The organism is Microbacterium lacus (genome assembly GCF_039531105.1).
Taxonomy (GTDB): Bacteria; Actinomycetota; Actinomycetes; order Actinomycetales; family Microbacteriaceae; genus Microbacterium; species Microbacterium lacus.
The window spans coordinates 57672-114028 of record NZ_BAAAPK010000001.1 but is presented as its reverse complement, the minus strand read 5'-3'; the positions used below and the strand labels follow the sequence as shown (position 1 = coordinate 114028).

The window sequence follows — 56357 nt, the reverse complement described above, 5'->3', positions numbered from 1 at the left end:
CGCGGGACTCGAGCGGGTTCCGGACTCGCTGCTCGAAGCATCCGCCGACCTCGGCGGCAAGACATGGCGGACGCTCGGGAGCGTCGTGCTTCCGCTCGTCTTCCCCGCGATCATCGCCGGCACGATCTTCAGCTTCTCGCTGTCGCTCGGCGACTACATCACGGTCAACATCGTGGGCGGCGCGAATCAGATGCTCGGCAACCTCGTCTACACGAACGTCGGCGCGGCCAACAATCTGCCGCTCGCGGCGGCGATCGCGCTCATCCCGATCGTGATCATCTTCGGCTACCTCGCGATCGTGCGCCGCACGGGCGCCCTGAACAACCTCTAGGACGAACGCATGCGACTCGGAAGAACCGCACGGATCGTGCTGGGGGCCGTCACGGGGCTGATCCTCGTGGCGGTCTACGTACCGCTCGGTGTCGTGCTCATCAACTCGTTCTCGACCTCGACCTCGCTCACATGGCCGCCGCCCGGATTCACCCTGGAGTGGTGGGCGAAGGCGTTCCAGAGCGCTGGGGCGCGGGAGGCGGTGCTCACGAGCGTGCAGGTCGCGGTCGTCGCGACGCTCATCTCGCTCGTGCTCGGGACGCTGATCTCGATCGCGCTGCAGCGCTTCGAGTTCTTCGGGCGCGATGCGATCAGCCTGCTGGTGATCCTTCCGATCGCCCTGCCCGGAATCATCACGGGTATCGCGCTGAACAACTTCTTCCGCACGATCATGGGTGTACCGCTGTCGATCTGGACCGTGGTGATCGCCCACGCGACCTTCTGCATCGTCACGGTGTTCAACAACGTGATCGCGCGCCTGCGCCGCACCGGCACGTCGCTCGAGGAGGCCTCCGCCGATCTCGGGGCGGGGATCTGGACCACGTTCCGCCTCGTGACGTTCCCGCAGCTGCGCTCCGCGCTGCTGGCCGGTGGTCTGCTCGCCTTCGCCCTGAGCTTCGACGAGATCATCGTGACGACCTTCACCGCCGGATCCGGGGTCACGACACTGCCGATCTTCATCCTGAACAACATGTTCCGGCCCGCTCAGGCTCCGATCGTGTCGGTGATCGCGGTCGTGCTCGTGCTCGTCTCCATCATCCCGATCTATCTCGCCCAGCGCTTGTCCGGATCGGAGCAGACCCGGCGCTGACCGCTGCCTCGCGAGAGGGCGGTTCTGCAGGGTCGCCGCGGCATGCTGCCCTGAATTCGCGCCCTCTCGCGAGGGGCAGGTCGGTTCAGCCGGCGCCCAGACGCTCGAGACCGCCGGTCTGCGCCAGGATCGCGAACCGATCCGGCACGCCCCAATGCTCGACGATGCGTCCGTCACGGACGGTCGCGACGTCGATCACGGTGAAGCGAACCTCGCGGCCCGTCGGGGGGCCGAGGAAGGGTCCCGTGTGGGTTCCGGTCGCTTCGGCGCGGACCCAGACCGTCTCGCCGTCTTCGGCGATGTCCGCGACGGTGAAGCGCAGATCGGGGAACGCTCCGTGGACCGTCCGAATGCCGCGCTTGACCTTCTCGATCGCGGCCGGCCCCTCGCCCGTCAAGCCGAACTGGTGCTCGATGAGGTCCGGGGCGCACAGCTCGTCGACGATGTCGGTGTCACCCGCGGCGAACCCCTCGTGCAGCATCCGCTCGACGACGTGCGCAGCGGGGGAGATGGTCTTCATGGTCACTCCTTCTCAGCAGTCATGCATTCAATGCAGCAATACTGCATTGGATGCAGTGGCTAGTCTGAACCTCATGACCGCGCCCGTCAAGGTCCCCCGCTCCACCTACCGGCAGGAGCAGGCGGAGGCGACCCGTGTCCGGATCGCCGATGCTGCACAGCGCCTGTTCGCTCGCGACGGCTACGGCTCGACGAGCATGGACGGCATCGCCCGCGAGGCGGGCGTCGCGCCGCGCACGGTGTACGCGGCTTTTCGCGCGAAGCGAGAGATCCTCTCGGTCATCTGCGAGCGGTGGCTCGAGCGGGCGGGAGCGCGGGAGCGCGCCCGCGCGGTGCTCGATCTGGACGATGGAGAACAGCGCGTCCGCGGAGCCGCGGCATGGCTCGTGGGTCTCTATGCGACGGACTTCGATGTGGTCCGCGTGCTCGATGCGGCCAGCGACGAGGATGAGGATACCCGCGGGCTGCTCGCCGCGAAGTTGCGCGGCCGGAACCGGGTGATGGATCAGCTCATCGCCTCTGCGGAGCCGGATCTCGCAGTGCCCCTCGCGGATGCGCAGGCGCTCTTCCGGGCGTACGCGGCGACCGGCGTCTACGCAGCGCTCGTCGTCGATGCCGGCTGGACTCCCGCGCGGTTCGAGGGCTGGCTGGCCGACACGCTCGTCGCGCAGCTGCTGCGCTGACGCCGTCGACTGCCGCCTCTGAGAGGGCAGTTCTGCAGGGTCGCCGCGGCGCGCTGCATTCGTGCCCTCTCGCGAGGGAGTGGGGTCAGCCGGCGGTGCGACCGCGGGCGAAACCGGCGTCGAAGCCGCGCTCGTAGGCGCGCTCCCCGTGGTGGTGGGGGCGGCGGTGGCCGGGGGCGCCGTGGCCGGCGTGCGCGTGCGCACAGTGGTGGGGATCGGGCGCGAAACCGGGTCCGAAGCCACCGCCGTGTCCGGATCCGCCCCGCGGGCCGAAGCCGGGTCCGAACCCGCCGCGTCGGCCGAAGCCTCCGCGCGGCATGCGCCGGCCTTCTTCCCAGCCCAGCTCGCGGGCGATCGCTTCGAGCGAGGCCATCGTGGTGGCGTACTCCTCGGGTGAGACCGCGCCGGCGACGCGGGAACGGATACCGTCCACCACCTCGCTGAGCTCGTCTCGGGCGGCGCGCCCCTCATCGGTGAGCGCCCAGGTGCCGTCGCCGTTCTCCACAGCCCAGCCGCGCTCTTCCAGGCGGCGCAAGCGCTTTCCGCGGCGGACGAACCGCTCGGCGAACGCCGGAAGCTCGACCTCGCCCGAGAGCGCATTCAGCAGCATCCAGTCGCGCCGGTCGATGCCGGCGCCGTCGAATGCGGCGGAGAACTCGTGGGTGATCAGGGCGTCGACGGTGCGCAGCCAGAAGCCGAGCGGTCGCCGCCCGGTCGAGGCGCCTTCGCCGGAGGAGTCGTTTTCATAGTCGTTGTCATCGGTGTTCATGTGAATCCTTTTGTCGGGCGGCGTGGACCCGCCGCAGGTACATGTCATAACGCATGTATATGTAGTGTGACATGGAATGGAAGAACATGTCAACTCACATGTAAATTCGATGCATGACCTCAGCTGCGGACTCGGCCGACGCGATCGCCAACGCCCTTGCGCGCCTGCGCGGGCGACGGATGCCGAGGCCGCCGTGGGAGGGCGGTCACGGCGGCGGCCATCCGCATCACCACCCCGGCTGGCAGCGCGGCGGGATGGGCGGGGGCATGGGTGGTCCGCCCCCGTGGGTCGCGGGACCGCGACTGGGGGGACCGGCGCGATTGCGCCTGCTCGAGGCGCTGGCCGCGGCATCCGGCCCCCTTTCCGTCAGTGAGATCGGCGACGCCGTCGGGGTGGATCAGCCCCGGGCGTCGCGTCTCGTGCAGCAGGCGGTCGAGATGGGACTCGTGCGACGGGAGGCCGACCCCGACGATGCCCGGCGCACCCGTGTCGCGCTCACCGACGAGGGGCTGAGGCTCGTGCGGGGATTCCGCGGCGAGCGGCGCACCGCGATCGACGCGGCGCTGAACTCGTTCACGGATGCCGAGCGCGCCGAGCTCGCGCGGCTCCTCACGAAGCTCGCCGACGCCTGGCCCGCCTAGCCGCGCTCAGGACCGCAGGCGCTCCTGCACGGCCTTGACCGGGATGAGCAGCGCGAGACCGACGGCGAGCACGAGGACGATCCCCAGGATGCCGAAGTACGCCGCGCCGCCGATCGTGACGAAGATCGCGAACATCGTCGGCGCGAGGAACGACACGGCGCGGCCTGTCGTCGCGTAGAGCCCGAACACCTCGCCCTCGCGCCCCGGCGGGATGATCCGGGCGAGGAACGTGCGCGAGGCGGACTGCGCGGGGCCCACGAACAGGCACAGCGCGAGCCCCGCGGTCCAGAACACGATCTGCCCGCCGTCGTGGAGGAAGAACACCAGGAGCCCCGACACGATGAGTCCGATGAGCGCCGCGACGATCACGGGCTTGGCACCCAGCCGGTCATCCAGGGCGCCGACGGCGATCGTGGAGACGCCGGCGACGACGTTCGCGGCGATCGCGAAGATGATCACCTCGCCGGGGGAGAACCCGAAGACGGATGCCGCGAGAACGCCCCCGAACGTGAAGACGCCCGCGAGCCCATCGCGGAAGACCGCGCTCGCGAGCAGGAACCACACGGTGTGTCGCGCTTCGCGCCACAGCCGCGCGATGTCGCGTCCGAGGCGGGCATAAGAGGCGAAGAAGCCGACCTTCTCGCGCTTCGCTCCGGTTCCGCGGTACTCGGGGACGGCGAACAGCACCGGCAGGGCGAACAGCCCGAACCAGATCGCGGAGACGATCATCGCGACCCGGACGGGCAGCCCGTCCTCGTCGGGCACGCCGAACAGCCCCTGGATGAAGCCGAAATAGACGATGAGCAGCAGCACGATGCCGCCGATGTAGCCCATGCCCCACCCGAAACCGCTCACCCGCCCGATCGAGCGCGGCGTCGAGACCTGGGAGAGCATCGCGTTGTAGTTGACCCCGGCGAACTCGAAGAACACGTTGCCGGCCGCCACCAGCAACAGTCCCAGCCAGAGGAAGGACGGGTCGGGCTGCACGAAGAACATCGCCGCGGTGAGTGCCACGACGACGTACGTGTTCACCGCGAGCCAGAACTTGCGACGGCCCGACGTGTCCGAACGCTGGCCGGTGACGGGGGCGAGGAGGGCGATCAACAGGCCGGCGGCCGCGAGTGCCCAGCCGAGCTGGGCCTCGACCGTGCCCTCCGGTCCGAAGCTCGATCCGGTGAGGTAGACCGTGAAGACGAACGTGGTGACGACGGCGTTGAAGGCCGCGGATCCCCAGTCCCAGAGCCCCCACGCGAGCACGATGCGCTTGCGGGTCGTCGCCGGTCCTTCCGCCCCGATCGCCGTCGCCAGCGCGTCGGTGGGCGTCACCCCCGCGAACTGCGGCAGATCGGGCTTCATGCGAGGGACGTCCGGTTCGTTCATGTCGGCCATGCTGGAGCCCTTCGGTGAACGGCGGGTGCGTCAGCTCACCCGGCCGCGACGATGCGGTGTGTCGGGGCCAGGCTACAGCCGGGGGGACGGCTGCATCATGCCGTGACGGATGCCGCGGCATCCGGTGCCATGATGGACGCATGCCCGCCCACGTCGAGCGTGCCGACCTGCCCGGAATCGGAGTGCGGCACGACATCCTCACCGATGAGGGACGCCGTCTTTCCGTCGTCAACTTCCGCGACGGCGGCCGAGAGCTCGCGCTCGCCGACGAGGACGACCCGGACCGCGCGGCCGAGACGATCTCCCTCACCGACGACGAAGCCACCGCGCTGTCGGAGGTGCTCGGCGGATCACTGATCCTCACCCAGCTCGCGGGGCTCCGCGACCAGCTCTCCGGGCTGTACACCGAGCAGATCCCGGTGCGCGCGGACTCGCCGTTCGTCGGCCGCCCGCTCGGAGACACGAAGGCCCGCACCCGCACCCGCTGCTCGATCGTCGCGATCGTGCGCGAGAGCGGCGTCCTGCCCGCGCCCGAACCCGCCGACAAGCTGGCCAGCGGGGACACGCTCGTCGCCGTCGGAACCCGCGAGGGCCTCGACCTCCTCGTGCGCATCATCGCGACGGGCTGACCGGACCATGGAACACGGCGCGCTCGTCCTCATCGAGATCGGCGCGCTTCTCCTGGGCATCGGCCTGCTCGGCCGCCTCGCCGGCCGGCTCGGCATCTCGTCGATCCCGCTCGTGCTGCTCCTCGGACTCGTGTTCGGGGACGGCGGGTTCCTCCCCATCAACGCGGGCGAGGAGTTCATCTCGGTGGGCGCCGAGATCGGGATCATCCTCCTGCTGCTCATGCTCGGACTCGAGTACAGCGCGGGTGAGCTCGTCAGCAACCTGAAGGCGTCGAAGGTCGCCGGACTGCTCGACATGGTGCTGAACGCGACGCCCGGCGTCCTGCTCGGGCTGCTCCTCGGGTGGGGGTGGGTCGCCGCGATCGCTCTCGGCGGCATCACCTGGGTCTCCTCCTCGGGCGTGATCGCCAAGCTTCTGCAGGATCTCGGGCGCCTCACGAACCGCGAGACCCCGACGATCCTGTCGATCCTCGTGATCGAAGACCTCGCGATGGCGTTCTACCTGCCGATCCTCACCGCGCTGCTGGTCGGGATGGACCTCGGCGCCGGCCTTGCGACGGTGCTGATCGCCCTCGCGTCGGTGCTCGTGATCCTCTACCTGGCGCTCCGGCACGGCGCGGTCGTGTCGCGGCTGGTGTGGTCGCGCAGCGCGGAGGTTCTGCTGCTCACGGTGATGGGTCTGACGCTGCTGGTCGCGGGACTCGCGGCCGAGGTCAAGGTCTCGTCCGCGGTCGGGGCGTTCCTGGTGGGCATCGCGATCTCGGGTCCGGTCGCCGAGCACGCGGCACGGCTCCTCACGCCACTGCGTGATCTGTTCGCATCGGTGTTCTTCCTCTTCTTCGGTCTGTCCACCGACCCGGCGGATCTCCTGCCGATGCTGGGCCCGGCGATCGTGTTGGCCGTGGTCACGATGGCGACGAAGGTGGCGACCGGATACCGCGCCGCGCGCCGGGCGGGGATCGCGGAGGCGGGGCGCTGGCGCGCCGGCTTCGCGCTCACGCCGCGCGGGGAGTTCTCGATCGTGATCGCGGGGCTCGCGGTCGCGGCGGGCGTGAATCCTGCGCTCGCCGCACTCGCGACCGCGTACGTGCTCATCACGATCGTCGTCGGTCCGATCCTTGCCCGCGTGCCCGACACGAAGGCGTTCAAGCGCTGGGCGAAGGGACGCCAGCAGCAGCGCCGAGCGCGTCAGGCCGCCTGAGGCGTGGTCAGGGGCGGGTCGCCTCCTCGAGCAGCTCGAGGACGTGGCGGTAGTCTTCGCCGGTCGCCCGCGTCATCCCGATCTCACACGTCCGATTGCACGACGCATGGGCGTCGCCGGCGAGCTCCCGCACTTCGGCTGCCTCGGCGGCCGTGGCCGATGCCGTCAGCTCGGGGTGCAGCATCCCACGGTCGCCGGCGAAGCCGCAGCACCCCCACGCATCCGGCACCGTGGTCCGCGTCGCCACGGCCGCGCCGATCGTCGCCAGGGCGGGGTCAAGGCCCATCTGCGTGGACGAGCACGTCGGATGAAGCACGAGCGAGTCCACGATCGGCTTCACCGACCCGAGGGAAGGAAGCACCGTTCGCGCGATGAAGGCGACGGCGTCCTCGGTCGGAAGGTCGAGGTCCGCATCCTCGAAGATGTGCGTGAACCCCTCCGTGCAGCTGGCGGCGTCGCTGACGATCGGCAGCCGCCCGCCGTCCGACGCGGCCGTCACCGCGGCGATCACGCGGCGCGCCATCGTCTCCCGCCCGCCGGTGTATCCCTTCGACGTCCACGGCGTGCTGCAGCAGAGGGCCTCGACACCCTCCGGCACGATCACCCGCACGCCCGCACGCTCGATCAGCCGCACGAACGCCTCGGTCACACCGATGCCGCCAGCGGCGGGCCCGAACATGCTGTTGACGCACGCGGGGATGAACACCGCGATCGGCCCGGCACCCCCCGAGCCGATCAGTCCGGCCCGCGGGCGTCGCGCGGGGCCTCCGGGCGGCAGGTCGCGTGAATACGCGGGGACGGTGTCCGCCCCGAGCACCCCGCGGCCGAGGCTCGTCGCCGCGCGGACCGCACCGACCGGCATCCGATCGGCCCCGGTGAGAGCCATGGATCCCGCGCGGGTGACCGGACCCCAGGCCTTCGCGGCCGCGCCCCACCCGGCCGCGAGCACGGGGTTCTGATTCTCGCGGCGCAGTCTCTTCACGAGCGCGCCGGTGTTGATGAGCACGGGGCAGGCGGTCTGGCACATGCCGTCCACCGCGCACGTGTCCACGCCCTCGTAGTCGTAGTCGCCCTCGAGGTCGCGCGCGAGGGCCTCGTCTCCGGCCGCCCGGGCGCGCTGCATCCCCCGCCGCACGACGATGCGCTGCCGCGGGGTGAGGGTCAGATCCTTCGAAGGACAGGCCGGTTCGCAATACCCGCACTCCACGCACCGATCGGCCTCCGCCTCGATCGGCTGCGGCTGCTTGAAGTTCTGCAGGTGCGCCGCCGGGTCCTCCTCGATGATCACGCCGGGGTTCAGGATGCCGCGCGGGTCGCACAGCCGCTTGATCTCGCGCATGACCTCGAAGAGCTCGTCGCCGTACTGCCGTCGCACGTACGGGGCCATCGCCCGGCCCGTGCCGTGTTCGGCCTTGAGGTTTCCGCCCGCCTCCAGCACCAGGTCCACCATCGCCTCGGTGAACCCGGAGAACCGCCCCATCGCCTCGTCGCCCTCGAACCGGTCGGTGAGCATGAAGTGGATGTTGCCGTCCTTAGCGTGGCCGAAGATCACGCTGTCGCCGTACCGGTACTCGGCGAAAAGCTCCTGCAGCGAGGCACACGTCGGCGCGAGCGCCGGGACCGGTACGACGATGTCCTCGAGGAGCGCCGTGGTGCCGCTCGGGCGGGCGCCGGCAACCGAGGTGTACAGACCTTTGCGCAGCTTCCACGCGAGTGCGCGCTCCGCGGCATCCTGCGACAGGTCGGCGGGGGTGCGCAGTGGCAGCTCGGAGAGCAGATCCGCACCGCGCGCGACGAGCTCGTCGAGCTCGCCTTGCTCCGCGGCCTGGTATTCGATCAGCAGCGCGGCCTCGGAGGCGACCTCGAACCCACGGATCTGCGGGGGCGCGTCGGCGAGACCCTGACCGACGCGGAGACTCGCGGCATCCATGAGCTCGAGCGTCGCCGCGCGCGACGAGACGAGCGCGGGGAGTGCCCGGGCTGCGTCATCCAGGTCGGCGAAGACCGCGAGCGTCGTCGCGACCTTCGGCTTGATCGGCACCGTGCGGTAGGTCGCCTCCGCCACGAACGCGAGCGTTCCCTCGCTGCCGACGATCAGATGGCTGAGGATCTGGACCGGGCTCTCGAAATCCAGGAACGCGTTGACGGCGTACCCCATGGTGTTCTTCATCGAGAACAGTCGGCGAATCGCCTGCACCGATGCCGGGTTCCGCGTCACCCTGCGCTGCAGGCGCAGGAGTCCCTCGAAGAGCTCGGGCTCGGCGTCCCGCAGCCGCGCGTTCGCGTCCGGATGACTCGTGTCGACGATCGTCCCCGAGGGCAGCACGAAGACGAGCGACTCGAGAGTGCGGTACGTGTTCTCCACGATGCCGCAGGCCATACCGCTGGAGTTGTTGGCCACGACGCCGCCGATCGTGCAGGCCACTTCGCTCGCCGGGTCGGGGCCGAGGCGGTGGCCCGTGGGGGCGAGGCGGGCATTGACCTGTCGGACGGTCGCGCCCGGCTGCGCGCGAACCCGGGTGCCGCCGTCGAGCACGTCGATCCGCCGGAACGCCTTCCGCGTGTCGACCAGAACCCGATCTGTGCTCGCCTGCCCCGACAAGCTCGTGCCTCCGGAGCGGAACGTCACCGGGGTGCCGGTATCGCTCGCCCATCGGAAGACGTCCGCGACGGCTGCGGGGTCCGCTGCGATGATCACCGCATCCGGCGTGAGCAGGTAGTGCGAGGCGTCGGACGCGTACGCGACCCTGTCGATCGCGCGGGTGCTGAGGTTCGCCGGAGGTTGAGTGTCCCCGACGCGCCGTGACTCATGCCGGGCGAGCAGCGTGTCCTGGACACTCGGCCGCCGGGTCGACCGCAGGCTCACGGCGCGACCGGGACCATCCAGCCGAGGATCGGCGTGGACTGCAGATAGATGAAGGCGGTGAAGACGGCCAGCAGGCCCAGGCTCCACCAGATGAGGCGGCGGAAGAGGTCGCCCTCCTTGCCCGCCATTCCCGCGGCGGCGGCGGCCACCGCCAGGTTCTGCGGCGAGAGCATCTTGCCGAGCACGCCCGCCGAGGAGTTGGCGGCGGCGGTCAGGATCGGGTTGATGCCGACCTGCTCGGCGGTCGTGGCCTGCAGGAGGCCGAACAGCGCATTGGAGGAGGTGTCCGATCCCGTGATCGCGACGCCCAGCCAGCCGATCATCGGCGAGAGGACCGCGAAGAACGCGCCGGTGGCGGCGAGGGCGGCCCCGAGGCTCTGGGTCTGCCCGGACAGGTTCATCACATAGGCGAGCGCGAGCACCGCGGTGACGGTGACGATCGTGAAGCGCAGCTGGTGGAGGGTCGCGCCGTAGGCGCGAACGGCCTCCCGGGCGGAGAGTCGGTACAGCAGGGCGACGATGATGCCCGAGATGAGCAGGAGCGTGCCGCCGGTGCCGAGGATGTTGAGCTTGTAGGCGGTTCCCACCGGGTTGCCTGCGGCATCCGTGATCTCCAGGCCCGGCCACGGGAAGGTCACCGTCGTGGCGTGGGCGAGGAAGTCCTTCACGATCGGGATCTGGGAGATCGAGAAGATCACGATGATGACGACATAGGGCATGACGGCGTTCCACGTCAGATTCGCCTTCGTCCGAGTGGACTGGTCGATCTTGCGGCCGGCGATCACCTGGACCGAGGTGGTGGTTCCCGAGACGGATGCTGAGCCCACCGCGTCGGCCTCGTCGGCGGCCCGCTCGAAGACGACGGTGTGCGAGGGCTTCCAGACGCGCAGCATCAGCAGGACCGCGATCACCGTCACGACGGAGGCGACGACATCGGTGATCTCCACGGCGATGAAGTTCGAGGTGATGAACTGCGAGATCGCGAAGGCGAGACCGGCGACGACGGCGACCGGCCATGTCTGACGGACGCCTCGCCTGCCGTCCACGATGAAGACGAGGATGAGGGGGACGAACATCGCGAGGAACGGCGTCTGCCGACCCGCCATCTGCGAGAGCAGGTGGATGTCGATGCCCGTCACGCCGGACAGCGCGATGATCGGCGCGGCCATCGCGCCGAACGCCACCGGAGCGGTGTTGGCCAGGAGGGAGACGACAGCGGCCTTCACCGGCTTCATCCCGGCGGCGATCAGCATCGCGATCGAGATCGCGACCGGAGCCCCGAAGCCGGCGAGGGACTCCAGCAGTGCGCCGAAGCAGAACGCGATGAGGATCGCGAGGATGCGCTGGTCGTCGCTGATCGCGCGGATGCGTTCGCCCAGGACCTCGAACCACCCGGTGACGACGGTGAGCCGGTACAGCCACAACGCGTTGACCAGGATCCAGAGGATCGGCACGATGCCGTACAGCGCGCCCTCGAACGTCGCGCTGAGAGTCTGGATAGGCGGCATCCGCCACACGAGCACCGCGAGCAGGATCGACATCGCCAGGCCGATCAGGGACGCCTTCCACGCTTTCACCCGGAACACGCCGAGCAGGACGAACAGGGTCGCCAGGGGGATCACCGCGACGAGGGCGGACATCACGAGCGACCCGAATACGGGATCCAGGATCTGTTGGAACACGGCCACTCCACTCGGCTTCGAGTCGGCACGCGCGATGATGCGCTCGCCGCCGCGACCATCGCGGTATTGATAGATTGTCAGACAAGTGCACCTGCTTGTCAAGACTTCATGTCTCTCATTCGTCGTAGAATGGGCTTCGGATCGGTGTTCGCTCCAGAATCGGTCCGCCGACTCAGGAGTGCGAATGCCCAGAATCGCCGTCGTCTCGATCATCGACGCCGTGACCGAGGACCTCCGCCGGCGCGTGCTCGCCGGAGAGCTCGAGCCCGGAACACCGCTCGCGGAGGTCGAGGTCGCCGACGAGTACGAAGTCGCCCGCCCGACAGCGAAGGCGGCGATCGAGAACCTCGTCCGAGAGAGGCTCTTCGAGCGCAGCGCCCACAAGACCGCGCGCGTCGTGCGGCTCACTCCGGCTGACGCCCGCGACATCTACCGCACGCGTCACGTGGTGGAGTCCGAGGTCGTGCGCACCCTCGCCCGCGAGGGACGCGTGCCGGAGGGGGCCCGGGAGGCCAACCGCGACATCGCCGCGCTCGTCAACGCCTCGCCGCGCGAGATCATCGAGCCGGACATGCGCTTCCACCGGAGCCTCGTCGATGCGCTCGGCAGTGAGCGCACGAGCCGGCTGTACGACGCTCTCGCCTCCGAGGTCGTGTTCTGCATGTCTCAGATCCAGGGCGCGGCTCTGCTGTCGACCGAGGTGATCGCGGGCGAGCACGACGAACTCCTGCGGCTGATCGAGGCGGGTCGGGGCGAGGAGGCGGCGGTGCTCCTGGCGACCCACATCGGCCGAGCCCGCGAGAAGCTCGCCGAGCGACTGGGTGGGGAGCCCGGCCCCGAGGCGTTCGCGCCCGGCGTCGGCGGCTGATCTCAGCCGCGCCACTCGGAGGCCAGGACCGCGTAGATGCCGGTGTCGGCCCACGCGCCCTTGAACCACATGTGCTCGCGGAAGTGCGCCTCGTGACGCATCCCCAGGCGCAGGCAGAGGGCGACGGATGCCGCATTCCGCGGATCCAGCTCGGCGTACACGCGGTGCAGGCCGAGCTCGCCGAACGCCAGGTCGAGCATGAGCGCCGCAGCCTCGCGCGCGTACCCGTGACCCTGTGCGGACGGGGCGAGAAGCCATCCGATCTCGGCGGTCGCATCCTCGGTGCTCGTGATCTTGAAGTAGATCGTGCCGATCAGTCGGCCCTCGGCATCCCGGATCGCCGGCTGGACGAAATCGCCCGCCTCGGCCAATCGGGTCCCCGCGGAATCACGGGCGAGCACCTCCTGCACCTTCTCCCGGCTCCGCGGCTCGTAGAGCAGGTACCGGCACACCTCGGGATCGGACTGGATCGCGAACAGCGCGTCGAGGTCATCGGGGCGCGGCAGATCCAGGTGCACGCGGTCGCCGTGCAGCGGAGCGAAGTTCCAGGGGAGTCCCATACCGCCATCCTGGGACTTGAGTCCAGTCATATCAAGTTCATTTGACACGTTCGGCGACCCTCGGTAGGGTTGAGTCATCGCGGCTCAACCTGTCGGATCCGCGAGCGGACTTCACCACGAACCCCGGGGTCGCAGACCCCTGACACAAGGAGAGAACACATGCCCCGTGCTGTTGGAATCGACCTCGGAACCACGAACTCCGTCGTCAGCGTCCTCGAGGGCGGCGAGCCCAAGGTGATCGCGAACGCCGAGGGCTTCCGCACGACGCCGTCGGTGGTCGCCTTCACGAAGGACGGCGAAGTGCTCGTCGGCGAGACCGCCAAGCGCCAGGCCGTCACGAACGTCGATCGCACGATCTCGTCCGTCAAGCGCCACATGGGCACCACGTGGTCCTTCGACGTCGACGGCAAGAAGTGGACGCCGCAGGAGATCTCGGCCCGCATCCTCGGCAAGCTCAAGCGCGACGCCGAGGAGTACCTCGGTGACTCGGTGACGGATGCCGTCATCACGGTCCCCGCGTACTTCAACGACGCCGAGCGTCAGGCCACGAAGGAGGCCGGCGAGATCGCGGGCCTGAACGTGCTCCGCATCATCAACGAGCCCACCGCCGCGGCCCTCGCGTACGGCCTGGACAAGGGCAAGGAGGACGAGCTCATCCTCGTCTTCGACCTCGGTGGCGGAACGTTCGACGTGTCGCTGCTCGAAGTGGGCAAGGACGACGACTTCTCGACGATCCAGGTGCGCTCCACCGCCGGTGACAACCGCCTCGGTGGCGACGACTGGGACCAGCGTCTGGTGGACTACTTCATCAAGCAGTTCAAGGACACGACGGGCGTCGACGTCTCGGGCGACAAGATCGCGCTGCAGCGCCTCAAGGAGGCCGCGGAGCAGGCGAAGAAGGAGCTCTCCAGCTCCATGTCGACCAGCGTCAACCTTCCGTACCTGTCGCTGACCGACAGCGGCCCGGTGTCGCTGTCCGAGACCGTGACCCGCGCGAAGTTCGAGGACCTGACGAAGGACCTGCTGGACCGCACGAAGAAGCCGTTCGAAGACGTGATCCGCGAGGCCGGCATCAAGGTCGCCGACATCGACCACGTCGTGCTCGTGGGTGGTTCCACCCGCATGCCCGCCGTCGCCGAGCTGGTGAAGAAGGAGGCCGGCAAGGAGGCGAACAAGGGCGTCAACCCGGATGAGGTCGTCGCGGTGGGCGCAGCCCTCCAGGCCGGTGTCCTCAAGGGCGAGCGCAAGGACGTCCTGCTGATCGACGTCACCCCCCTGAGCCTCGGCATCGAGACCAAGGGCGGCATCATGACCAAGCTCATCGAGCGCAACACGGCCATCCCGACCAAGCGCAGCGAGACCTTCACCACCGCCGACGACAACCAGCCGTCGGTCGCGATCCAGGTCTTCCAGGGCGAGCGCGACTTCACGCGCGACAACAAGCCGCTGGGCACGTTCGAGCTGACCGGCATCGCGCCGGCTCCGCGCGGCATCCCGCAGGTCGAGGTCACGTTCGACATCGACGCGAACGGCATCGTGCACGTCTCCGCGAAGGACAAGGGCACCGGCAAGGAGCAGTCGATGACCATCACCGGCGGCTCGTCGCTGCCGAAGGAGGACATCGAGCGCATGGTCCGCGAGGCGGAGGAGCACGCCGCCGAGGACAAGAAGCGCCGCGAGTCCGCCGAGGTCCGCAACCAGGCCGAGACGCTCTCCTACTCGATCGACAAGCTGATCAAGGAGAACGAGGACAAGCTGCCCGAAGAGGTCAAGAACTCGGTGCAGGCCGATGTCGACGCCCTGAAGGCCGCGCTCGCGGGCGAGGACGACGACGCGGTGAAGACCGCGTACGACAAGCTCAACCAGAGCCAGTCCCAGCTCGGCGAGGCGATCTACCAGTCGTCGCAGGCCGCGGGCGAGACGCCCGACCCGGCCGCGAACGAGCCCGGTGCCGGCAACGTCCCCAACCCCGAGGAGGACGTGATCGACGCCGAGGTCGTCGACGACGAGGACGAGAACGAGAAGAAGTAGGACCATGACGGAGAAGAACTTCGAAGACCCGCAGGGCGACGAGGTTCGACCGGACGACGAGGGGTCGGAGGCGCAGGTCTCCGACCCCGAGTCGCAGGACGAGCTGACCGTCGACGACATCCTCGGCGCGGCACAGAACGCCGACGCCGCGGCGGAGGACGCCGTGATCGCCGACCTCGAGTCCGCCCTCCTGGTCGACCTGAAGCGCCTGCAGGCCGAGTATGCGAACTACCGTCGCCGCACGGAGGAGCAGCGCGAGCGCGAGATCGAGCGGGCCAAGGGCGAGGCCGTCAAGGGTCTGCTTCCGGTGCTCGACGACCTCGACCGCGCCACGAAGCACGGCGATCTCGTCGAGGGCACCGCCTTCGCCGCGATCGGCGACAAGGTGCGCGGCGTCGCCGAGCGACTCGGTGTGACCTCCTACGGCGAGGCCGGGGAGGCGTTCGACCCGCAGCAGCACGAGGCGATCTTCCAAGCGCCCACCCCCGGCGTGACCGAGCCGACGATCCTCGAGGTCGTCGAGGTCGGCTACCGGCTGGGGTCGGTCGAGCTGCGTCCGGCCAAGGTCGTCGTCGCGGTGCCGGCCGAATAACCGAGGGAGCACCGTATGGCCAGTCAGGACTGGTTCGACAAGGACTTCTACAAGACCCTCGGCGTCGACAAGAGCATCAGTGACGCCGATCTGAAGAAGACCTATCGCAAGCTCGCGCGCACGTATCACCCGGACTCCAATCAGGGCGATGCGAAGGCGGAGGCGAAGTTCAAGGAGATCAGCGAGGCGTACTCGGTGCTCTCCGACGCCGAGCAGCGCAAGGAGTACGACCAGATCCGCGCGATGGGCGCGGGTGCTCCGCGCTTCACGGCGGGCGACCAGCCCGGCGGGTTCGAGGACGTCTTCAGCATGTTCGGCCAGGGTCGCGGCGGTCGCCAGCAGTCCCCGCAGGACTTCGACGACATCTTCAGCATGTTCAACCAGACCCAGGGGGGCGGCTTCGGCTCGGGCCGGTTCGGTCAGTCCACCGGCGGATTCCGTGGGTACGGCGGTCCGCAGCGCGGCGCCGACGTGACCGCGCGCACCACGATCGACTTCCTCACCGCCACGCGCGGCGAGACGATCACGCTCCAGGGCGAGGACGGTGCTCCGTTCAAGGTGAAGATCCCGGCCGGGGTCTCCGATGGGCAGAAGATCCGCCTGCGCGGCCGGGGTCGCCCCTCGCCCGACGGCGGGGAATCCGGCGACATCGTCGTCCAGGTCGCGGTGCGGCCGCATCCGGTGTTCACCCGCGACGGGTTGAACCTGCGCGTGACCGTCCCCGTGACCTTCACCGAGGCGGCCCTCGGCGCCACGATCGAGGTCCCGACGCTCGGCGGCGACCCGGTGAAGCTGCGCGTCGCTCCGGGCACGCCATCCGGCCGCGTTCTGCGCGTGAAGGGGCGGGGCGTCGAGACCGCGAAGGGCACCGGCGACCTGCTCGCCGAAGTGCAGGTCGCGGTCCCGTCGCACCTCGACGAGGCGGCTCGCGAAGCGCTCCAGCGCTTCCACGACCTCGAGCCCAAGGAGAACCCCCGCGCCGACCTGATGAGCAAAGCGCGCGGATGACATGATGCTGGCAGACGCCGGCGCGAGGAGGTGACACGGGATGCCGCAGGAACGAGAGATCGATGAGGATGCGCCGATCTTCGCGATCGCCGTCGCCGCCGAACTCGCCGGGATGCATCCGCAGACCCTCCGCCAGTACGACCGGCTGGGGCTCGTCGTCCCCGCCCGCACCCAGGGCGGCTCGCGCCGCTACTCGACGCGTCACGTCGAGCAGCTGCGCGAAGTCGCCCGGCTGTCCTCGGACGGCATGAGCCTGCCCGCGATCGCGCGGATCATCGAGCTCGAGAACCACGTGCAGGAACTGCGCGTCCGGGTCCGCGACCTCGAGGCGCGCATGCGCGCCGAGCTCGAGAACCGACCAGGTGCGCGGGTGTTCGCCGCCGGTGCGACAGGATCGGTCATCACCTTGAAGCAGGGTCGCCGCGTGCGGCGCGCGACCGACATCGTCATCTGGCGCCCGCGGCTCGCGCTCGAGCAGGATCCGGCGGACGGCGCGGAGGGCTGATGCGGCGCGCGCTCGTCGTGCGCGGCGGATGGGAAGGCCATCAGCCTGCCGAGGCGACCGAGATGTTCGTGCCGTTCCTGCGGGAGGACGGGTTCGCCGTACGGGTGGAGGAGTCGACGGAGGTCTACGCGGACACGGCTGTGATGGCGGATGCCGATCTGATCGTGCAGTGCGTCACGATGTCCTCGATCACGCGCGAACAGGTCGCGGGGCTCCGCACCGCCGTCGCGTCCGGAACCGGGTTCACCGGCTGGCACGGCGGCATCGCCGACTCGTTCCGCGAATCGGCGGACTATCTCCAGCTCGTCGGCGGGCAGTTCGCGGCGCACCCCGGCCTGGACGGTGAGTACGCGGTGTCGCACGAGATCGCCTTCACGGAGCTCGGACGGCGGCATCCGATCACCGGCGGGCTGGCGGACTTCACGCTGCGCACCGAGCAGTACTGGGTGCTGACCGACGACCTCAACGATGTGCTCGCGACGACGACGCATCCGGCGCGCGCGGGCGAGCCGTGGCAGCGGGCGGTGACGGTCCCGGCGATCTGGACGCGGGAGTGGGGTGCCGGCCGCATCGTCGTCTGCACGCCCGGCCACGATCTCGATGTGCTCGCGCACCCGACGGTGCGCACGGTGATCGAGCGCGGCATCCTCTGGGCCGCCCGCCCCGCCCGCTGACCGCGTCCGCGCCCCTTCCCTCCGCCGAGGTGGTGGGTCCTCCGCCGAGGTGGTGGGTCTTTCGCCGAGGTGGTGGGTCTTTCGCCGAGATGGTGGCCCGTCGCCCGAGCCCCAGCGGGTCGCAACCGCCCTGTCGAACGCCGCCCCTAGAGTGCAGTCGTGACCATCGCGAACGCCGTGAAGGCGCCTGATCCGGCCAAGGGGGAGACCGAGGCCACCCAGCGCTGGTCGCGGATCACCTACTGGCCGCTCGCGGTCGCTGCCGCGGTGTTCCTCGTGACCTACACGGTGCACGTCGTCGGCGAGGTGCAGGGCGATTGGTCGATCCTCACGACGGCGATCATCGCCATGATCTGGCTCATGTTCATCGGCGAGTATCTCGTCAAGCTCCGGCTGTCCGATCCGCGCCGGGTCTGGTTCCGCGCCCACAAGTTCGAGCTCCTGCTGGCGCTCATCCCGGCGCTGCGCCCGGTGCGGCTGCTGGACGCGGTCACGCGGCTGCCGCAATTCACGCGGACCGCCGGCAACTCCATCCGCGCGCGCCTGCTGACCTACGGTGTCGGCTCGGCGCTGCTGCTCGTCTGGTACATCTCGCTCCTCGTGCTGCAGGCCGAGCGCGGCGCACCGGGGGCGACGATCGACTCGTTCGGGGATGCCGTGTGGTGGGCCTTCTGTACGGTGACCACCGTCGGATACGGGGACCTCGTGCCCGTCACGATCTCCGGACGCTGCGCCGCGGTCGTCCTGATGGTCGGCGGTGTCGTGCTCGTGGGCCTGGTCGTCGCGACGATCTCGTCGTGGGTGGTCGAGCGGGCCTCGCGCGGCCACGAGGATGAGATGCCCGCGAGTCGCGCGGATGTGAAGGCGCTGACGGTGCAGCTGCAGGCAGCGGCCGCGCGGGTCGCCCGCGAACGCTCCGGCGACAGCGGGCAGGACCAGCCGTGAGTCTCTTCGGGCGCCCGGCACCCGCCGTTCCCTCCCCGCCGGTCCTCTCGCCGACGCTCCGCGTACTGATCGGGCTGGCGGCGACGGTCATCGCGCTCGCCGGCCTGTTCTTCGCCCGCGAGCTCGTCGGGCCGCTCGTGCTCGCGGCGGTCATCGTGATCATCTGCCATCCCGTTCGGCATCCGCTCGAGAGATGGGGATGGCCGAGCTGGGTGGCGACGACGGGCGTGATCGTCGTCGCGTACCTCATCCTCGGCGTGCTCGGCGTGCTGCTGTTCTTCGCGGGGACCCAGTTCGTGCGCCTCGTGGCCGACTACGCCGACGAACTGCAGGCGACCGCGCAGGCGGTCGTGACGTGGTTGGGGTCGCTGGGCCTGGATCAACAGGCGTCGGATGCCGCGGCATCCGCTCTGCAGCCGGCCACGATCGTGAACTTCATCGCCTCTCTCGGCGGAACGGCGCTCGGCATCCTGACGGCCCTCTTCTTCGTGCTGGCATACGTGATCTTCATGGCCGCGGACGGTGCGCGCTACAGCCGCGCCGAGACGGTCTTCGGCGCAGCGGCGCGGCCGACCGTGAAGCGGTTCCGCGCGTTCAACACCGGGGTGCGACGGTATTACGTCGTCAACGCGAGCTTCGGTGCGGTCGTCGCGATCATCGACGGACTGGCGCTCTGGGCGCTCGGGGTACCGGCGCCGGCGGTCTGGGCGATCCTCGCGTTCGTGACGAACTTCATCCCGAACATCGGATTCGTGATCGGCCTCATTCCGCCCGCCCTGCTGGCGCTCGTGGTGGGCGGCTGGCCGCTCGCGCTCGCCGTGATCGCGATCTACTGCGTCGTGAACGTGACGCTGCAGGTGCTCGTCCAGCCGAAGTTCGTCAGCGACGCGGTGAGCCTCAGCCTGACGCTGAGTTTCTTCTCGGTGATCTTCTGGACGTTCGTCATCGGGCCGCTCGGGGCGATCCTCTCGATCCCGCTCACCCTGCTCGTGCGCGCCCTCGTGCTGGAGGGCGACCCGGGCGCGCGGTGGCTGCGATGGCTGTCCGGGGATGCGCCGCCCTCCTGACCCGGTTTCTTCCGCCCGCCGAGGTGGTGGTCTTCTGCCGAGGTGGTGGTTCCTCTGCCGAGGTGGTGGTTCCTTTGCCGAGATGGTGGTTCTTCTGCCGAGGTGGTGGTTCCTTTGCCGAGGTGGTGGTTCCTTTTCCGAGACTGTGGGCACAATCTCGGCGGAAAACCCACCATCTCGGCGGAGAACCCACCATCTCGGCGGAGGAAGCACGATCTCGGCGGGCGGGGTTCACCCCTCCGGCATGAGGCACCGGAGCGGGGCGCACGCCTAGCCTGGCGCCATGTCCGACCCTGCCGACCGCCCGCCCGTGCCCGTCGCGGATGCCGCCCTCGCCGTCCCCGAGCGGCGGGGGATCCGCGCCCTCGTGGACCGACCGCTCGTCGTCGCCTTCATCGCCACGCTCGGGGTGCTCGGCGGGCTCATCCTCGGGTCGGCGATCGCCTCCATCACGACGATCCTGTTCTACATCGTGCTCGCGCTGTTCGTCTCGCTCGGCCTCGACCCGATCGTGCGGGTGCTGGAGCGGCGCGGCGTGAAGCGGGGGACCGGCATCCTGATCGTCTTCGTCGCGTTCGCGCTCCTCATCGCGGCATTCTTCGTGTTCGTGCTGCCGCCGATCCTCGCCCAGGTCGTCGAGTTCGTCCGCTCGTTCCCCGAGGCGCTGATGCAGGCGCAGCAGTCCGCCTGGTTCCTGGCGCTGCCACCCGACCTGCAGGATGCGATCGCCGTGGCCTCCGCCGAGGTCGCCGCAGCCCTGCGGCAGCCCGAGACGATCGCGGCGATCAGCGGGGGAGCGCTCGCCGTGGGCGTCGGCGTCGTCGCGGCGATCTCGGCGGGGTTCATCATCGTCGCGCTCACGCTGTACTTCCTCGCCTCCCTCACGGGAATGAAGCAGGCGCTCTACAGCCTCGCTCCGGCCTACAGCCGCCCCCGCCTGAGCGACATGACCGAGCGGGTCACCGCGTCGGTGGGCAGTTCGCTGCTCGGCTCGGTGACGCTCGCACTGATCAACGCCGGCGTCGTGTTCGTCCTGCACCTGCTCATCGGTTTGCCGTACCCCGCACTGATGGCCTTCATCGCGTTCGTGCTCACCCTGATCCCGCTGTTCGGCTCCGTGATCTTCTGGGTGTTCGGCACGCTCATCGCCCTGATCTCCAGTCCCACCCAGGCGCTCATCTTCGGCATCGCCTACCTGATCTACATCCAGATCGAGTCCTACGTCATCACGCCACGCGTCATGACGCGCGCCGTCGCGATCCCCGCCGCCCTCGTCCTGATCGGCGCGATGGTGGGCGGCACACTCGCCGGGGTGATCGGCGTGCTCGTCGCGCTGCCGGTCATGGCATCGCTGCTGCTGATCCTCCGCGAGATCGTCGTCCCGCGGCAGGATGCGAAGACCCTCGCTTCACCTCCGCCGGGTGATGCCGCACCCGACCCCCTCGCAGGAAGCTGACCGACATGGCTGACACCTCCGCTCCCACCCCCGACGTCGACCGGACGCACCTGCCGATCCGCGACGCGGTCTTCGCCGGCAAGATGGGCCGCACTCTCGATGCCTCCGTTCCCGACTGGGCAATCGTGCAGGACGTGCAGCCGCCCGCCGGTGCGCCGAACGTGCTCGTCGTGCTGATCGACGACGCCGGCTACGGCCAGGCGTCGACGTTCGGCGGGCCGATCGCCACGCCGAACCTCACGAAGCTCGCGGACGGCGGACTGCGTTACACCGGTCTGCACACCGCCGCGCTGTGCTCGCCCACGCGCGCGTCGTTGCTGACCGGCCGCAACCACCACCGCGTCGGCTTCGGCTCGGTCGGCGAACTGTCCGGACCGTTCCCGGGGTATTCGGGCGTCGTGCCGAAGGACTGCGCGCCGTTCCCGAAGATCCTGCAGCAGAACGGCTACTCCACGGCGGCGATCGGCAAGTGGCACCTGACCCCGAGCCGTGCCCAGGGCCCCGCGGGCCCGTTCGACCGCTGGCCGAGCGGCTGGGGCTTCGACTACTTCTGGGGATTCCTCTCCGGCGAGTCCGGCCAGTACGACCCGATGATCTACGAGAACGACGCGGTCGACCAGGCCTACGGCGGTCCGACCGACCGGGACTTCTACCTTCCCGACGCCCTGACCGACCGGGCGATCGCGTGGCTGCACGGCACGCGAGCGCACAAGGCCGACAAGCCGTGGTTCATGTACTACGCCACCGGCTGCGCGCACGCGCCGCACCACGTCCCGGAGGAGTGGTCGGCGGCGTACAAGGGCATGTTCGACGACGGCTGGGACGTGTACCGCGAGCGCACGTTCGCCCGGCAGAAGGAGCTGGGCGTTGTGCCCGCCGACGCCGAGCTCACCCCGCGCGACGACGCGTTCCCGGCCTGGGACTCGCTCACCGACGACGAGCGGCGCCTCTACGCCCGCCAGATGGAGGTGTACGCGGGCTACCAGGAGAACGCCGACCACAACGTCGGGCGCCTGTTCGACGAGATCGAGCGCATGGGCGAGTGGGACGACACGCTCGTGATCTACATCTGGGGCGACAACGGCGCGTCGCTCGAGGGAACCCTCACGGGCTCGTTCAACGAGCTCACGATGCAGAACGGCATCCCGCTCACGGGTGACCAGCAGCGTGCGCTGATCGACGCGTACGGGGGCCTGGACGCCTGGGGCGGTCCGGACACCGCGCCGCACTGCTCGGCGGCGTGGGCCTGGGCGGGGAACACCCCGTTCCAGTGGGGCAAGCAGGTCGCCTCCCACCTGGGCGGCACGCGCAACCCGATGGTCGTGCGCTGGCCGGAGCGCATCACGGACGCGGGGGCGGTGCGCGGGCATTTCGCCCATGTCAACGACATCGGGCCGACCGTGCTCGATGCGGCCGGCATCCCGGTGCCCGAAACGGTCGACGGGATCCCGCAGGTGCCGATGGACGGATCCAGCTTCGCCGCGTCGTTCGCGTCCGCCGACGCGCCCGAGCACCATCGGCAGCAGTACTTCGAGATCTACGGCAACCGCGGCATGTACAAGGACGGCTGGTGGGCGTCCTGCATGCTGCCGCGCATCCCGTGGGATGCGACGCCGAACACGATCCGGCGGTTCGCTCCCGGGGTGTTCGACCCCGACGCGCTCGAATGGGAGCTGTACCACCTGCCGGAGGACTTCTCGCAGGCACGCAATGTCGCCGCCGAGCACCCCGAGAAGGTGAAGGAGCTCGCCGACCTGTGGTGGCAGGAGGCGGAGGACAACAAGGTGCTGCCGCTCCTCGGAGGGATGTCGGCGTTCTTCGGCATCGTCCCCCCGCTGCGCGAGCAGACCCGCTGGACGTACTGGGGCGCGGACGTGCAGAACTCGCCGGCGGGCATCATGCCGCCGATCATGAACCGCTCGTACTCGATCACGGCCGAGCTCACCGTTCCGCCCGAGGGCGCGGATGGGGTGATCGTGGCGGCGTTCGACCACCTCGGCGGCTTCAGCCTGTTCGTCGACGGCGGCGTGCTCCGCCACACCTACAGCTTCATGGGCGTCGAGGTGTACCACCAGCAGGCCGATCGTCCGTTGCCGACGGGCGAGGTCACCGTCCGGCTCGATTTCGAAGCGGATGCCGCCGTCATGGCGCCGGCGGGTGCGCTGACCCTGTGGATCGGTGACGAGCTCGTCGGCGAAGGGCGTCTGGAGCACACCGTGCCGATCATGTTCAACGGATACTCCGGCATGGACATCGGCCGCGACAACGGCGAGGTCGTCGATCCGGTCTACGCGGACCGCGCTCCGTTCGCGTTCGCGGGCGGGATCCACCGCGTGGACTTCGACGTCCGACAGCCCGGCCGCCGCGAGGAAGCGGCGCTGCACCACGCGGAGGTCGCCGGGCAGCACGCCCGGCACATCGAGTCGTGACCTCCAGGCTCACGCGCTGACGAGGCCGAGCTGGGTCGCGTGCTGGACCGCCTCGGACCGCGAGGACACCCCGAGCTTGCGGTAGACCGACCGCGCCTGCGTCTTGATCGTGTTGCGCGACAGGTGCAGGCGGTCGCCGATCTCCTCGAACGACAAGTGGCTGGGCAGCAGGGGCAGGAGGCGCAGCTCGGCGCTCGTGAGCAGGCTCGCGCCGACAGCGTCGGCGCCCCCGAGGGGGCGCAGAGCGGCCGCGAGGTCGGCGGCCTGCTTCTTCAGGATGCCGGTCTCGGCGAGCCCGGCGAGGATCTCCTCCGCTTCGGCGAGCACGAGGCGGGCTCCCGCCGGATCCCCGAGCGACGCGGTCGCCCGCGCGATCCGCAGCCGCACCTGGACCGCGAGCCACGGCAGCTCGCGGCCGAGCGCGGCGCGATAGCCGTGGGCGCGCAGCAGATCGCGGTGCGCGGCATCCTTGTCCCCGGCGATCGCCGCCGCCTCCGCGCGCAGCGCGTACCCGAGAGCGGCGTGCGGATAGTGGGTGAACGGGCCGCCCTCCGCCGCATCGACGGCGTGCGCGATGGCGTCGGCGCTCACGCGTCCGGAATGCAGTTCGAGGCGCTCCGACAGCGCGAGCATCAGGGCCGGCGTCGCGCGCAGCTCGGCGCTCACGTGCGCGGCCTCCTCGAGGAGCCGGTGGGCGGCCCGGGCATCGCCGCACAGCCCCGCCGCGATGCCGCTCATCATGAGGACGGGCGCGCGCCAGGGGCTGGATTCCTTCACCCTGACCCGCGCGGCCTCCGCATCGCGCCGCATCCGCTGCACGCCGTCTGCGCACAGGTGGGCGCGCAGCGCGAGGAAGGCGACCTGCTCGTCGCCGTCGCCGAACGAGTGGACCTGGTAGAAGTCGCCCGCCGCCTTGGTCCACCGCCGTGCGCACACCTCGTCGCCGGTCATCATGCCGGCGTACGCGAACATCGTGGCCAAGTAGCCGTGCGTGATGGCGATGTCGGGGCCGATGGCGTGGATGATCCCGACGATCTCCTCGAGCTGTCCGGCGTAGAACATCGGGAGGACGACCTCCGAGAGCAAGTGCAGTGCCTGCTCCCGGTCGCCGTTCGCCAGGCGCAGCGCGAGGGCGGTCCGGGCGTCGCCGTGGGCGGCGAGCCAGTCGGCGCCGACCGTGCGCAGGCGCTTCGCCTCGGTGGGGTCACGGCGGTCCAGCTCGGCCGCGAGCGCTTCGCGCGCGAGGGGGAGCCAGCCGAACCTGCGTCCCTCGCGGTCCAGGGCGCTCACGAAGAGGTGCTCGCGCTCGAGTCGCTCCAGGAGCTCCTGCGAATCGCTCGACCCGCGCACGGCGTCGCACAGCGGACCGCTGAGCTCGTCGAACGGTGCGCAGTGCAGCAGGAAGCCCGTGAGCTCGTCGCCCAGGTCGTCCAGGACCTCGGACTGCAGGTAATCGCGGACCACGCGATCCGCCCCGGTGAACTCGGGGTCCTCGTCGCCGCTGCGACGGCCGAGCGCCACGCGCGCCAGCTGGAGTCCCGCCGCCCAGCCGCGCGTGCGGCGCAGGACACGACGAAGCTCCTCTTCGCCCACGTGCCCGCCCAGTACCTCGCGCGCGGCGCGTTCGTCGAGGGCGAGGTCGGCGTCGGAGAGGTCGACCAGGTCGGGCCGGAGCCGCATCGCCGTCAGCGCGCGCCGGTCAACGGCCCGACCCGAGACGACGACGGCGATCCCGGGCTGCAGCGTGAGCTCGGCGAGGGAGCGGACCACGAACGCGCCGCCGTCGGGATGCCGGTGCACGTCGTCCAGCACGACGACGACGGGCCCGGTCGCCCCCGTGACGATCGCGACCGCGTCAGAAGCGTCCGCCGCGGCCAGCCGGATGAACGGGCGGGAGTCGGCGGCCTCCCACTGACGCAGCAGAGTGGTCTTGCCCGCACCGGCGGTGGCGATCAGGGCGACGAAGCCGTCGCGGCCCACGAGAACCTCGTTCAGCGGTCGCTCGACCATGGAGCGGAGCATGGCGGTCCCTTTCCCCCGGAAGCGCACGTCACCTGCGGCGTCGATGGCCGCAGGCATACATTAGCCGGTGCTGCTAGGGCTCGATGCGCAGGACGTCGGGGGTCTCGCCGAGTGCGACGTCGTCGCTGATCCGAAGGCTCCGGGCGAGCTCGTCCACTGCTCCGATCACCGTGCCGAACCGCTCACGGTCGCTGCACACCGCCGTCACGGTCACGAAGCGGGTGCCGGTGTCCCACGTGTAGGTCGCGAACGGCGGGGTGCGCGGATCTTTCGGCAGCGGCATCGCGAGTTTCTCGCCGACGCCGAGGTAGGTCCCGCGGAACGTCTCGGTGTCGTCGTACTCCATCGGCATGCTCGCCCGGGCGGCGCGCAGCTGCGCGGTCGCTTCCTGCACCTGCGCCATCACCACGAGAAGCTCGGGATCGGCCTTCCACACCCAGACGAGGACGCGCCCGGCGGCGCGGCGCATGAGGAACGGCGTCGCCTGGCTCATCGCCCACGCCGCGAGTCCCCCACCCGGGCGGGACTGCACGCCGAGGGCCTGATTCGCCTGTGTCAGGAGCATCCGGATCGCGGCTTTGCGATGGCGCCGCCCGCCGAAACCGAACGAATCGGTGACCGCCACCCAGCGGGTCTTGTCGGCGTCTGCCTGCAGTCGGGCCATGCCTCCAGAGTAGGTGAGACCCCTATGCAGACGCTGGGGGAGTCAGACGTCCCGCGCGCAGCGGAAGCCGATGTGCGACATCCCGGTGTCCTCCGCTTGCGGGGAGCGGGCCGCGGGCCGGAATCGCACGCAGTACTCCATCGCGCACAGCTGCGATCCGCCCTTGAGCACGCGCCGCGGCGTGCGGAACCCGGGCTCGGCGCTCGCCGTCGCGAGCAGGTTCGTCCGCCTGCCGGCATCCACGGGGCGGTCGGACAGGCGCAGGTGCCGCGGGGTGTAGTAGTCGCTCGTCCACTCCCACACGTTGCCGATGAGGTCGACCGCGCCGTACGCGTTCGGCGGATACGTCCCGACCGGCGCGGTCCCTCCGCCGAAGTCCCCTCGCGCGTCGTACGGGAAGTGCCCGATCCACGTGTGCGCCTGCGGGATTCCGCCCGGGAAGGGGTCATCGCCCCACGCGTACCGCGTCCCCGACGCACCGCCCTGCGCGGCGAACTCGTGCTCGACCTCGGTCGGCAGCCGCTTGCCCGCCCAGGCGGCGTAGGCCTCGGCATCCGCGAACGCCACATGGACCACCGGATGCCGCAGCCGCTCATCGATGCCCGAGCCGGGTCCCTGGGGGTGGCGCCATGAGGCGCCCGGCTGCCAGCGCCACCAGGCGCGCCAGTCGGACAGGTCGACCGGTCCGGGGGTGGGCGTGAAGACCATGGATCCGGGCGCGAGCTCGGCGGGAGACAGGTTCGGGAACTCCGCCGCATCGAGTCCGCGCTCGGCGATCGTCACGTACCCCGTGTCGGTGACGAAGGCGGCGAACTCCTCGTTCGTGACGGGATGCCGGTCGAGGTCGAATGCGGCGACGTCGCGCTCGTGCACGGGCCGCTCGTCGGGGTAGAAGTCCTCCGACCCCATCAGGAAGGCGCCCCCGGGAATGCGCACCATGTCGTCGGCGGGGCGCTCTGCGGGCATGCAGCCAGGGTAACGGGGAGCGCGTGCGGCCCGTCTGCGCGTGCTGCGGTGAAGGGCCGGGGAGAAATCGCGTCATGCGGCGCTCGGTGCGCGGCAACGGGTCGATATCGCCCCGGCGTTTCATGCGGGGGTCCGGCCCGCGTCCAGGGGCCGGAAAGGGCGCTCAGGTACAGTTGAGGGGCACCGGCACCCCCTCGTGCGACCCGCCCCCGCCGCAGAGATTGGCAACCCGCATCCCGTGACCCCGTCCGAGACGCCCGACGATCCCCGCCCCGCCGGCCCCGACGAACGCCGACCCCTCACGATCCTGATCGGTGCCGACACGTTCTCCCCGCATGTGAACGGCGCGGCCCGCTTCGCCGAGCGCCTCGCCGCCGGGCTCGTCGCCCGCGGGCACAACGTGCACGTGATGGCCCCCGCCGCGCGGCGCCACGACCACGGCACGCGGGTCGAGGTCATCGAGGGGCAGCCCATGACGATGCACCGCATCCCGTCGCACCGCTATCTGCCCCACGACTGGCTGACCTTCGTCTTCCCGTGGATGGCCAAGCACTATTCGCGCAAGGTCCTCGACGAGGTGCAGCCGGACGTCGTGCACATCCAGTCGCACATCGTGATCGGACGCGGCCTGTCCCGCGAAGCGTCCAAGCGCGGCATCCCGATCGTCGCGACGAACCACGTGATGGCCGAGAACATCCTCGACTTCACGACGCTCCCCGACGCGCTGAACCGCGTCGTGGTGAAGCTCGCGTGGGCCGACGCGAAGCGGACGTTCGATCTGACCCGCGCCGTGACGACGCCCACGCGCCGCGCCGCGGACTTCCTGGAGTCCACGATCGAGATCGCGGACGTCATCCCGATCAGCTGCGGTATCGACAGGTCCAACTATCGGCCCGATCTCACGCCCCGCGCGCAGAACCGCATCCTGTTCGTCGGACGCCTGACGACGGAGAAGCACATCGACGTCCTGCTGAAGGCCGTCGCCCGGCTCGATCCGGCGCTCGACGTCCACGTCGACCTCGTCGGCGGTGGGGATCAGCGCAAGAACCTCGAGCAGCTCCGACACTCGCTCGGGCTCGATGAGCGCGTCACCTTCCACGGGCACGCGCCCGAAGAGGAGCTGCGCACGCTGTACAGCCAGGCGAGCCTGTTCGCGATCGCCTCGATCGCCGAGCTGCAGTCGATCGCGACGATGGAGGCCATGGCATCCGGGCTTCCGATCGTCGCAGCGAACGCGGTCGCGCTGCCGCACCTGGTCCACGACGGTGAGAACGGTTACCTGTTCGAGCCCGGCAACGACGAAGAGCTCGCCGCGCGCCTGACCGACGTGCTCACGGCGGCCCCGGCGGAGCGGCTCCGTATGCAGCAGGCGTCGCTGGACGGCGTTGCGATCCACGACATCAACCGCACGCTCGACACGTTCGAGGCGCTCTACCGCGCCGAACCGCTCCCGGCGTAGGCCCGATGCACGTCGTGATGTTCGGCGACCAGCACGTCGAATCGCTCGGCGGGGCGCAGGTCTCCATGCGCCTGCAGCGGCGGTTCCTCGAGCGCGCCGGGCACACCGTGACGATCGTGGCGCCGAAGATGCACGGGCCCCGGGCCGGATTCTCCCCGGACCCGGCCTACGTGGACACCCCCTCGATCGCGATCACCCCCGACCGTGAGTATTCGCTGTCGTGGCCGGGCTCCCGCACCGACGGATTCGTGGATGCCGCGCTGCGCGGCCTGCCACCCGTGGATGTCCTGCATGTGCAGGCGGACTTCTGGGGCGCGTTCACCGGGCACCGGTTCGCGGCCCGGCACGGGCTGCCGGTCGTCCACACGATGCACAACCGCGTGGATGTCGGCATCCACGCCACCGCCCCCTTCCCCCGTCTCGTGCTCCGCGCTCTGAACCGCTGGCAGCGACGCGCGCTGCGTGACGTCCCGGGCCGCGTCCAGGACGGCGGCGACGGCTGGGCGTATCTCCGGCGCTTCGCCGCGCGCTCGCACGCGGTCACGGCGCCCTCCGCGCACTTCGCGCGCCGGCTCGACGAGCACGGCGCGCTCTCCCTCGTCGGGGAGCGCGTGATCGACGTGTGGAACGGCATCGACGACGATGTGCTGGATGCCGCGCTCGGCGACGCGGCCGAGCGGCTGCCCGGACGCCCGCGCTTCGTGTGGCTGGGACGGATGAGCCCGGAGAAGAGGCTGCTGCCCTTCCTCGAGGCCCTCGCGCAAGCCCGCATCGACGCCGACGTCGAGATCATCGGCGGAGGAGGTCAGGAGAAGGCGGCGCGCCGCCTCGTGCAGCGCCACGATCTGGCCGGCACGGTCTCGTTCGCGGGGCGCTTGCCGTACGCACAGACGCTGCGCCGGATCGCCGCCGCCGACGCGGTCGTGCAGACCTCGATCGGCTTCGAGACGCAGGGCATGACCGTGTTCGAAGCCGCCGCGCTCGGCACGCCCGCCGTGATCAGCGACCCCGACATCGCCGACGAGCTCGGGGCAGGGTTCTGGTCGGTCGCCGACGGCTCGGTCTCCGCGCTCGCCGACACCCTGCGCGTCGCGGCAGCCGCCATCTCCGCCGATGCGGCCCCCGCGCCTGACCCGTCGATCCGCGAGCGCTTCCGGCAGTCCTCGCGGACGGCGGCCATGGTCGAGATCTACGAGCGGGTGATCGCGGGCTGATCGGCCCGAATCACTGCCGGCTGGGGCAGAAGTCGCCGCGGAGCGGGGTGCCAGGACATCACGCGTCCCGACCAGCAGTCGTTCGGCACGCGCGGCGCGCGACGGTCAGGGCAGGCGGGTGCGGTCGGTCGGCATCCGACGGTAGCCGTCGTTGCGAAGAGAGACGATCGAGGCGCCGATCGCGTAGGCGGACAGGGCTGCAAGAGCAATCATCATCAACATGGCAGAAACGCTACGCTTGACCTGATCCTGCCAATAGTGGCAGGATGGACACCTATCGTTCGAATACTGCCAACGCCCGGGAGTCACCATGAAGACCGTCGCCGTCATCGTCCAAGACGGTTTCGCGCCGTTCGAATTCGGGGTCGCGTGCGAGGCGTTCGGCCTCGATCGCTCGGATGACGGCATCCCGAACTTCGACTTCAAGGTCGTGACGCCGACGCCCGGCGTCGTCACCTCGAAGCTCGGCTTCTCACTCAACGTCGACGACGACCTGTCCTTCGCGTACACGGCAGACCTCGTGGTCGTCTCGCCGACTCCGCGCGAGTGGTGGGACAACACCGACCCCCGCGTGCTCGACGTCGTCCGCGACGCCGCCGCGCGCGGTGCGTGGCTGCTGAGCGTGTGCAGCGGATCGTTCATCCTCGCGCAGTCCGGCGTCCTGGACGGCCGCAAGGCGACCACCCACTGGATGTACGCCGACACGATGGCCCGCATGTATCCGGCGATCGAGGTCGACCCCGACGTGCTGTACGTCCAGGACGGTCGCATCATCACGAGCGCCGGCACCGCGGCGGGACTGGACGCCTGCCTGCACCTGCTGCGGCAGGAGCTCGGCGCGGAGATGACGAACACGATCGCCCGTCGAATGGTCGTGCCGCCGCAGCGCGACGGCGGGCAGGCGCAGTACATCCAGCGCCCCCTGCCGGAGGTCTCGAGCCTGTCGCTCGCGCCCGTCACCGATTGGATGCTGGAGAACCTGCGTGCGGACCTCACGGTCGACCAGCTCGCCGCGAAGGCGCACATGTCGGCGCGCACGTTCGCCCGCCGCTTCAAGGCCGACTACGGGACCACCCCCGCGTCCTGGCTCGGACGCCAGCGGATCATCCACGCGCAGCGACTCCTGGAACAGACGGACTACGGGCTGGACCGCATCGCCGAGGAATGCGGTTTCGGGTCGGCATCCGTTCTGCGTCAGAACTTCACCCGCGTGCTCGGCACGACCCCGACCGCATACCGCAACACGTTCTGCTGCGAGATCGGAACGGGCGGGTCTGCGCTCGAGCGGCGCGCGGAGGAGCTCGCCGGGTCGGCCGCGTGAGCCGACGTCTCACCTGATCCGGGCGAGGCGCGGGCAGAACGTCGCCGATAGCGTGTGAGCGTGCGCGTGGGGTTCGGGAGGCTCTTCTCCCGCAGGACGATCGGCAAGGATGCCGTCTCCGGACTCGTGCTGGGCGTCGAGGCGGTCCCCGACGGGCTCGCGGCGGGGCTTCTCGCCGGCATCAACCCGCTCGCCGGTCTCTACGCCTACCTGTTCGGGATGATCGGTGCGGCGTTCTTCACCAGCAGCACGTTCATGGCGGTGCAGGCGACCGGCGCGATGGCGCTCATCGTCTCGGACTCCGACCTGCAGAGCCGCGCTGACCCCGACCGGGCGCTGTACACGCTCGCGATCATGACGGGGATCGTGATGATCATCGCCGGGCTCTTCGGCGGCGGGCGGCTCGTCCGCTTCGTCCCGACCCCGGTCATGACCGGATTCGTCACCGCGGTCGGCGTGAACATCGTGCTCGGCCAGCTGTCGAACTTCACCGGCTTCGCCTCGGAGGGGTCGAACCGCCTGTTCAAGCTCGTCGATCTGCTCCTGCACATCCCGCAGTGGAGCGCCGCCGCCGTCGCGGTCGGGCTGGTCGCGATCGGACTGATCTACCTGTTCCGCCTCACCCCGGTGGGATCGCTCGGTCTCGTGATCGCGGTCGTGATCGGATCCGGATTCGCGGCCTTGCTGAACGTGTGGGTGGCCGAGCCCGTCGTGCTCCTCGACGATATCGTGGACGTGCCCAACGGCCTGCCGGCGCCCGTGCTGCCGAACCTCGACGACGTGCTGTTCCTGCTGCTGCCGGCGCTCTCGCTCGCCTTCGTCGGGCTCGTGCAGGGCGCCGCGGTCTCGGCAGGGCTCCCGACCGCCGACGGGCGCCCCGCGGACTCGTCGCGCGACTTCGTGGGGCAGGGTGCCGGCAATCTCGTGGCGGGGATCTTCCAGGGGATGCCGGTGGGCGGGTCGATGTCGGGTTCGTCGCTCATCGTCCAAGCGGGGGCGAAGACCCGCCTCGCTTTCGTGTTCGCCGGCATCGTCATGACGCTCGTGGTCTTCTTCGCCTCCGATCTCGTCAGCTACATCGCGATGCCGGCCCTTGCAGGTCTGCTGATCGTCGTCGGCATCGGGGCGGTCAAGCCGAGCCGGATCTACTCGGTCGTCAAGAGCGGACCCCTTCCCACCGCGATCATGGCGGTCACCTTCGGGCTCACCCTCGTGATCCCGTTGCAGTACGCGGTGCTCGTCGGGGTGGGGCTCGGGATCATCCTGTTCGTCGCCCAGCAGTCCAACCGCGTGCGGGTACGGCAGGTGCACGTGCTCGAGCAGGGGCGCATGCGCGAGAGCGCGCCGCCGGCGCGGATCGAGGCCGGTCAGGTCGTGGTGCTGCAGCCGTACGGGAGTCTGTTCTTCGCGAGCGCTCCCGTGTTCGATTCGCAGCTCCCCACCGTGGACGAGGGCTCGCGCGGAGCGACGGTCATCATCCGGCTCCGCGGCACCGATCAGATCGGCCTATCGCTCATCGACGTGCTGCGACGCTTCGCGGGGGAACTGCGGGCGGTGGAGGGCGCGCTGGTGCTCGTGATCAGCGAGAAGCTCGTGTACGACCAGGTGGTCGCGAGCGGGCTGCGCGACGAGCTCGGCGCGGCGAACGTGTACCGCAGCACCGAGTGGGTCGGCGAGACCGTCCGTCAGGCCTACGCCGACGCGCTGTCCCGCACCCGGTCCTGACTCCCACCGACCCCCTGGCCCCGCGAGACTGCACCCGCGCGCCGAGTCTGAGGGGATTCCCCTGAGTCTCGGCGTTCCGGTGCAGTCTCGCGGTCAGCACCGACCCATTGCCGGGGGGCCGGCGCTCTGCTAAAGTTGAGTGCAGAAGGCTCAAGTTTTGAAGAGAGCCTCACCACAGACTTCAGGAGACACCATGAACGCACAGCCCCAGCCCGGGCAGGAGGAGCAGCAGAGCGCCCTTGAGCAGTTCGGCATCAACCTCACCGACCGTGCTCGGCAGGGCAAGCTCGACCCGGTGATCGGACGCGACAGCGAGATCCGCCGGGTGAGTCAGGTGCTGACCCGCCGCACCAAGAACAACCCCGTGCTGATCGGCGAGCCCGGCGTCGGCAAGACCGCCGTCGTCGAGGGCCTCGCCCAGCGCATCGTCGCGGGCGACGTCGCCGAGTCCCTCAAGAACAAGGAACTCATCACCCTCGACATCTCCGCGCTCGTCGCGGGCGCGATGTACCGCGGGCAGTTCGAGGAGCGCCTGAAGGCGGTGCTCAAGGAGATCACCGAGTCCGACGGGCAGATCATCACCTTCATCGACGAGCTGCACGTGCTCATGGGAGCGGGCGGCGGCGAAGGCTCCGTGGCGGCCTCCAACATGCTCAAGCCCATGCTCGCCCGCGGCGAGCTGCGCCTGATCGGCGCGACGACGCTCAACGAGTACCGCGAGTTCATCGAGAAGGATGCCGCGCTCGAGCGCCGCTTCCAGCAGGTCTATGTCGGCGAGCCGACGGTCGAGGACACCGTCGCGATCCTCCGCGGACTCAAGGAAAGGTACGAGGCCCACCACAAGGTGGCGATCGCGGATGCCGCGCTCGTGGCCGCGGCATCCCTCAGCAACCGCTACATCCCCTCCCGGCAGCTGCCCGACAAGGCGATCGACCTGATCGACGAGGCGGCGTCCCGGCTGCGCATGGAGATCGACTCGGCGCCGCTGGAGATCGACGAGCTGCGTCGCCACGTCGACCGCCTCAAGCTCGAGGAGCTCGCGCTGAAGAAGGAGAAGGACGCGGCATCCAAGGAGCGCCTCGCCAAGCTCCGCGACGACCTCGCCGCCGAGGAGGAGAAGCTGCGGGAGCTGCAGGGCCGCTGGGAGCGCGAGCGCTCTTCGCTGAACCGCGTCGGCGACCTGAAGACCAAGCTCGACGCCGCGCGCATGGAGGCCGAGCGCGCGCAGCGCGAGGGCAATCTCGAGAAGGCGTCCCGGCTGCTGTACGCCGAGATCCCGGCGCTGGAGCGCCAGCTGATCGACGCCGAGCGCGATGAGCCCGCCGGCGACCGCATGGTCAACGACCAGGTGACCGACGAGGACATCGCGTCGGTGATCGCCGCGTGGACCGGCATCCCGGTGGATCGGCTGCTGCAGGGCGAGACCGAGAAGCTCGTGCACCTGGAGGCCGAGCTCGGCAAGCGCCTGATCGGCCAGAAGGATGCCGTCAAGGCGGTGGCCGATGCGGTGCGCCGCTCGCGCGCGGGCATCTCCGACCCCGACCGACCGACCGGGTCGTTCCTGTTCCTCGGCCCGACCGGCGTCGGCAAGACCGAGCTGGCGAAGTCGCTCGCGGACTTCCTGTTCGACGACGAGCACGCCATGGTGCGCATCGACATGTCCGAGTACGGCGAGAAGCACTCGGTGTCGCGCCTGGTCGGTGCCCCTCCGGGATACATCGGCTACGAGCAGGGCGGCCAGCTGACCGAGGCCGTGCGGCGGCGCCCGTACTCGGTCGTGCTGCTGGACGAGGTCGAGAAGGCCCACCCCGAAGTGTTCGACGTGCTGCTGCAGGTCATGGACGACGGGCGCCTCACCGACGGACAGGGGCGCACGGTCGACTTCAAGAACGTCATCCTGATCCTCACGTCCAACCTGGGGTCGCCGATCCTGATCGACCCGACGCTGACGCTCGGGCAGAAGCGGGATGCCGTGCAGGGGCTGGTCCGGCAGGCGTTCAAGCCCGAGTTCGTGAACCGACTCGACGACATCGTGATCTTCCAGGCGCTGAGCCAGGACGACCTCGCCCAGATCGTCGAGCTCGCCGTCGATGCGCTGCAGCGGCGCCTCCGCGACCGCCGGCTCACGCTCGCCGTCACTCCGGATGCCCGGGCATGGCTGTCCGAGCGCGGCTACGACCCCGCCTTCGGCGCACGGCCGCTCCGCCGGCTCATCCAGTCCGAGATCCAGGACCGGCTCGCGATGGCGATCCTGTCCGGGGGCGTGCACGACGGCGACCTCGTGCGCGTCGACGTGGCGGCCGACGACTCCGCGCTCGTGCTCACCAGCGCCGGGCCCGCCGCGCCGGCGGAGCCCGCGGACGACGACGTGATCGAGGCGGAGCTGCTCGAAGACTGACCTGCGACAGCAGGGGCGGGTACGGTCGGGGGATGCGCATCGCATCCACCGGCCGTTTCGTCTTCATCGCGCAATGGGTCGCCGCCGTGCTGCTGCCGGCCTTCTTCTTCATCGGGCGCGGCCTGGTCGGCGCCCAGCTCGGCTGGCTCTCCGTGCTCGGCGTCGTCTACGGCCTGTTCGTGATCGCCGTGCTGATGATCCCGCCGATCCTCACGCTCTTCGATCGGACGGTTCGGCGCGGCAAGGCCACCCGGCTCGGGTACGACATCGCCAGCTTCGTGATGTGGGCGGCGTTCATCGTCGCCGGGCTCACGGTCTCGGACGCGGGCGACGGCCCTCCGCTCGACTCCGCGCTGACCGTCTGGACCGGCGGGGCGATCAGCCAGGACGCGTCGACAGCGATCTGCTCGGTCGCCGGCGCCGTGATCGGCCTGGCCTACCTCGCGACCTTCGTGCTCGCCGTCGTCGGGATCGTCCGCTGGCGGCGCCCGTTCGACGCGTGAGCACCGCGCCCGGGCGGCAGCCCTCGGTCATCGGCGCCCTCTGGCGCTCCACGCATCCGGGACCGAGCGTCGTGGTCACCACGGTCGCGGTCGTCCTCGGCCTCGCCACGGGCCTCGAGCCCTGGCGCATCGTCGTGCTCGGCCTCGCCATCCTGGCAGGCCAGCTCTCGGTCGGGATCTCGAACGACGCCATCGACGCACCGCGCGACATCGCGAACGCGCGCCGGGACAAGCCCATCGCCCGGGGCGACGTGTCGGTGCGCGTCGCGTGGGCGGCGGCATCCGTGTGTCTTGTCGTGGGCCTGGCCCTCTCGCTCGTTCTCGGCTGGCGGATGGCCCTCGCGCACCTCGTCGCCCTCGCCTCGGCGTGGGCCTACAACGCCGGGCTCAAGAAGACCGCCCTCTCGGTCGTTCCCTTCGTCGTGAGCTTCGGGCTGCTGCCCTCCCTCGTGACACTGTCCGCCCAGCCGCCCGCTCTCGCGGCGGGCTGGGCGTGGGTCGCGGGTGCGGCGCTCGGGGTGGCGATCCACCTCACGAACGTCCTGCCCGACCTGGAGGACGACGCGCGCACCGGGGTGCGAGGCCTGCCGCACCGCCTCGGCGGGCGGATTTCGGCGGTGCTCGCCGCCTCCGCGCTCGCGATCGGGGCCGTCGCGGTGCTGATCGGGCCGGGTGCCGCTCCCTCCGCCCTCGCGATCACCGTGTTCGCGGCGATCGTGCTGATCGCCGTGACGGGCCTGGTGCTCGCGCTCGCCCGGCCGCCCGGCCGGTGGGTGTTCCGGCTCGTGATGCTCGCGGCGCTTCTGCTGTGCGTTCAGCTCGCGGCGACGGGGCAGGCGCTCGCCGCGTGAGGCTCACGCACCGGCATCCAACCCCATCGCGTAGGCCCACGCGAAGCCGCGGCCCAGCGGCGGGGCCAGCATCCCGCGCACCAGGCTGCGTCGGACGAGATCGCCCGCTGCGCCGCGCGGCCGCCCGAGCAGGGTGTTGACCGCCGCGAGGGCTCCCGCGCGCCGGGCCGATGCCACGCGCCGCCGCTCCCAGGCCGCGAGCTCCGCGTCCGGTGCCGCGCCGGTGCGCACCCAGCGTGCGAGGAGGGGTGCGAGGCCGACGGCATCGAGCAGGCCGAGGTTCATGCCCTGCCCGCCGATCGGGCTGACCTCGTGCGCGGCATCGCCGATCACGAACAGGCGGCCCCGGCGCAGCTCGGGGGCGCACACGCGTCGGATGCCGAAGGCCGTGGCGGTCTGCACGGCATCGGCGACCGCCCCCTCGCCGCGGGCCCGCAGAGCCGCGCGAAGCCGCTGCATCCGAACCTCGGGCGAATCGACCGCGGGATCGGCGTCGGCGTCCCAGGCGACCACGCGACGCACGGATCCCGGCATCGGGAAGGACTCCAGCACGCCGCCGCGGGACAGGTTCACGACGGCCGTATGGGCATCGGGGCGGTCGGGGACCGGGATGTCGGACATGAGGTACCGGTCGGGGTAGACCTTCGCGGGCACGCGTCCGTCGCGGTAGGCGAGGGCGCGGGCGCTCCAGCCGCCGGCGAGCACGACGATCGGGGCGGTGAGCTCCTCGATCGCGCCGTCCGCGGGCCCGGCGCGGTGCACTGCGGTCACCGTGACCGCACCCGCGCGCGGGCGCACCGCCGTCACCTGGACCCCGCGTTCGGGGGCGATCGACGCCCCCGCGAGAACGTCCTCGGTCTCGGACTGGGGCAGGGTCGCGACGAACGGGAACCGCGCCGAGATCGTGTCGAAGCGGACCTCCCCGAGGACCCGATCGCCGGCGCGCGCGATCCCGCGCGGAACGCGCAGCGCCCGCGCGAGCAGCTGCTCGGTGATCCCCGATTCCTCCAGCGCCGCGAGCACCGGGGCGTGGAGGCCGATCGCCCGTGTTCCGCCGCCCGCGGTCACTCGTCGCTCCAGCACCCGCACCGTCACGCCCCGCCGCCCGAGCTCGCCCGCGAGGACCGTGCCGACCGGGCCCGCCCCGACGACGATCACGTCAGTCATCGGCGGTGCCCCGGGCGGTCGCGAGCAGGCGGAACGGGGCGGGACGCTCGACCCGCCAGGGTGCGCCGAGCGCCGCGGCGAGCTCATCGCGGCGGTAGCTGCGGCGGATGGAGCGCAACCCGTCGGTGCGCAGGAAGGTCCCCGGTGCGAGCGGGGTGATCCCGATCGCGTACAGCCCGTACGCCGCGCGGCCCCGCTCGATGTCGCCGTGCAGCACGAGTCCGCGGGAGAGGCGCCGGGAGTCTTCGACGAACCCATCGCGCTCAGACCCGGCGAGGTGGTGCAGGACGTGATTGGAGACGACGAGGTCGTATCTCTCGCCCCGCGCGAGAAGGTCGCCGCTGTGCGCGGTCTCGACGCGCACCGCGCCCCCGGCGCGCGCCGAGGCCACTTCGATCGCGCGGGGGTCGGGGTCGGCGCCCACCCACTCCGCCCGCAGGCCGTCGCGCGCGGCGGCTGCGGCGAGGCGCGCGACGACGTCGCCGCCGCCGCAACCGAGGTCGAGGACGCGCGCCGGTCGATCGAGCGAGGCGAGGAACGGGCGGATGCGGCGCCGATAGACCCGGCCCCACCCCGAGACCAGGCGGTTGACCGTGTCGAAACGCTGCAGGGTCGCGCGCAGCCGGTCCGGATCGCACGCCGGATCGTCCATGAGCTCGCGCAGGGCGAGGTCGCGCGCGGCGAGGCTCACCCGGCGACTGCCAGGCGCTGGTCGGTGCGGGGGGCGTCCTGCCGGAGGGGGGCCCGCTTGGTCAGGAGCACGGTCTCGACGGTGAGGCCGGGTCCGAACGCGAGCCCGGCGATGGATGCCCCGTCGGCGACGGACTCGTCGTGCAGCATGTCACGGAGGATGAACAGCACGGTCGCGCTGGACATGTTGCCGTATTCGCGCAGCACGGCCCGCGATGCCGACAGCGCGTCCGGGGCGAGGCCCAGACCCGACTCCACACGATCCAGGATGCTGCGCCCGCCGGGATGCACGGCCCACGCGTCCGGCTTCTCGCCGTCGAGGAACCGTTCGACGGCGCCGCTGATCTCCCGTCCGATGATGCGCGGCACTTCGGCGGTCAGCACCATCTCGAACCCGTCGTCGCCGATCGTCCAGGCCATGTCGGTCTCACCCTCGGAGGTGAGCGTCGTGGCGAAGCGGCCGAGGTCCAGGCCCGCCCGCTCGGACGGTCGGGCGGTCACGACGGCCGCGGCCGACCCGTCGGCGAACACCGACGAGGACACGATCTGATCGGGCGAGGTGCTCGGGCGGATGTGCAGGCTGCACAACTCGGTGCACACGACCAGGACCACCGCTTCGGGCTGTGCCGCACAGAACCGCTCGGCGGCGCGCAACCCCGGGAAAGCCGCAGCGCACCCGATGAAACCGAGGTGGTAGCGCTCGACCGAGGGGGAGAGTCCGAGGTCGCGCACGAGGCGGAAGTCGGGGCCGGGGGCGAAGCATCCGGTGCACGACACGGTGACGACGTGCGTGATCTCGGATGCCGCCACTCCGGCTTCCGCGAGCGCGAACATCGCCGCCTGCCGCGAGAGCTCGGGCGCGTGACGGATGTACTCGGCGTTGCGGAGCGCCGTTCCGGGGGCGCGCAGCGCGCTGGAGGGGTCCACGAACATGCCGTCGCCCCCGCCTTCGCCGAGTTCGGGGATGACTGTATGGCGGCGACGGATGTCGGACGCGTCGAAGCTCGCGCGGATGAGCCGCTGCGTGAGCCGATCGATCCCGGGCTGCGCCGCGAAGAAGTCGCGGATGCGCTCCTGGGTGATCACGGTCGGCGGGACGGCGGTTCCGATCGACATGATGCGTGCGGTCATGCTTCACGATAAGCCTGCGCGCGCCCCGACGGCGCGGTACTTGCGCCGCCGAAGAACTCTGTTACGCGGACCCGGCGGCGACCGGTTCGGGGTCGGGCAGGTCGCGCATGCGCCAGAAGGGCCCGATGATGACGAACAGGCCCGCGAACAGCTCCAGGATCGCGGCGATCCAGAGCGTCGGGACGACGCCCAGCCACGTGCCGAGCGCACCCGCGCCGAGCGCCGCGATCGGCATGACGCCCCACACGCAGAACCGGATCGAGGCGTTCATGCGACCGAGGAGCCGGGGCGGGGTGATGCGCTGCCGGAAGGTCACCTGCGTGATGTTGTACAGCAGCACCGTGAAGCTCATCAGCATGGACTGCACCACCAGGAACGGGAACGCGATCTGCGGCACGAGGGTCGCGACCGGCAGGAGGAGCGGCGTCAGGCTGAACCCGATCACGCTGAGCGGGAGGGTGCGCGCCTCGCCGAACCGCTTCACGATCCGGGGCGTGGCGATCGCGCCGAGGAGGCCCCCCACCGCTCCGAGGGAGAAGATCACGCCCATCTGCGCGGGGCTCAGCTCGAGCACGCGCAGGAGGTAGATCGGCAGGAGGGTCATCGAGATCGTCCCGAACAGGTTGGCGAAACCGGTCGTCGCGACGATGCGACGCAGCAGGGGGTTGCCGAACACCCAGCGCAGGCCCTCGCCGATCTCGGTCATGATCGGCCGGTGGTCCTCGGGTGCGCGGCGCTCTTCGTGGTCGCGGGTGAACAGCAGCGCGATGAAGGAGATGACGTACGTGCCGACCGTCGCGAGGATCGCGATCGGCGCGGTGATCGCCCCGATCAGCCATCCGCCGACGGCGGGTCCGGTCAGGCCCGCGATCTGCTGGGTCGACTCCAGCTTTCCGTTCGCCTCGGCGATCTGGTTCGGGCGCACGAGGGAGGGGATGATGCTCTGATACGACACATCGAAGAACACCGTGGCGATGCCCATGATCAGGGCCACCACGACCAGTTGCCAGATGTGCAGCATCCCGAGCAGCCACAGCAGCGGCACCGTGCCGAGGGCGAGCGCGCGGACCGCGTCCGCCCAGATCATGACGTGGCGCTTGCGCATGCGGTCGATCCAGGCGCCGGCGGGGAGCCCGACGATCAGGAACGCGGCGACGTTCGCCGCGGTCAGCACGCCGACCTCGAACTCGCTCGCGTTCAGCAGCAGCACCGCGAGGACGGGGATCGCGAGCTCGGTGACCTGCGCGCCGAACTGGCTGAAGGCCTGCCCTGTCCACATCGTGAGGAAGTTGCGGTCGCGCCAGAGCGATCCCTTCGGCGCGGGCGCGGGCTGCCTGGATGCCGCCTGGTCGGCCTCGACGGCGTCATCCGCTCCGGAGGTCGACGTGTGCAGGCTCGACTCGGCGCGGGCTTCGGCCAGGATCTCGGCATCCGCGTCGTCGGAGGGAGGCATCTGCCCAGTGTGAGCGACTGATTGGGAATTGTCAATCAGTCGCCGATAGACTCCCGATGTGAGCGACTCGGAGTCCGACCCGGCCGCCCAGGCGCGGATCCGAGCGCTCAGCTCGGCGACGCGCTTGCGGGTGCTGCGTCTGTGCGCGTTCGAGTCGCGCACGAACAAGGAGCTCGCCGAACTCCTCGGGCTCAATCCGGGCACGATGCTGCACCACGTCCGGACTCTCGTGCAGACGGGCTTCCTCGTCGCCGAGCCGGAGCGCAGCGGCGCACAGGGCGCGCGCGAAGTGCCGTACCGGGCGACGGGGGCGTCGTGGCGCTCGCCGCTGCCGGGAGCATCGGCCGTGCTGGTCGAGACCTTCCTGCAGCAGATCGCCGGGGTTCCTCCGGACGAGGTGGACACGACGTGGCTCGGCCTCAAGCTGAGCGACGAGCACAAGGCCGAGCTCGAGGAGCGGCTGTTCGCCCTCGCGCAGGAGTTCAAGGAGCGGGGCCCGGACCCGGACGGGAGCCCCTACTCACTCTTCATCGCGCTGCACCCCGATCTGAATCCCCCCGCGCCCCGCTCCTGACTGGGGTGGACACGGCGGGCGGCGAGGCGGATGCTGAGAGGACCCCTCATCGATCCGGAGGCCCATTCATGTTCACGCACTCCGCCGCGTTCAGCGGCTTCTCCGTGGATGACCTCGACGCGGCCGCGACGTTCTACGGACAGACCCTCGGCCTTCCCGTCGAGAAGAACGACATGGGCATCCTCGAAGTGACCCTCGGCACGGGCTCCCGGGTGATCATCTACCCGAAGCCCGATCACGAGCCGGCGGTCTTCACCATCCTGAACTTCCCGGTCGACGACATCGACGCGGCGGTGGATGAGCTCAACGCGCGCGGCGTCGCCACCAAGATCTACGACGGCGATTTCGGCGGCGATGCCAAGGGGATCCTTCGCGGAAACGGCCCCGAGATCGCGTGGTTCCGCGACCCGGCCGGCAACGTGCTGTCGGTGCTGCGGCCGTCCTGAGCCCGCCGGCTCAGGACGCGATCAGCGACTCCGCGAGCGGGCGGCGCACGCGGGGAGCGGCCTCACGCTCCTGCAGTGCCTCGGGCAGGTCGGCGGCGTCGCCGATCGGACCGAGCGCGACGACGGTGACCGGCTCGAAGCGCTCCTCGATGCCGAACGCGTCGCGCAGCGCGTCGCGGTCGAAGCCGCCCATCTGGTGCACGTACAGCCCGTCGTGGTGGGCCTGCACCGACAGGTGCGCGACGGCCTGGCCGAGGTCGTAGACGGCCCAGGGCAGAGGCGAGCCGTCGGGGGAGGTGGTCTCGGCGACCGCGACGATCAGCACGGCGGCGTTGCCCGCCCACGCCTGGTTGAATCCCATGAGCGCGTCGTGGATGCGTGCGTGCTCGGCGCTGCCGCGACGGGCGACGACGAATCGCCACGGCTGGGTGTTGTTCGCGGAGGGGGCCCAGCGCGCGGCCTCGAGGGCGCTCGCGAGCTGCTGCTCGTCGACCTCGTCGTCCACGGCGTACGCGCGCGGGCTCCAGCGATCGGCGAGGATCTCCAGCACCGGGGCGTCGGTGGCGGCGGTGCGGTTCAGGACGGGAGTGGACATGGCGACCTCTTTCGCGGGGATCTGATGGGAGTCGGGTCGCCGTTGGCCCAGGTGATCAAACCGCATTCAGTCGTATGTATTCCCGCGAGACCTGTGGATGCCGCGACCCGGGTCGCGGCATCCACAGGGTCACCCCCGCAGTGCTTCGCCGAGCTTGACGCGCGCTCCCATCCGCAGAAGCGAGTTCTGGTAGATCTTCGCGCCGACCAGGATCGCCCCGATGCACGTGGCGATGAGGATCGCGAGTGCGATCAGCGGCTCCCACCACTGCGCCTCGCCCAGGAAGAGGCGCATCGGCATCCCGACCGGCGCCGAGAACGGCACGTAGGACATGATCGTGAGCACGACCGGGTTGTCGTTGAAGAAGATCACCAGGAAGTACGGCGCCATGATGAGCAGCGTCAGCGGGAAGGTCGTCGATCCGATGTCCTCCTGGCGCGAGACCATGGCGGCGGCCGCGGCGAAGAGTGCGGCCAGCAGCACGAACCCGAACAGGAAGAACACCGCGAACCACAGGATGGGCGCGCCCAGCAATCCCAGGAGCTCTGTCTGCCCGATGACCGTGAGACCCACGACGGCGATCGCCGCGAGCACGAGGATCTGCGCCATGGCGAGCACCGTGTTGCCGATGACCTTGCCCGCCAGCAGGCTCCGCGCACGGATGGCGGAGATCAGGATCTCGACCACCCGGGTCTGCTTCTCCTCCACGACGCTCTGGGCGATCGTGGACCCGAACAGACTCGCCGCCATCAGGAACACGATGCCGAAGCCGATCGCCACGATGAAGCGCAGGGCCTCGTCGGTCGCGGCGGGCTGCAGGAGCTCGACCTCGGGCACCTCGGCGAACTGCAGGAGCAGCGTCGTCGGCGCGGAGGACTCCGCGAGGATCGTGAATCCGAACGGCTCGGCGTTCGGATCGCCGACGACGGCGGCGTCCACGGTGCCGTCGGAGACGAGCGCCTCCGCCGCTGCACGGTCCGCGACCTCGGTGACCTCGAGCGCGTCGCTCTGCGGAACGAGGGACACCGCATCCGCGGTCACCGCGATGGTGGTGCCGGACTGGTTCTGCGCGGCGAGGCCGCCGAACACGAGACCGGCGAGGGCGAGGACGAACAGGATCGCGGTGGAGATGAGGAACGCCTTGCTGCGCAGCTTCGACGCGATCTCGCGCTCGGCGACGAGCCAGACGGCCGCGGCCTCGCTCGGCGCGGCGGGACGGTCGATCGTGCGGGGGAGGGTGCTCATGAGATGACCTCTCGGAAGATCTGGGCGAGGGTGGGATGCTGCGGGGCGAAGCTGCCGACGTCGCCGCGGGCGACCGCCTCTTTGAGGACCCGCTGAGCGGTCTGATGGGTGTCGACATCGAAGACGGCGTATCCACCGTCGAAGTCGACGATCTCGACGCCGGGCTCGGTCCGCAGCCACCCGGCGTCACCGGTGGAGACGAGTTCGTACCGCTGGGCCGAGTGCTGGCGCCGGAGCGTCTCACGGTCGCCGGAGGCGCGGATCGTGCCGTCGGCGATGATCACGAGGTCATCGCACAGCCGCTCCACGAGGTCGAGCTGGTGGGAGGAGAACAGGACGGCGGTGCCGGCGGCGGCGCGCTCCTGCAGCACGCCCGCCACGACGTCCACCGCGATCGGGTCCAGCCCCGAGAAGGGCTCGTCGAGGATGAGGACTTCGGGGTCGTGCACGAGGGCGGCGGCGATCTGCGCACGCTGCTGATTGCCGAGCGAGAGCGTCTCGACGTTGTCGCCCAGCCGCTCGCCGAGCCCCAGTCGTTCCAGCAGTGACGTGGCGGCATCCGTCGCGGCGCTTCGCGAGTAGCCGTGCAGCCGAGCGAGGTAGACGATCTGGTCGAGGACCTTCATCTTGGGGTACAGGCCCCGCTCCTCCGGCATGTAGCCGAAGCGGCGGCGGTCCTCCGCCCCCAGCGGTCCGCCGCCGAGCGTCACGGTCCCCCCGTCGGCGGCGAGGACGCCGAGCACGATGCGCATCGTGGTGGTCTTGCCCGCACCGTTGCCTCCGACGAAGCCGGTCAGACGCCCGGCGGGGACGTCGAAGCTCACGTCGGAGAGCACCCGGTGCGCGCCGTAGCTCTTGTCGAGATTTCGCAGTTGCAGCATGGCTCCACGCTACGAACCCCGGGGGGCAGGCGGATCCCCCGCGCGGCGGAGACGCGAGGGGGAGATTCAGGCGAGCCCGTGCTGGTGCGCCAGCACCGCGGCGTGCACCCGATCGCGCGCGCCGAGCTTCTGCAGCACGTTCGACACGTGCGTTTTCACGGTCGCCTCGCCGATGTAGAGCTCACGGGCGATCTCGGCGTTGCTGCGCGCCTGGGCGACGAGGCGGAGCACTTCCGCCTCGCGCTCGGTCAGCAGCGCCGCGGCCGGCAAGGCCTCCGCCGGTGGGGCCGGGGCAGCGGATGCCGCGCCGAAGCGCTCGATCACGCGCCGGGTGACCTCGGGGGCGAGCAGCGCGTCGCCGGCCGCCACCACGCGCACGGCCCCGACCAGCTCGTCTGCCCCGGCGTTCTTGAGGAGGAAGCCGCTTGCGCCCGCCTCGAGGGCTTCGAACAGGTACTCGTCGCGGTCGAACGTGGTGATGACGATCACCGCCGCCGCGACCGCCGGATCGGCCACGATGCGGCGAGTGGCCTCGAGCCCGTTCAGGACGGGCATCTGGACGTCCATGCAGATCACGTCCGGGCGCACCGCGGAAGCCGCCGCGATCGCCTGCTGCCCGTCGGCGGCTTCGCCGACCACGGTGATGCCGTCCGCCGCCTCGAGGATCGTGCGGAATCCGGCGCGCATCACGGCGTGATCGTCGACCAGGAGCACGCGGATCATGACACCGCCGCCGCGTCGAAGTGCAGCGGCACGGTCACCCTGACCCGGAAGCCGCCCCGATCGCGCGGCCCGATCTCGATCCGGGCACCCGACGCCGCGGCACGCTCGCGCATGCCGAGCTGGCCGAGTCCCGGTCGGGGCTCCTGTACGGCGCGGCCCGTGTTGACCACTTCGAGCTCGACGTGGCCGTCGTCGGTGTAGCGGAGCCGCACGTCCGCGGTCGTGCCCGGGCCGCCGTGGCGGCGGGCGTTCGTGAGCGCCTCCTGGGCGATCCGATAGAGGTTGACCGCGGTGACCGGAGGCACCGGGACCGGGTCGCCGATGATCGTGAACGTCGTCTCCAGACCTGCGGCGTCGGAGGCGGCCACGAGAGCCGGCAGCGTGTCGAGACCGAGGGTCGAGGCGGGCGCGTCCTCCGCTGCGCCCGGGGTGCGCAGCGTGTCCAGCAGCCGGTGCAGCTCGTCGATCGCCTCCCGGGCGGATGTCTCGATCCCTGCGAGCAGCCTCCTGCTCGCCTCGGGATCGGTCGCGAGCGTCGCGCGCGCGGCCCCTGCCTGCACCCCCATCACCGACACGTGATGGGCGACGACATCGTGCAGCTCGCGGGCGATGCCGACCCGGTCGAGCGCCACAGCCTGCGCGGCGGTGAGCTCGCGCTCGGCCTCGAGCTCGGCGGTGCGCGCCTCCAGGGCGGTGCGCTGGGCGGCCGAGGCCCACGCCCGTTCGCCGAAGTAGTACGCGCCGCCGAAATAGAGGGCGTTGACGAGGATCGTCAGCATCACCTGCGCGACAACGGGTGAGAAGGCTCCGGCGATCACCTCCGCCTCCTCGGCGGAACTGAGTGCGTCGCGGTACATCACGATCACGAGCCAGGCGAACATCCCGATGATGATCGCGATCCGCACGACCGCCGCGCGGCGCCGATCCGTGGACCATGCGCCGACCGTGTACAGCGCGATGAACATCGCGATGTTGCCCACGTACACCTCGGGGATCCGCAGCGTCACCGCCGCGAAGTAGGCCACGGAGATGATGACCGCCACCGTCGCCGGCCAGCGCCGGCGGAAGGCCAGCGGAACGGCGAGGACGATCGCGTAGACCAGCGCGAGCTGCATCGAGCCCTGCTCGTCGCCGTAGATCCCTCCGATCGCGCTCAGCGTCGCGCTGAGGACCGCGCCGACGAGGATGACCAGCGCGAGCACGAGGTCGGCGCGGCGGTCACGGGCGGTCGGGCCGGGGCGGACGGGAGATGCATCGACGACTGCCACCCGTCCACGCTACGGCGGAGGGCGGCGGAGCGGCATCCCCCGCGCGACGGAGACCGGCTCGGCGTGGACGGGCTGATCAGCTTGGACGGGTTACTCTGGCTGGCGGGGAACTTCGCTGCATCGCATGGGGATGCGCGGTGGGGTCGGTATCGGGTGAGTGCGCTTGGGGGCGTGGTGCTTCGCGAAGGTGTGAAGTGGGGGGCGACGTGCGCCGCCGTGACGTTGGTGCTGGTCATCGGCGGCGGAATGTCGAGCGCCTCGGCTGAGGTGCCGTCGCTTGCTTCGGTGGTTCCCGTCGCCGCGCCGAGCCCGACGCCGGAGCCGACATCGACACCTGCCCCGGTGCCGTCGCGGAACAACCTCACCGGCGACCAGATCATCGCGCTCGCTCAGACCTGCGGAGGCCTCACCGCGGCCGACCCGGCTGCACCCGGCCTGCCGCTGCCGGACCTGTCGCAGTGGGCCGCCGACGCGATGACCTATTTCGCCTCTGTGGGGCAGTGCGATCAGCTGCCCGCGATGGTGAGCAGGGATGCCGCGCGCACCGACCCGGAAGGGACGGTGTTCTCGTCGCCGCTGCAGTTCATCGACCCACCGTGCGCCGCGGGCACGGTCGTGTCGTTCTGGGCGCACTACGACGACGATCTGATCTTCGCGAACCCGGCTCTGCAGGAGGCGTTCGACAACGGCCAGTGCCTGCGGACCGTCTTCTTCACCGGATCCGACGCGGGTGACGGGCGGTCGACGTACGCCTCCAACCGCGAGCTCGGCATCCGTCGGGCGTACAACTCCGTCCGCGGGCAGTCCGGCTTGTGGACGGATCAGACCGTGCAGCTGCGCAACGGTGTCACCGTGATCCTGAGCCGGCCCGATGGGGACAGCCGGATCTCGCTGATCTTCCTCGAGCTGCCGGACGGAGGCCTGCCCGGGAGCGGCTACAAGAACACGGGGTGGGAGAGCCTCCCCAAGCTGGTCGAGGGCGACATCGCCGAGATGCACACGCTGGACGGCGAGCACACCGTGACGTTGGATCAGCTTCAGAGCACGGTCCCCGAGCTCGTGAACAGCTACGGTGCGACTGAGGTCATCTCCCACCTTCCGGGGTTCGCCGAGGGTGCCGACGGAGACCACCCGGACCACCGGTCGGTCGGTCGCATCGTCGCGGCGCCCGTGGATGCGGGGCTGATCAACGGTGCGATCGTGCAGTTCGCGCAGGGGTACCCGGTCGCCCGCCGCCCGGTCAACCTCAGCGGGGACGAGCTCGCCCGCAAGCTGAACACGTTCGCGATCTACGCCGCGAACGACCCGGTGATCAAGTGCAAGGACTCCGAGGGGTGCCTGAAGGTCAACAAGTTCGGCGAGTGGCTCAAGCGGCAGTACCTGATCCCCTATGCGGAGGTCGTGCGGGAGGAGTAGGAAAGTCGGTGCAGACAGGGCCCCGCGCACGTCTGAAAAAGGAGGCGACCATGACCGGTCGCATCACGATCGATCTCTTCATCACCCTGGACGGCGTCGCGCAGGCGCCCGGCGGACCGGACGAGGATCCCTCGAACGGATTCCCGTACGGCGGCTGGCAGGCGCCGCTGCCCGACGACGTCATCGGGCGCGAGGTGGCGGCGGGCATCGCGGGCATGGACGCACTCGTGCTCGGGCGCCGGACGTACGACCTGTTCGCCGATTACTGGCCGCAGCACCAGGACAACCCGATCGGCTCCCGACTCGCCGCCGTGCCGAAGTACGTCGCCTCCCGCGGGACGCCAGCGCTCGCATGGAACGGAGCCCGGCTCCTCCAGGGGGATGCCGTCGCGGCTGTCCTGGCGCTGCGCGAGCAGCACGAGGACATCCACGTGATCGGCAGTGTCGATCTCGTGCAGTCGCTGCTCGCCGCCGAGGCCTACGACGAGCTGCGGCTGTGGATGTACCCGATCGTGCTCGGTCAGGGCAAGAAGGTCTTCCCCGAGGGCTCTGTGCCGGCACGCCTTCGGCTCATCGAGCCGCCGATCACCGGCGGAACCGCGGTGCAGCTGCGCTATGCGCCCGCCGGCATCCCGTCGACGGGGACGATGTCGCCGGACTGACCGCTCAGCCGTTCAGCCGAAGATCATCGGCCGATCGTCGTCGTCCTCGTCCGACGTGAAATCGAGGTCGACCACGACCGGCACGTGATCGCTCGGCGCCTCCCCCTTGCGCTCGTCGCGGTGGATCGCGGCGCCCGTCACCGCGTTCGCCAGCGCGTGGGACCCGAGGATGAAGTCGATCCGCATGCCCTCGTTCTTGGGGAAGCGCAGGCGCTTGTAGTCCCAGTACGTGTAGCCGGTCGGCACGAGGGGACGGACGACATCGGTGACCCCCGCGGACTCGAGCGCGGCGAACGCCGCCCGCTCGGGTTCGGACACGTGGGTGGAAAAGCCCGGGACGACGGCGGGGTCGCCGTTGTCGGCATCCGTCGGTGCGATGTTGAAGTCGCCGACGAGGGCGAGCGGCAGATCCGGCGTTCTCTGGAGCTCATCGCCGACGTGCTGCTGCAGGGCGCTGAGCCAGTCGAGCTTGTAGAAGTAGTGCGGGTCCTCCAGAGCGCGCCCGTTGGGGACGTACAGGCTCCAGATGCGGACGCCGCCGATCGTGGCGCCGATCGCGCGGGCTTCCTGCGGGGCATCGTCGCCCACATGGTCTTTCGCGAATCCCGGCATTCCCGGAAAGGCATACGACACGTCGGCGAGGGGTTCGCGACTCGCGATCGCGACGCCGTTCCACTGCGAGAAGCCGTGCGCCTCGACGTGGAAGCCGGCCTCCTCGAACGCGGCGAAGGGGAACTGCTCGGCTTTGCACTTGATCTCCTGCATCGCCAGCACGTCGATGTGCTCGCGCACCGCGAACTCGACGGTGCGCTCGACGCGGGCGCGGATGGAGTTGACGTTCCACGTGGCAAGTCGCATGGGATCAAGCCTAGGGCGCGCCGCCGACGGTTCTGCAGGAAGGGGTTGTCCCCGGCCGGGCCATGTGGGTGAATGGCGGCTAACCCACAGAAAGGGGTCCCCACATGCGCCACAAAGCGCTCGCCGCCACCATCGCGGCCCTTGCCCTGGTCGTCCTGGCCGCCTCACCCGCCTCCGCGATCACCGACGGCTCACCAGACGGTGAAGCCCACCCGTACGTCGGCCTCATGGTCGCGCAGGATGACGCGGGCAACCCGATGTGGCGCTGCAGCGGCACGCTGATCTCGCCGACCGTGTACGTCACCGCCGGTCACTGCACGTTCGGTGCGGATCACGTGGAGATCTGGTTCCAGAGCAACCTCGAGCCGACGCCGGCGACCTACGGCTATCCGTTCACCGGGCAGGTCGGAGGCACGCCGTACACGCACCCGCAGTACGACGACGCGGCGTTCTACCTGTACGACCTGGGCGTCGTCGTCCTCGACGAGCCCGTCCAGATGGCGACCTACGGAGCACTGCCGGGGCTCGACCAGCTCGATCAGTTCGCGAACAAGACGAAGAAGGACGCGACCTTCACCGCGGTCGGGTACGGGCTGCAGAAGAGCTTCCCCGACGCGACCGCGTACAAGAACAGTGCGCTGAAGACCCGCATGGTCTCGACGCCGAAGCTCATCTCGATCAACACCGGCTACACCGGCGACGGGTCGCTCATCCTGTCCAACAACGCCAACACCGGCGGGACGTGCTCGGGCGACTCGGGCGGGCCGAACTTCCTCGGGTCCTCGAACGTGATCGCGGGCGTCACGTCGTTCGGCAAGAACAGCACGTGCGCCGGCACGGGCGGTGTATACCGCATCGACCGGGCGGACGATCTGGCGTTCATCGGCGGCTTCCTCGCCGACCAGTAGGGACGTGAGTGAGGGCGGGTGCCGGGGGAGCGGCATCCGCCCTCAATAGACTCGGGGCATGACCGTCGCCTCCACTGCCGAGCTCGAAGCCGATCGCCAGGCGCTGATCGCCCTGATCAAGGACGAGGCGGTGTTCCACGGCGACTTCACGCTGTCCAGCGGGAAGAAGGCGACGTACTACGTCGACATGCGCAAGCTGACCCTCGACCACCGCGCGGCCCCGGCGATCGGGCGCATCATGCTCGATCTGGTGCGCGAGGTCGACGGGATCGTCGCGGTCGGCGGGCTCACCCTCGGTGCGGATCCGATCGCGAACGCCGTGATGCACGAATCCGCGCGCACGGATCAGCCGCTGGACGCGTTCGTCGTGCGCAAAGAGCCGAAGGACCACGGTCGTGGCCGTCAGGTCGAGGGTGCGGATGTCGCCGGCAAGCGCGTCGTGGTGCTCGAGGACACCTCGACCACGGGTCAGTCGGCACTGAAGGCCGTCGAGGCGCTGCGTCGCGAAGGGGCCGAGCCGGTCGCGGTCGCGGTCATCGTGGATCGCAAGACCGGCGCACAGGCCGCCGTCGAGGCCGAGGGCCTGCGCTGGCTCGCCGCGATCGACCTGGATGATCTGGGTCTGCAGCCCCAGTAGCCCCCGCCGCCGCCTGCTGCGCCTTCTCCCCCGGTCCGCCGAGATGGTGCCTCTTCTGCCGAGATGGTGGGTCCTGCGCCGAGAATGCCCCACCATCTCGAGGGGAAACCCACCATCTCGGCGGAGAACCCACCATCTCGCGGGGGAGGGGGATCGATCGGGGCGGGGGGTCAGTCGCGGTCGCGGTTGCGGAAGAACTGCCACACGAACACGATCAGCGTCCCCAGGACGACGACGCCGGATGCCGCCAGCAGCAGTGTCTGATCGGACGCACTCACAACGGCCTCTTCCCGGCGGCCGCGTCCGCCACGATCTTCGCGATCCGGTTCGCCCGGGTCTCGGGTCGGCGGGCGGCGTCCACGTTGCCGATGCCGAACTTCCGCGCCGACGGGGGAAACGCGTCCCACTTCTCGCGGGCCTCGGGCACGGCGTCCAGCGCGGCGGCGAGGTCATCGGGCTCGCGCAGCGCCTCCGCGTTGTCGAGCACGCTCCACGCGCCGTTGGCCTTGGCCACTTCGACCGCGCGGACGCCGGCCTCGGTCATGAGGCCCTGCTCCTCCAGGATGAGCAGCCGCGCCTTGTTCGTCGCCGCCCAGCCGCTGGAGGGACGCCGCGGCGCGAACCACAGGCCGCTCGTGCGCTCGTCGAACGTGCGCACCGGGCCGTCGATCCAGCCGAAGCACAGCGCCTGCATGATCGCGTCCTCGTACTCGACCACGACGACGTCCGATCCCGGTCGCGCCCGAACGAGCCAGGCTCCGGTCGAGCGGCGATGGTTCTCCTCCAGCCAGGCGCGCCAGGCGGCGGCATCCGCAGCGAGAACCCGCTCGCCGTCGTCGAGTGCCCCCATCAGCGTGCGCCCCTGCTCACAGGATGTCCTGCTCCTCCGCCTCGATCGGGTCGTCCGAGAGTAGATCGGCGACCGAGTCGAGCACCTCGTCGGGGCGGAAGGGGAACCGCTCGATCTCCGCGGTATCGCTGATGCCCGTGAGGACGAGCACGGTGTGCAGGCCCGCCTCGATGCCGGCGACGATGTCGGTGTCCATGCGGTCGCCGATCATCCCGGTGTTCTCGGAGTGCGCGCCGATGCGGTTGAGCGCCGAGCGGAACATCATCGGGTTCGGCTTGCCGACGACGTAGGGCTCCTTGCCGATCGCCTTCGTGATGAGGGCACTGATCGCACCGGTGGCCGGCAGCACGCCGTCCACCGAAGGTCCGGTCGCGTCGGGGTTCGTCGCGATGAACCGCGCCCCCTCGGCGATGAAGCGGATCGCTTTCGTGATCGCCTCGAACGAGTAATTGCGGGTCTCGCCGACCACGACGTAGTCGGGGTCGGTCTCGGTCATGATGAACCCCGCTTCGTGCAGCGCGGTGGTGAGCCCCGCCTCGCCGATCACGAACGCGCTCGCCCCCGGCGCCTGTCCCCGGAGGAAGTCGGCCGTCGCGAGCGCCGAGGTCCAGATCGACTCCTCCGGCACGACGAGCCCGGACGCGCGCAGTCGCGCGGACAGATCACGGGGCGTGAAGATCGAGTTGTTCGTCAGCACGAGGAAGGGTGTTCCGGTGTCGCGCCACTGCTGCAGCAGTTCGGACGCGCCCGGGATCGGGGTGTTCTCATGGACGAGCACGCCGTCCATGTCGGTCAGCCAGCATTCGATGTCGGCGCGGGTCCGCATGGGCACAGCCTATCCGCCGGGCCGACGGCGCGAACTTCTTTCCGAGAGCCGCCGCGACCGGGCGCCGCCCGCGGCCTAGGGTCGAAGCGTGGCGCGTACGCAGCCGTGGGATCCCCGGCATCTTCCCGATCTGACCGGACGCACCTACCTCGTGACCGGGGCGAATGCGGGGCTCGGCTATTTCTCGTGCGAACAGCTCGTGCGCGCCGGCGCCCACGTGTTCATGACGGGCCGCAGCCCCAACCGGCTGATGGCTTCGCGGGCCGCCATCAGACGTCGGGTGCCGGATGCCGAAACCCGGGTCGAGACGATGCTGCTGGACACCAGCAACCTGGGTTCGGTCCGTGCCGCGGCGGCCACGATCGGCGCCCGCGGGGGGCTCGACGGGGTGCTGCTGAACGCCGGGATCGTGCATCCGCCGAAGACGCGCGAAGTGACGGGCGACGGGCACGAGCTCGTATTCGCGACGAACGTCCTCGGCCACTTCGCGCTCGCGGGCGAGCTCCTGCGCCCGCTCGCCCGCGCCGCGGGCCGCATGGTGTGGCTGGGAAGCATGTCGACTTCGCTCTGGAGATACGACCCCGTCGATCCGGAACTGGTCGAGGGCTACACCGGCTGGCGGGCGTACGTGCAGTCGAAGGTCGCGACCACCGCGCTCGGGCTCGAAGCCGACCGTCGGCTGCGCGCGGCGGGCGTTGCGGTCTCGAGCGTGATCGCGCACCCCGGCTACTCGACGAGCGGCCGGACCCCCGGGATCGTCGGGGTGAACAGCCCGTCCCGGCTGACCCGGTTCGCCGACAACCTGCAACTGGGGATCACGCAGTCCAAAGAGCACGGCGCGTGGCCGCTCGTCCGGGCGCTGGTCGATCCGGACATCGAGGGCGGGGAGTTCTGGGGACCGAGGTCCGTCGTGCGCGGTGAGCCCAGGCGGGCGACGGCCTCGAGGATCACGCGCGATCCCGAGATCGCCGCGCGCCTGTGGCAGGTCTGCGAAGACGCCACCGGCGTGCGGTGGGACTTCGCGCGGGCCGCACGGAGCCGAGGGTGATCCTGCTCTGAACGCTCCGCTCAGGCGCTGAGCCAGACGGCGCCGGCCGCGGCGGCGGGCAGCGTCACCGACCTGGCGGGACCCTCGTCCGGGATGAGGCGTAGGGTCGCGGCATCCGTCACCGCCACGTGCGCGCCGACCGCGACACCGGCGGCCTCCAGCGAGCGCAGCAGGTCGGAGTCGCGGTCGCTCACCCTCAGCACCCGCGCGGTGTGCCCCGGGGCGGCGTCGGCGAGCAGGACGAAGGGCTCGCGGTGCACCTGGCCGTCGGCATCCGGAATCGCATCGCCGTGCGGGTCGAAGCGGGGGCGTCCGAGCAGCGCGTCGATGCCCTCGAGCAGGCGGTCGCTCAGCGCATGCTCGAGCACCTCGGCCTCGTCGTGGACTTCGTCCCACGCGTAGCCGAACTCGCGGACGAGCCACGTCTCGATGAGGCGGTGTCGGCGGATCACGGATGCCGCGCGGCGCGCGCCCGCATCGCTCAGCGAGATCGGTCCGTAGGGGCGGTGCGTGACGAGCCCCTGCGCGGCGAGCTTCTGCACCATCTCGGTCACACTCGAAGGGGCCAGCCCCAGTTCGGCGGCGAGCTGGGACGGGGTGATGCGCTCCGGCTGCCACTCGGTGTGGTGGTAGATCGTCTTCAGATAGTCGTCGATCGCGGCGGAGGAGGGCACGCGTTCAGGCTACCGGCGTCGCCCGTCGGGCTGAGAAGTCGCAGCTGTGGTGAAACGCCGGGGAGAAATGGACCCGAAGACGACTGTGGCGGGCGAAAGACCCCGGAATCTCCCCGTGCTTTCACGGGCACGTGATCAGGCGCCGGTGATCACGAGGACCAGGAGCACGCCGTTCAGTGCGATCAGGAACACCGACGCGGCGATGCCGGCGGCGGTGGTGAGTACACGATTGCGGTGAGCGCCGAGCGTGCGGCGCTGCGCGGTGAGGGTGACGAGCGGGATGAGGGCGAACGGGATGCCGAACGACAGCACGACCTGACTGAGGACGAGCGCGAGGGTCGGATCGACGCCGAGTCCGAGGAGTACGAGCGCGGGCACGAGGGTCACCAGCCGGCGGGCGAGGAGCGGGATGCGCACGCGGAGGAGTCCGTGCATGATCTCCGCGCCGGCGTAGGCGCCGACGCTCGTCGACGCGAGACCGCTCGCGAGCAGTCCGACGGCGAAGAGGGTCGCGACGACAGGGCCGATGCCGCTCTGCAGCGCGGCGTACGCGCCCTCGAGCGTGTCCGTGCCGTCGACGCCGGCGAGGTTCGCGGCCGCGAGCAGCAGGATGCAGAGGTTCACGGTGCCGGCGATCAGCATCGCGATGCTGACGTCCCACTTCGTCGCCCGCAGGAGTCGGGTGGTCGAGATGCCGCGGAGCTGCTCGAGCGGCGCCGGGGTGCGTGAGCCCGGGTCGGCCGGCGCGAACCGGTCGCGGGCGAGGGCGCTGTGCGCGTAGATCGCGTGGGGCATGATCGTCGCGCCGAGGATCGAGGCGGCCAGGAGCACCGAGCCGGTGTCCTCGAAGCGCGGGACGAGCCCTCCGACGATCGCGCCCGGTTCGGGCGGAGCGATGAAGACACCGAACGTGAAGCCGATCGCGATGATCGCGACCAGTCCGATCACGACGAACTCGAACGTCTTCGGCCCGCGGCGCGACTGGAGCAGGAGCAGCGCGATCGAGACGGCGCCGGTGATCGCGCCGCCCCAGAGGAGCGGGATGCCGAACAGCAGGTTCAGCGCGACCGCACCGCCGATCACCTCGGCGATGTCGGTGGCCATCGCGACGAGCTCGGCCTGCAGCCAGTACGCGCGCCGGGCCCACGGCCGACGGATGCGCTCGCCGAGCACTTCGGGCAGGCTCCGGCCGGTCACGATGCCGAGCTTCGCGGACAGGTACTGGATGAGCCACGCCATCACGTTTCCGAGGACGACGACCCAGACCAGCAGGTAGCCGTACGCGGCGCCGGCCGTCATGTTGCTCGCGACATTCCCGGGGTCCAGGTACGCGACGCCCGCGACGAGTGCGGGACCGATCAGCCACGCCGCGCGTGCCGTCGTGCGCGGCGGACTCGACGTTTTCGGCACACCGAAACCCTAGCGCCGTTTTCGGCTTGTCGAAATATCTCCCTGTCACAGGTTGGCGATGCCGATCTGCAAAGGCCCTACGAAACCTCAGGCGCCCACGCAGGGAACTGGCGCCGA

At 70.3% G+C, this 56357-nt stretch carries 53 protein-coding genes (1 of these 53 only partly in view); 30 read left to right on the top strand and 23 right to left on the bottom strand.

Features of this window, described 5'->3' with window-relative positions:
- Both ABD197_RS00530 and ABD197_RS00525 read left to right on the top strand, forming a co-directional pair.
- Positions 1-331, top strand: partial view of an ABC transporter permease gene (locus ABD197_RS00530; protein WP_344050516.1) — the 3' end only. The gene continues 593 nt to the left of window position 1, outside the view; only the last 331 of its 924 coding nucleotides appear in the window; its start codon lies off the left edge, out of view; the stop codon is at positions 329-331.
- A gap of 9 nt (positions 332-340) precedes the next feature.
- Entirely contained in the window at positions 341-1141 is an 801-nt protein-coding gene (locus tag ABD197_RS00525; RefSeq protein WP_344050514.1) for an ABC transporter permease, read from the top strand.
- 85 nt (positions 1142-1226) lie between these two features.
- Here the strand turns inward: ABD197_RS00525 and ABD197_RS00520 are convergent, their stop codons facing one another.
- Positions 1227-1661, bottom strand: coding sequence for an ester cyclase (locus ABD197_RS00520; protein ID WP_344050512.1), 435 nt, complete (start codon positions 1659-1661; stop codon positions 1227-1229).
- 73 nt (positions 1662-1734) lie between these two features.
- On the opposite strand from ABD197_RS00520, the gene ABD197_RS00515 reads away from it, so the two are divergent.
- Positions 1735-2343 carry a TetR/AcrR family transcriptional regulator gene (locus tag ABD197_RS00515; protein ID WP_344050510.1) on the top strand — a complete coding sequence of 203 codons (609 nt, stop codon included), beginning with the start codon at positions 1735-1737 and terminating at the stop codon, positions 2341-2343.
- An 85-nt stretch (positions 2344-2428) separates the two neighbouring features.
- Here the strand turns inward: ABD197_RS00515 and ABD197_RS00510 are convergent, their stop codons facing one another.
- On the bottom strand, positions 2429-3112 hold the full coding sequence (locus tag ABD197_RS00510) for a MarR family winged helix-turn-helix transcriptional regulator (RefSeq protein WP_344050508.1): 684 nt from the start codon (positions 3110-3112) through the stop codon (positions 2429-2431).
- A 113-nt stretch (positions 3113-3225) separates the two neighbouring features.
- Here ABD197_RS00510 and ABD197_RS00505 point away from each other — a divergent pair, with 113 nt between their 5' ends.
- A complete protein-coding gene (locus ABD197_RS00505) occupies positions 3226-3753 on the top strand; it encodes a MarR family winged helix-turn-helix transcriptional regulator (protein WP_344050506.1) in 528 nt (175 codons plus the stop codon).
- A gap of 6 nt (positions 3754-3759) precedes the next feature.
- Here ABD197_RS00505 and ABD197_RS00500 read toward each other — a convergent pair whose 3' ends face one another.
- The gene (locus ABD197_RS00500) at positions 3760-5142 is read right to left on the bottom strand and encodes an MFS transporter (protein ID WP_344050504.1); all 1383 of its coding nucleotides are present in this window, start codon (positions 5140-5142) and stop codon (positions 3760-3762) included.
- Positions 5143-5282: 140 nt separating this feature from the next.
- On the opposite strand from ABD197_RS00500, the gene ABD197_RS00495 reads away from it, so the two are divergent.
- Both ABD197_RS00495 and ABD197_RS00490 read left to right on the top strand, forming a co-directional pair.
- Positions 5283-5771: a cation:proton antiporter regulatory subunit gene (locus ABD197_RS00495; RefSeq protein ID WP_344050502.1), complete on the top strand. Its 489-nt coding sequence runs from the start codon at positions 5283-5285 to the stop codon at positions 5769-5771.
- 7 nt (positions 5772-5778) lie between these two features.
- Complete coding sequence (locus ABD197_RS00490; protein WP_344050500.1) at positions 5779-6972, top strand: cation:proton antiporter; 1194 nt, start codon at positions 5779-5781, stop codon at positions 6970-6972.
- A 7-nt stretch (positions 6973-6979) separates the two neighbouring features.
- Here the strand turns inward: ABD197_RS00490 and ABD197_RS00485 are convergent, their stop codons facing one another.
- Together ABD197_RS00485 and ABD197_RS00480 are read right to left on the bottom strand one after the other, a co-directional pair.
- Positions 6980-9796, bottom strand: a complete 2817-nt coding sequence (locus ABD197_RS00485; RefSeq protein ID WP_344055766.1) for an FAD-binding and (Fe-S)-binding domain-containing protein — start codon at positions 9794-9796, stop codon at positions 6980-6982.
- 38 nt (positions 9797-9834) lie between these two features.
- The gene (locus ABD197_RS00480) at positions 9835-11520 is read right to left on the bottom strand and encodes an L-lactate permease (protein WP_344050498.1); all 1686 of its coding nucleotides are present in this window, start codon (positions 11518-11520) and stop codon (positions 9835-9837) included.
- Positions 11521-11704: 184 nt separating this feature from the next.
- Between ABD197_RS00480 and ABD197_RS00475 the strand changes: the two genes are divergently transcribed.
- The gene (locus ABD197_RS00475) at positions 11705-12388 is read left to right on the top strand and encodes a GntR family transcriptional regulator (RefSeq protein ID WP_344050497.1); all 684 of its coding nucleotides are present in this window, start codon (positions 11705-11707) and stop codon (positions 12386-12388) included.
- 2 nt (positions 12389-12390) lie between these two features.
- Here ABD197_RS00475 and ABD197_RS00470 read toward each other — a convergent pair whose 3' ends face one another.
- Positions 12391-12948, bottom strand: coding sequence for a GNAT family N-acetyltransferase (locus tag ABD197_RS00470; protein WP_344050495.1), 558 nt, complete (start codon positions 12946-12948; stop codon positions 12391-12393).
- A 159-nt stretch (positions 12949-13107) separates the two neighbouring features.
- On the opposite strand from ABD197_RS00470, the gene dnaK reads away from it, so the two are divergent.
- The 9 genes from dnaK (at position 13108) to ABD197_RS00425 (ending at position 23655) form a co-directional block, all read left to right on the top strand.
- Entirely contained in the window at positions 13108-14979 is a 1872-nt protein-coding gene (gene dnaK / locus ABD197_RS00465) for a molecular chaperone DnaK (RefSeq protein WP_344050493.1), read from the top strand.
- Between the two features lie 4 nt (positions 14980-14983).
- A complete protein-coding gene (locus ABD197_RS00460; protein WP_344050491.1) occupies positions 14984-15571 on the top strand; it encodes a nucleotide exchange factor GrpE in 588 nt (195 codons plus the stop codon).
- A gap of 15 nt (positions 15572-15586) precedes the next feature.
- Positions 15587-16579: a DnaJ C-terminal domain-containing protein gene (locus tag ABD197_RS00455; protein WP_344050490.1), complete on the top strand. Its 993-nt coding sequence runs from the start codon at positions 15587-15589 to the stop codon at positions 16577-16579.
- A 40-nt stretch (positions 16580-16619) separates the two neighbouring features.
- Positions 16620-17084 carry a heat shock protein transcriptional repressor HspR gene (locus ABD197_RS00450; RefSeq protein ID WP_344050488.1) on the top strand — a complete coding sequence of 155 codons (465 nt, stop codon included), beginning with the start codon at positions 16620-16622 and terminating at the stop codon, positions 17082-17084.
- Positions 17084-17758, top strand: a complete 675-nt coding sequence (locus ABD197_RS00445; protein ID WP_344050486.1) for a ThuA domain-containing protein — start codon at positions 17084-17086, stop codon at positions 17756-17758. Before ABD197_RS00450 ends, ABD197_RS00445 begins: the two co-directional genes overlap by 1 nt.
- 159 nt (positions 17759-17917) lie before the next feature.
- Positions 17918-18703 (top strand): ion channel, encoded by a 786-nt coding sequence (locus ABD197_RS00440; RefSeq protein WP_344050484.1) that lies wholly within the window; start codon positions 17918-17920, stop codon positions 18701-18703.
- Positions 18700-19770, top strand: a complete 1071-nt coding sequence (locus ABD197_RS00435) for an AI-2E family transporter (protein ID WP_344050482.1) — start codon at positions 18700-18702, stop codon at positions 19768-19770. Before ABD197_RS00440 ends, ABD197_RS00435 begins: the two co-directional genes overlap by 4 nt.
- Before the next feature lie 283 nt (positions 19771-20053).
- Positions 20054-21226, top strand: coding sequence for an AI-2E family transporter (locus ABD197_RS00430; protein ID WP_344050480.1), 1173 nt, complete (start codon positions 20054-20056; stop codon positions 21224-21226).
- Positions 21227-21231: 5 nt separating this feature from the next.
- A complete protein-coding gene (locus ABD197_RS00425; RefSeq protein ID WP_344050478.1) occupies positions 21232-23655 on the top strand; it encodes an arylsulfatase in 2424 nt (807 codons plus the stop codon).
- Between the two features lie 9 nt (positions 23656-23664).
- Here ABD197_RS00425 and ABD197_RS00420 read toward each other — a convergent pair whose 3' ends face one another.
- From ABD197_RS00420 to ABD197_RS00410, 3 genes are all read right to left on the bottom strand, one after another.
- On the bottom strand, positions 23665-25677 hold the full coding sequence (locus ABD197_RS00420) for a winged helix-turn-helix domain-containing protein (protein WP_344050476.1): 2013 nt from the start codon (positions 25675-25677) through the stop codon (positions 23665-23667).
- 73 nt (positions 25678-25750) lie between these two features.
- The gene (locus ABD197_RS00415; RefSeq protein WP_344050474.1) at positions 25751-26341 is read right to left on the bottom strand and encodes a hypothetical protein; all 591 of its coding nucleotides are present in this window, start codon (positions 26339-26341) and stop codon (positions 25751-25753) included.
- Positions 26342-26383: 42 nt separating this feature from the next.
- A complete protein-coding gene (locus ABD197_RS00410; RefSeq protein WP_344055765.1) occupies positions 26384-27280 on the bottom strand; it encodes a formylglycine-generating enzyme family protein in 897 nt (298 codons plus the stop codon).
- Between the two features lie 265 nt (positions 27281-27545).
- Between ABD197_RS00410 and ABD197_RS00405 the strand changes: the two genes are divergently transcribed.
- The 7 genes from ABD197_RS00405 to ABD197_RS00375 all read left to right on the top strand — a co-directional run bounded on the left by ABD197_RS00405 (position 27546) and on the right by ABD197_RS00375 (position 36778).
- On the top strand, positions 27546-28766 hold the full coding sequence (locus ABD197_RS00405; protein ID WP_344050472.1) for a glycosyltransferase: 1221 nt from the start codon (positions 27546-27548) through the stop codon (positions 28764-28766).
- A gap of 5 nt (positions 28767-28771) precedes the next feature.
- A complete protein-coding gene (locus ABD197_RS00400; protein ID WP_344050470.1) occupies positions 28772-29980 on the top strand; it encodes a glycosyltransferase in 1209 nt (402 codons plus the stop codon).
- A gap of 310 nt (positions 29981-30290) precedes the next feature.
- Positions 30291-31301 carry a GlxA family transcriptional regulator gene (locus ABD197_RS00395; RefSeq protein ID WP_344050469.1) on the top strand — a complete coding sequence of 337 codons (1011 nt, stop codon included), beginning with the start codon at positions 30291-30293 and terminating at the stop codon, positions 31299-31301.
- 60 nt (positions 31302-31361) lie between these two features.
- Complete coding sequence (locus tag ABD197_RS00390; RefSeq protein ID WP_344050468.1) at positions 31362-33026, top strand: SulP family inorganic anion transporter; 1665 nt, start codon at positions 31362-31364, stop codon at positions 33024-33026.
- Positions 33027-33219: 193 nt separating this feature from the next.
- Positions 33220-35424: an ATP-dependent Clp protease ATP-binding subunit gene (locus ABD197_RS00385; RefSeq protein WP_344050467.1), complete on the top strand. Its 2205-nt coding sequence runs from the start codon at positions 33220-33222 to the stop codon at positions 35422-35424.
- A gap of 32 nt (positions 35425-35456) precedes the next feature.
- A complete protein-coding gene (locus ABD197_RS00380; protein ID WP_344050466.1) occupies positions 35457-35927 on the top strand; it encodes a hypothetical protein in 471 nt (156 codons plus the stop codon).
- On the top strand, positions 35924-36778 hold the full coding sequence (locus ABD197_RS00375; RefSeq protein ID WP_344050464.1) for a UbiA family prenyltransferase: 855 nt from the start codon (positions 35924-35926) through the stop codon (positions 36776-36778). Before ABD197_RS00380 ends, ABD197_RS00375 begins: the two co-directional genes overlap by 4 nt.
- A gap of 3 nt (positions 36779-36781) precedes the next feature.
- Here the strand turns inward: ABD197_RS00375 and ABD197_RS00370 are convergent, their stop codons facing one another.
- The 4 genes from ABD197_RS00370 to ABD197_RS00355 all read right to left on the bottom strand — a co-directional run bounded on the left by ABD197_RS00370 (position 36782) and on the right by ABD197_RS00355 (position 41219).
- On the bottom strand, positions 36782-37945 hold the full coding sequence (locus ABD197_RS00370) for an FAD-dependent oxidoreductase (RefSeq protein WP_344050462.1): 1164 nt from the start codon (positions 37943-37945) through the stop codon (positions 36782-36784).
- Positions 37938-38636 carry a methyltransferase domain-containing protein gene (locus tag ABD197_RS00365; RefSeq protein WP_344050460.1) on the bottom strand — a complete coding sequence of 233 codons (699 nt, stop codon included), beginning with the start codon at positions 38634-38636 and terminating at the stop codon, positions 37938-37940. The genes ABD197_RS00370 and ABD197_RS00365 overlap by 8 nt, the downstream gene beginning before the upstream one ends.
- Entirely contained in the window at positions 38633-39766 is a 1134-nt protein-coding gene (locus ABD197_RS00360) for a type III polyketide synthase (RefSeq protein WP_344050458.1), read from the bottom strand. The genes ABD197_RS00365 and ABD197_RS00360 overlap by 4 nt, the downstream gene beginning before the upstream one ends.
- A gap of 61 nt (positions 39767-39827) precedes the next feature.
- Positions 39828-41219, bottom strand: a complete 1392-nt coding sequence (locus ABD197_RS00355) for an MFS transporter (protein ID WP_344050456.1) — start codon at positions 41217-41219, stop codon at positions 39828-39830.
- A 58-nt stretch (positions 41220-41277) separates the two neighbouring features.
- Between ABD197_RS00355 and ABD197_RS00350 the strand changes: the two genes are divergently transcribed.
- Together ABD197_RS00350 and ABD197_RS00345 are read left to right on the top strand one after the other, a co-directional pair.
- Positions 41278-41793: a helix-turn-helix domain-containing protein gene (locus tag ABD197_RS00350; RefSeq protein ID WP_344050454.1), complete on the top strand. Its 516-nt coding sequence runs from the start codon at positions 41278-41280 to the stop codon at positions 41791-41793.
- Positions 41794-41861: 68 nt separating this feature from the next.
- Positions 41862-42239 carry a VOC family protein gene (locus ABD197_RS00345; RefSeq protein ID WP_344050453.1) on the top strand — a complete coding sequence of 126 codons (378 nt, stop codon included), beginning with the start codon at positions 41862-41864 and terminating at the stop codon, positions 42237-42239.
- Between the two features lie 10 nt (positions 42240-42249).
- On the opposite strand, the gene ABD197_RS00340 is transcribed toward ABD197_RS00345, so the two are convergent.
- The 5 genes from ABD197_RS00340 to ABD197_RS00320 all read right to left on the bottom strand — a co-directional run bounded on the left by ABD197_RS00340 (position 42250) and on the right by ABD197_RS00320 (position 46951).
- On the bottom strand, positions 42250-42834 hold the full coding sequence (locus tag ABD197_RS00340) for a nitroreductase family protein (RefSeq protein WP_344050451.1): 585 nt from the start codon (positions 42832-42834) through the stop codon (positions 42250-42252).
- Positions 42835-42963: 129 nt separating this feature from the next.
- Entirely contained in the window at positions 42964-44079 is a 1116-nt protein-coding gene (locus ABD197_RS00335) for an ABC transporter permease (protein WP_344050449.1), read from the bottom strand.
- On the bottom strand, positions 44076-44960 hold the full coding sequence (locus ABD197_RS00330) for an ABC transporter ATP-binding protein (RefSeq protein ID WP_344050447.1): 885 nt from the start codon (positions 44958-44960) through the stop codon (positions 44076-44078). Before ABD197_RS00330 ends, ABD197_RS00335 begins: the two co-directional genes overlap by 4 nt.
- Positions 44961-45026: 66 nt before the next feature.
- Positions 45027-45683 (bottom strand): response regulator, encoded by a 657-nt coding sequence (locus ABD197_RS00325; protein WP_344050445.1) that lies wholly within the window; start codon positions 45681-45683, stop codon positions 45027-45029.
- Positions 45680-46951, bottom strand: a complete 1272-nt coding sequence (locus tag ABD197_RS00320; RefSeq protein WP_344050443.1) for a sensor histidine kinase — start codon at positions 46949-46951, stop codon at positions 45680-45682. Before ABD197_RS00320 ends, ABD197_RS00325 begins: the two co-directional genes overlap by 4 nt.
- Positions 46952-47167: 216 nt before the next feature.
- On the opposite strand from ABD197_RS00320, the gene ABD197_RS00315 reads away from it, so the two are divergent.
- Positions 47168-48367: a PIG-L family deacetylase gene (locus ABD197_RS00315; protein WP_344050441.1), complete on the top strand. Its 1200-nt coding sequence runs from the start codon at positions 47168-47170 to the stop codon at positions 48365-48367.
- Between the two features lie 50 nt (positions 48368-48417).
- Positions 48418-49029 carry a dihydrofolate reductase family protein gene (locus ABD197_RS00310; RefSeq protein WP_344050439.1) on the top strand — a complete coding sequence of 204 codons (612 nt, stop codon included), beginning with the start codon at positions 48418-48420 and terminating at the stop codon, positions 49027-49029.
- 12 nt (positions 49030-49041) lie between these two features.
- On the opposite strand, the gene ABD197_RS00305 is transcribed toward ABD197_RS00310, so the two are convergent.
- Positions 49042-49887: an exodeoxyribonuclease III gene (locus ABD197_RS00305; RefSeq protein ID WP_344050437.1), complete on the bottom strand. Its 846-nt coding sequence runs from the start codon at positions 49885-49887 to the stop codon at positions 49042-49044.
- Between the two features lie 104 nt (positions 49888-49991).
- Here ABD197_RS00305 and ABD197_RS00300 point away from each other — a divergent pair, with 104 nt between their 5' ends.
- Positions 49992-50795, top strand: coding sequence for a S1 family peptidase (locus tag ABD197_RS00300; protein ID WP_344050435.1), 804 nt, complete (start codon positions 49992-49994; stop codon positions 50793-50795).
- Between the two features lie 58 nt (positions 50796-50853).
- Entirely contained in the window at positions 50854-51432 is a 579-nt protein-coding gene (pyrE, locus tag ABD197_RS00295) for an orotate phosphoribosyltransferase (RefSeq protein WP_344050433.1), read from the top strand.
- Positions 51433-51706: 274 nt separating this feature from the next.
- On the opposite strand, the gene ABD197_RS00290 is transcribed toward pyrE, so the two are convergent.
- Positions 51707-52282, bottom strand: coding sequence for a YdeI/OmpD-associated family protein (locus tag ABD197_RS00290; RefSeq protein WP_344050431.1), 576 nt, complete (start codon positions 52280-52282; stop codon positions 51707-51709).
- Positions 52283-52298: 16 nt separating this feature from the next.
- Positions 52299-53108, bottom strand: a complete 810-nt coding sequence (locus ABD197_RS00285; protein WP_344050429.1) for an HAD-IIA family hydrolase — start codon at positions 53106-53108, stop codon at positions 52299-52301.
- Between the two features lie 88 nt (positions 53109-53196).
- Here ABD197_RS00285 and ABD197_RS00280 point away from each other — a divergent pair, with 88 nt between their 5' ends.
- A complete protein-coding gene (locus tag ABD197_RS00280; protein ID WP_344050427.1) occupies positions 53197-54156 on the top strand; it encodes an SDR family NAD(P)-dependent oxidoreductase in 960 nt (319 codons plus the stop codon).
- Positions 54157-54176: 20 nt separating this feature from the next.
- Here the strand turns inward: ABD197_RS00280 and ABD197_RS00275 are convergent, their stop codons facing one another.
- Positions 54177-54830 (bottom strand): metal-dependent transcriptional regulator, encoded by a 654-nt coding sequence (locus tag ABD197_RS00275; RefSeq protein ID WP_344050425.1) that lies wholly within the window; start codon positions 54828-54830, stop codon positions 54177-54179.
- Positions 54831-54965: 135 nt separating this feature from the next.
- On the bottom strand, positions 54966-56240 hold the full coding sequence (locus ABD197_RS00270) for an Nramp family divalent metal transporter (RefSeq protein WP_344050423.1): 1275 nt from the start codon (positions 56238-56240) through the stop codon (positions 54966-54968).
- Positions 56241-56357 lie beyond the last annotated feature (117 nt).

Excerpts from the sequence above, each read along its gene's own strand:
- ABD197_RS00490 (WP_344050500.1), top strand. The coding sequence starts at position 5,779 with ATGGAACACGGCGCGCTCGTCCTCATCGAGATCGGCGCGCTTCTCCTG.
- ABD197_RS00520 (WP_344050512.1), bottom strand. The coding sequence starts at position 1,661 with ATGAAGACCATCTCCCCCGCTGCGCACGTCGTCGAGCGGATGCTGCAC.
- ABD197_RS00310 (WP_344050439.1), top strand. The coding sequence starts at position 48,418 with ATGACCGGTCGCATCACGATCGATCTCTTCATCACCCTGGACGGCGTC.
- ABD197_RS00345 (WP_344050453.1), top strand. The coding sequence starts at position 41,862 with ATGTTCACGCACTCCGCCGCGTTCAGCGGCTTCTCCGTGGATGACCTC.
- ABD197_RS00450 (WP_344050488.1), top strand. The coding sequence starts at position 16,620 with ATGCCGCAGGAACGAGAGATCGATGAGGATGCGCCGATCTTCGCGATC.
- ABD197_RS00325 (WP_344050445.1), bottom strand. The coding sequence starts at position 45,683 with ATGATCCGCGTGCTCCTGGTCGACGATCACGCCGTGATGCGCGCCGGA.
- dnaK (WP_344050493.1), top strand. The coding sequence starts at position 13,108 with ATGCCCCGTGCTGTTGGAATCGACCTCGGAACCACGAACTCCGTCGTC.
- ABD197_RS00305 (WP_344050437.1), bottom strand. The coding sequence starts at position 49,887 with ATGCGACTTGCCACGTGGAACGTCAACTCCATCCGCGCCCGCGTCGAG.
- ABD197_RS00460 (WP_344050491.1), top strand. The coding sequence starts at position 14,984 with ATGACGGAGAAGAACTTCGAAGACCCGCAGGGCGACGAGGTTCGACCG.
- ABD197_RS00385 (WP_344050467.1), top strand. The coding sequence starts at position 33,220 with ATGAACGCACAGCCCCAGCCCGGGCAGGAGGAGCAGCAGAGCGCCCTT.
- ABD197_RS00455 (WP_344050490.1), top strand. The coding sequence starts at position 15,587 with ATGGCCAGTCAGGACTGGTTCGACAAGGACTTCTACAAGACCCTCGGC.
- ABD197_RS00505 (WP_344050506.1), top strand. The coding sequence starts at position 3,226 with ATGACCTCAGCTGCGGACTCGGCCGACGCGATCGCCAACGCCCTTGCG.
- ABD197_RS00395 (WP_344050469.1), top strand. The coding sequence starts at position 30,291 with ATGAAGACCGTCGCCGTCATCGTCCAAGACGGTTTCGCGCCGTTCGAA.
- ABD197_RS00335 (WP_344050449.1), bottom strand. The coding sequence starts at position 44,079 with ATGAGCACCCTCCCCCGCACGATCGACCGTCCCGCCGCGCCGAGCGAG.
- ABD197_RS00495 (WP_344050502.1), top strand. The coding sequence starts at position 5,283 with ATGCCCGCCCACGTCGAGCGTGCCGACCTGCCCGGAATCGGAGTGCGG.
- ABD197_RS00430 (WP_344050480.1), top strand. The coding sequence starts at position 20,054 with ATGTCCGACCCTGCCGACCGCCCGCCCGTGCCCGTCGCGGATGCCGCC.
- ABD197_RS00285 (WP_344050429.1), bottom strand. The coding sequence starts at position 53,108 with ATGCGGACCCGCGCCGACATCGAATGCTGGCTGACCGACATGGACGGC.
- ABD197_RS00500 (WP_344050504.1), bottom strand. The coding sequence starts at position 5,142 with ATGGCCGACATGAACGAACCGGACGTCCCTCGCATGAAGCCCGATCTG.
- ABD197_RS00380 (WP_344050466.1), top strand. The coding sequence starts at position 35,457 with ATGCGCATCGCATCCACCGGCCGTTTCGTCTTCATCGCGCAATGGGTC.
- ABD197_RS00515 (WP_344050510.1), top strand. The coding sequence starts at position 1,735 with ATGACCGCGCCCGTCAAGGTCCCCCGCTCCACCTACCGGCAGGAGCAG.
- ABD197_RS00355 (WP_344050456.1), bottom strand. The coding sequence starts at position 41,219 with ATGCCTCCCTCCGACGACGCGGATGCCGAGATCCTGGCCGAAGCCCGC.
- ABD197_RS00300 (WP_344050435.1), top strand. The coding sequence starts at position 49,992 with ATGCGCCACAAAGCGCTCGCCGCCACCATCGCGGCCCTTGCCCTGGTC.
- ABD197_RS00370 (WP_344050462.1), bottom strand. The coding sequence starts at position 37,945 with ATGACTGACGTGATCGTCGTCGGGGCGGGCCCGGTCGGCACGGTCCTC.
- ABD197_RS00425 (WP_344050478.1), top strand. The coding sequence starts at position 21,232 with ATGGCTGACACCTCCGCTCCCACCCCCGACGTCGACCGGACGCACCTG.
- ABD197_RS00400 (WP_344050470.1), top strand. The coding sequence starts at position 28,772 with ATGCACGTCGTGATGTTCGGCGACCAGCACGTCGAATCGCTCGGCGGG.
- ABD197_RS00410 (WP_344055765.1), bottom strand. The coding sequence starts at position 27,280 with ATGGTGCGCATTCCCGGGGGCGCCTTCCTGATGGGGTCGGAGGACTTC.
- ABD197_RS00415 (WP_344050474.1), bottom strand. The coding sequence starts at position 26,341 with ATGGCCCGACTGCAGGCAGACGCCGACAAGACCCGCTGGGTGGCGGTC.
- pyrE (WP_344050433.1), top strand. The coding sequence starts at position 50,854 with ATGACCGTCGCCTCCACTGCCGAGCTCGAAGCCGATCGCCAGGCGCTG.
- ABD197_RS00510 (WP_344050508.1), bottom strand. The coding sequence starts at position 3,112 with ATGAACACCGATGACAACGACTATGAAAACGACTCCTCCGGCGAAGGC.
- ABD197_RS00445 (WP_344050486.1), top strand. The coding sequence starts at position 17,084 with ATGCGGCGCGCGCTCGTCGTGCGCGGCGGATGGGAAGGCCATCAGCCT.
- ABD197_RS00525 (WP_344050514.1), top strand. The coding sequence starts at position 341 with ATGCGACTCGGAAGAACCGCACGGATCGTGCTGGGGGCCGTCACGGGG.
- ABD197_RS00420 (WP_344050476.1), bottom strand. The coding sequence starts at position 25,677 with ATGCTCCGCTCCATGGTCGAGCGACCGCTGAACGAGGTTCTCGTGGGC.
- ABD197_RS00470 (WP_344050495.1), bottom strand. The coding sequence starts at position 12,948 with ATGGGACTCCCCTGGAACTTCGCTCCGCTGCACGGCGACCGCGTGCAC.
- ABD197_RS00360 (WP_344050458.1), bottom strand. The coding sequence starts at position 39,766 with ATGACCGCACGCATCATGTCGATCGGAACCGCCGTCCCGCCGACCGTG.
- ABD197_RS00340 (WP_344050451.1), bottom strand. The coding sequence starts at position 42,834 with ATGTCCACTCCCGTCCTGAACCGCACCGCCGCCACCGACGCCCCGGTG.
- ABD197_RS00475 (WP_344050497.1), top strand. The coding sequence starts at position 11,705 with ATGCCCAGAATCGCCGTCGTCTCGATCATCGACGCCGTGACCGAGGAC.
- ABD197_RS00290 (WP_344050431.1), bottom strand. The coding sequence starts at position 52,282 with ATGGGGGCACTCGACGACGGCGAGCGGGTTCTCGCTGCGGATGCCGCC.
- ABD197_RS00330 (WP_344050447.1), bottom strand. The coding sequence starts at position 44,960 with ATGCTGCAACTGCGAAATCTCGACAAGAGCTACGGCGCGCACCGGGTG.